The following is a 57083-nucleotide window of genomic DNA, read 5'->3' as shown; positions in this document are numbered from 1 at the left end:
CGCGTTGAGTGCGTGGTAGCTCTTGCGCTTGCCGACACCGCCGGCATTGTCTGCTGAAGCGGTGCGGGGCGTAGCGCCAATAGTCTGTGTGGGGGTGGCATCAAGAGGCCACATTGTGTTTTCCAATCTGTGTGATGCGGATGTGTTCTTCATCTTGTGGGGGATTAATGGGGTGTCATCGTTAGCTGCTTTTGCTGCTTCCAAAACTTCTGAAGGCCCTGCTTTACGGCGGCGATGTCCTTCTGGGTGCCGAGAAGCTCGAAGTGATACAGCTCCGGTACGTGGCACTTGGCGGAAATGATGCGTCCGGCGACGCAGTAAGCACTTCCGAAGTTGGTATTCCCTGAGGTAATAACGCCCCGGATAAAGGAGCGGTTGATTGGGTCATTGAGGAAGTCGATGACCTGTTTGGGGACTGCGCGTTTGAGCGAGCCGCCGCCGTAGGTGGGAACGATGAGTACGTACGGGTGTGAAACCTGGATCATCCCGGTTTTCTTGGGGCGCAGTGGAATGCGCACCGCGGGTCTATCTAAGCGTTCGACGAATCTTTTCGTGTTCTCTGAAACGCTGGAAAAGTACACCAAATCTGGTGAGTCTGACATGGCAATCCTGCTCATCCTGGCCTTAGCCATAAGTGGGGTAGGTGATATTCGAAAAGACTAACTACGCAATGCCGTAGTTGCAACTACGGTATAACGTAGTTTTGAAAAGGGCAGGTGAGAGCAGGATTAATGCAAAGGGGAATGTCTAAAGGTTGTGGTGTGCTACAAACACTGCGTCGGTAGCTGGGCGTCCAAGTACTACCCACTGAGTGCCGCCGGCCACCTGTATTTCGAGAGAATCTGAAAAGGGCGCTCCCTCGCGCGTGCTAAGAACAGCCCCAGTGACAATGCCGCGCTCTTCAAGGAACTTCAGCAGTTGTGGGTCGGAATCAGAAATGCGTTCCACGGTCACCTGCGATTGTGCACCGCTGTCGGTGAGGCGATGCGCACTGGGGATGGTGATCTGTCCATCAACCGTAGGGATAGGATCGCCGTGCGGATCCCTAGTGGGGTAATCAAGGAACTTATCCACACGTTCTATGAGCATGTCAGACACCGCGTGTTCGAGATTTTCGGCTTCATTATGGACTTCGTCCCAGGTGTAGCCCAATGCTTGAACAAAAAAAGACTCAAGCAATCGGTGACGGCGCACCATGACCAATGCGTACTGCCTGCCAAGTTCGGTTAACTCCACAGAGCCATAGGGCGTGTGTGACACGAGCCCTTGCTTCGCCATTTTGCGCACTGCATCGGAAACCGAGGAGAGCTTGAGTCCCAGCTGTTTCGCTATAAGCGTGGCGGTAACGGGCTCGGATGACCATTCCTTTAGCCCCCAGATAGCTTTCAAATAGTTCTGGGTACTGGTGGACAGCTCGGAAACAGACATGAGTAAATGTTAACCCAGCTTCCGTGTGCGCCTTTGGCGCTGTGGCCCGACGCTCATAGCGAACAGAGGCCAAGTTTGAGAGGAATGCCGGTAAGGTGGGGCCAGTTAAAGCATTCTTCACTTGAAGGAGAACCACTAATGTCTGAGAAGATTTCAATGAACTCGTCGTCTACGGGTATGAATCTGAGCGATAGCGTGTACGAGCGCCTGTTGCGCGAGCGCATTATCTTCCTGGGAACCCAGGTCGATGATGAGATTGCGAACAAGCTGTGCGCCCAGATCCTCCTGCTGTCCGCCGAGGACCCCACTCGCGACATTTCGCTCTACATCAACTCCCCGGGTGGCTCTGTCACTGCGGGCATGGCTATTTATGACACCATGAAGTACTCGCCGTGCGATATTGCCACGTACGGCATGGGCCTGGCTGCCTCCATGGGTCAGTTCCTGCTTTCCGGCGGCACCAAGGGCAAGCGCTACGCTCTGCCGCACGCGCGCATTATGATGCACCAGCCTTCCGCTGGTGTCGGTGGTACCGCTGCGGACATCGCCATCCAGGCTGAGCAATTTGCTCAGACCAAGCGGGAGATGGCGGAGCTCATTGCCGAGCACACCGGCCAGACCTTTGAGCAGATCACCAAGGACTCCGACCGTGACCGTTGGATGACCGCCCAACAGGCCAAGGACTACGGCATTGTTGACCACGTCATTGAGTCCGTTAACGGCCCGCTGAGCAACTAGGGAATAAGGAGAAAATCACTATGAATCAGTCCCAGATGCCAAGTTCCCGCTACGTTCTGCCGTCCTTCATTGAGCAGTCCGCACAGGGCACTAAGGAAACCAACCCGTACTCCAAGCTGTTTGAGGAGCGCATCATCTTCCTGGGCACCCAGGTCGATGACACCTCCGCTAACGACATCATGGCGCAGCTGCTGGTCCTGGAGTCCCAGGACCCAGACCGCGATATTACGATGTACATCAACTCCCCGGGCGGCTCCTTTACCGCGCTGATGGCCATCTATGACACCATGCGCTACGTCCGCCCGGACGTGCAGACCGTGTGCTTGGGCCAGGCCGCTTCGGCGGCAGCTGTGCTGCTTGCCGCCGGTGCGCCGGGCAAGCGTGCAGCTTTGCCGAACTCCCGCGTGCTCATTCACCAGCCGGCAACTCAGGGTACTCAGGGTCAGGTTTCTGATCTAGAGATCCAGGCCGCCGAGATTGAGCGCATGCGCAAGCTGATGGAAACCACCCTGTCTGAGCACACCGGTCGCACCGCTGAGCAGATCCGCATTGATACGGATCGCGATAAGATTCTGACCGCTCAGGAAGCCGTTGAATACGGCATCATCGATACGGTCTTTGATTACCGCAAGCTCAACGCTTAATTTGGAATAACTCATTCTAGGTAGCCCCTGCCGCTCAACCGAGTTCCGGTTGTGAGGCAGGGGCTTTCAGCATTGTGGAGCAGGGAAGGGGCAATGCCCGGTAATTCTTGCTGCACCCGAATGGGGTAAGTCTCTCTCGCAATATCTGCAGGTCGTTAGGTTTATTTCTATCGTGCGACACTAAACTTATAATGGTCGATTTGTGATTTAGACCTCTAAGTGGTCATATATTTTTATGGAGAAACACACATCCGACGCGGCGGCTCAGGCCGCTGCGCCCACGCCGCAGAGCGGCGAACGCACATTCTTTGGGCACCCTTGGGGATTGGCCAACCTCTTCGGCGTGGAAATGTGGGAGCGCTTTAGCTTCTATGGCATGCAAGCCCTTGTCTTGCTGTACATGTATTACGCCACTACCGATGGTGGCCTTGGCCTGGACCGAGCGGACGCGACGTCTATCGTGGGTGCCTACGGCGGCTTGGTCTACATGGCCTGCTTGTTGGCTTCTCTTGTTGCTGACCGTGTCTTAGGCGCAGAACGCACACTGTTTTACTCGGCTAGCATGGTGATGCTTGGCCACATTGCTTTGGCGTTTATTCCCGCAATAACTGGTTTGGCCATTGGCCTCGTTCTTATCGCCATCGGCTCCGGCGGTGTTAAGACCACCGCGCAGGTTGTGCTTGGTGCCATGTACAGTCGCGATGATCCGCGCCGCGATGGTGGCTTCTCCATCTTCTATATGGGCGTTAATATCGGCGCTCTCGTTGGTCCACTGCTCACCACTGCCCTGTGGGGCTGGCAGGGTTTCCACTGGGGCTTTGGTATCGCAGCAATCGGCATGGCGCTCGGCCTGATTCAATATTCGCTCATGCGCAAGACCACTATCAAAGACGCGGGGCATGAGGTTCCAAACCCAGCGAGCTTCAAGCAATTGCTTATGGGTGTGTTGGCAGTAGCGGCCATCATTGTGGTTATGGTTGTGGCACTGGCAACCGGCGCTATTCAGGTTGATTGGCTTTCCAATATTGTTACCGCGGTGGCACTTCTGGCTGCAGTTTATCTGTGGGTTCAGATGTATACCTCGAAGTTGGTAACCCGCGAAGAAAAGAACCGCCTGCTGGGCTTTATTCCGATGTTCATTTCCGGTGTTTTGTTCTTTGGTATCTTCCAGCAGCAGTTCACCGTTATGACGATTTACTCGGATGTGCGCTTGGACCGCCACGTATTTGGTTGGGAAATTCCTCCATCACTCGTCCAGTCCATTAATCCAGTCTTCATTGTTATTTTCTCCGCGGTCTTTGCAACGATGTGGACAAAGCTAGGGGATAGGCAGTGGTCCACCCCAGTAAAGTTTGGCGCTGCCAATATCGTCATCGGCATCTCCTTGTTTTTCTTCCTTCCTTTCTCGGGGGCGGAAGCGAACTCCACCCCGATGTATGTCATCATTTTCATTCTCTTCCTTTTCACCATGGCGGAACTCCTCCTTTCGCCGGTGGGCAATTCTCTAGCTACCAAGGTGGCGCCAGAGGCATTCCCATCCCGCATGATGGCGGTATGGATGATGGCCGTGGCAATGGGCACGTCCCTGGCTGGCTCTTTGGCTAGCTTCTACAACCCAGATGATGCAGGCGCGGAGAATACCTTCTTTATCTCCCTTGGCGTTGTATCTATCGTGTTGGGCGGTATATTGCTTGTCCTTAGCCGCTGGGTAGTAAGGAAGTTTTCTAGCTTCCGCTAAAGGGTGTTAAAAGAGCCCGAAATGGGAGGTGTGTCGATTCAAATGCGACATACCTCCCTTAGTGGTTTTTATCACTCAAGCTAAGCGGTGGGGGTAAAAGAATATAAGTATTCTAAGCAGGGCATTTCTAAGCCGGTGGAAACCCCAAAAGGCACGGTTCTATGCTGCGGTAGGTTAACTAAAGGTTAACCAAAGAAAACGTTAAAGAAAAGCAATTGTCTATGGTTCGGGGCTGGAGTATTCTGCATTTCGTCCGCGACGCGTGAAGGCGCCGTAGATACGTACCGTGTTCATCTTTTTCTTTCCAAGGGGCCAACGCTGTGACAGCGACTCTGATCATCCTCGGCATTGTGGTGGTTACCGCCCTTGCCTTTGACTTTACGAACGGATTTCATGACACTGCCAACGCGATGGCTACGTCCATTGCCACCGGTGCTTTGAAGCCATTTACTGCGGTGGCAATCTCCGCAGTCCTTAACCTGGTTGGTGCCTTCCTTTCGGTCAATGTTGCTGCGACCGTAGCGAAAGGCATTGTTAACCTCGATTCATATGATTTGTCCGGCGCCGCAGCAGACACTGACGGCCAGGCGCTGCTGATGGTGGTCTTTACTGGCCTTATCGGCGGCATTATTTGGAACCTTTTTACTTGGTTGCTGGGCATGCCATCGAGTTCTTCCCACGCGCTGTTTGGCGGCCTTATTGGTGCCGCCTTCGCCGCCATGGGTACGGCTGGCGTTGAGTGGTCTTCTATCGCTGGCAAGATCGTTATCCCGGCCGTTGCCTCGCCGATTATTGCGGCCCTAGTTTCCGCGTGTGCCACCTTCCTTATCTACTGGGTTACCAACACCATTCCGAATAAGGCTAAGAACGAGCACTTCCGCCATGGCCAGATTGTCACCGCTTGCTTGGTGTCGCTGGCACACGGTGCTGGCGATGCGCAGAAGACCATGGGCGTTATCTTCCTGGCGCTGGTTGCTTCCGGGCATGCGGTTGCTGACTCCCGCATCCCTACCTGGGTTATCGTCTGCTGTGCCGTAGCAATCGCAGCCGGCACCATGTCCGGTGGCTGGCGCGTTATCCGCACCCTGGGTAAGGGACTGGTGGAGATTGAGTCCCCGCAGGGTATGGCCGCTGAAGCTACCTCCGCGGCAATCATTTTGACCTCCGCTACCGGTGGTATGGCGCTGTCCACCACTCACGTGTCCACCGGTTCCATCTTGGGTACCGGCCTGGGACGTCGCGGTGCCGAGGTTCGCTGGGGTGTTGCGATGCGTATGGTTTCCGCGTGGCTTATCACCCTGCCCTGCGCTGCGTTTGTTGGCTTTGCTACGTGGTGGTTGGCACACGGTGTCTCCTCCTTTACTAACGTGGCAACTGGCGCCATCGTTGACTTTGTCTTGCTGCTGGCCATGGCCGGACTTATCGTCATCCGCTCCCGCATGAACCCAGTGGATGCCTCCAACGTGAACAACGATTGGGATCCAAACTCCGAGTCCGTGGATTCCTCCATGGGAGCTGAGTCCAACCGTCAGGAGCCGGTTGCTGCCGGCGCCGCCCCAGTTGCTGCAACCCAGGCGGAGGACACCTCCGCGCCGTCTACTGCTCAAGAGGAGCGCTAAACCATGACTGCTGCAGAAATCTTCCAGTCTCTTCTCCATGTTGCCGGCCTGGCATTGGTATTTGGCGCTGGCATTCCGCTCCTTTTCTCCCTGGGTATGCGTTGTATGACCGGTGACCCCATTCGTGATGACAACGGTGTTGTCGTAGGGGATACTCCGGCAAGCACTCAGATGAAGGTGCTTGGTTGGACCGTTTACGCAGTGCTAGCCGTAGTTATCCTCGTGGCCATCATGTGGATTGCTCGCGATACGCTGGACCATTACTTCGGCTTCGCGCCGTTCGGTGACCTCTAAGTTATTCCTCCCTTCCTGAGGGGGAAGTCAACCTTCCAAGTGATGCGTGGCACATTCTCCGAAAGTTAACAAAAGGTTAACTTTAAGCGACCTATGGGTTGCCTAACGGGGCTGTGTCACGTATATTCTTCTGTATCAGACAGAGAGAAAGCCACATGGAGGTGTGAGAAATGAACAAGATGCGTTCTTTGATGGACGGCATTGCTGATGCGTTCAAGGGCTCCACCACTGGTACCGGCCTGGACACCATTTCGGAAGCTCCGGTCCGTGCTTTGGTGGCAGAAACCCTGCTTGACGCTGATAAGACTCCTGCTACGACTAAAGACGTAGCAGAAGCGCTAGAAGCCGTCACCGGTCATGCACCGGATGAAGTTGAGATGCTCGACGCAGAACTCTTCCTGCTCGACTTCGACTGGCTGCAGTAAGCAGCTACTGAATGAAATCCCCACGAGGCCCCTTGCCGCATACTGTGCAGCAAGGGGCCTCGTGCTTTGCCGGACTCGGTGGACTTCGGTAAGCGCGGCTAATCGCGCGGCGGCAAGATGGCCTCCGGGGTTTCGGGCAGGAGTTGGCCGCCATCAATAATTAGGGTCTGGCCGGTAATAAAGCCTGCCTCTTCTGAGGCAAGGAAAGCCGCCGCATTGCCGATATCGCGTGGAGTGCCGAGACGATGCAATGGCACCGATCGCGTCATCTGATCGAGATACTCTTGGCCTTGGGCCTTGAGACCGTCAGTGAGGATATTGCCGGGAAGAACACTGTTGATGGTGATGCCATCGCGAGCGACTTCGAGCGCAGCTGAGCGCATAAATCCTTGTTGGGCGGATTTGAGGCGCCGTAGTGGGCCCAGCCAGGAAAGCCCGTGTGCGAGCCGGTGATGGACGTGGTAATTACGATGCGTCCATAGCGGCGTTCCTGGAGGTAGGGGAGTGCTTCCTGGACCACCTTAAAGGTGCCGTGGGTATTGATGGCAAACATGGCCTCCCACTGCTCATCGGTCATTTCTGCTAATGGGCAATTGGGAAAGACGCCGGCATTGGAACAGACGATGTCGAACCCGCCATGCGTGGCAACAACATGGCGGTACATTTCCTGTACAGAAGTACGGTCGGTGACATCCACATGAATCGCACTGGCACCTAGCTCTTTTGCGGTAGCGGTGGCGTGCTCTAGATTGACATCGGCAATGATGACAGAGGCGCCGGCCTCGCTAAGTGAAGCGGCAATGCCGCGGCCAATGCCGGAAGCACCGCCGGTGACAACGGCTACGTGGTCTGTGAGATCGAACATAATTCTCCTGTTCCTAACGGGACGGAATGAAGGTCGTTTCACCTTTTAGCTTAGGTCGCAGGAGCAAGGAAAGTCGGGGAAATTCGCCACGCGGAAGGGAATGAATGAAGGGCCTGTCGGGTTGATTTACTAAGGTAGAAATAGATGAAGATTAAGCCGCTCGGAAGGGTAGAATCATCCTTCCATTTGTGGATAGCGGTACGAAAAGCGAGTGTGAAAGAACTTAATGGCACGTATGCAAGAAAGCGCTGACCTGCTCAAGTGCTCCTTTTGTGGCAAGAGTCAGAAACAGGTGAAAAAACTCATCGCCGGCGGCGGTGTCTACATCTGTGACGAGTGCATCGAGCTATGCAATGAAATCATCGAAGAGGAACTGGGCCAAGAACAGGCGCAGGAATCCTCCGACGCGGAGGTGCGCCTGCCTCGGCCCTCGCAGATTTCTGCCTTCCTGGATAAATACGTCATTGGCCAAGACAAAGCCAAGCGCGTGCTATCTGTGGCGGTCTACAACCACTACAAGCGCATCAAGGCGGAAGAGTCTGCCGCGTTGGAAGCACGGCGCAAAAAGGCCGAGGGCGATGAGGTGGAGATCTCTAAGTCCAATATCTTGATGTTGGGACCTACTGGTTCCGGAAAGACCTACTTGGCACAGACCTTGGCCCGGCTTCTCGACGTCCCCTTTGCCATCGCCGATGCCACTAGCCTCACCGAGGCCGGCTACGTGGGTGAAGACGTGGAAAATATCCTGTTAAAGCTGCTGCAAGCCGCAGACTTTGATGTGGAGCGTGCCCAGCGCGGCATCATTTACGTCGACGAAGTGGACAAGATTTCCCGCAAGTCCGAGAATCCGTCCATCACCCGCGATGTCTCCGGTGAGGGTGTTCAGCAGGCCTTGCTGAAGATCCTGGAAGGTACCGTGGCGGCCATTCCACCGCAGGGTGGGCGCAAGCACCCGAATCAGGAGTTCATCCAGCTAGACACCTCGAATATCTTGTTCATCGTTGCCGGCGCATTCGCTGGGCTCGACCAGGTTATTGCGGATCGAGTGGGCAAAAAGGGCGTGGGCTTTGGCGCCAACTTGGATACCAAGGATGAGCGCGAAAAGGTCGACCTCTTTTCCCAGGTACGCCCTGAGGACCTTGTGAAGTTTGGCCTGATTCCAGAATTCATCGGGCGCCTGCCCGTCGTGGCCACGGTGGATAACTTGGACCGTGAATCCTTGGTCAAAGTGCTTACCGAGCCAAAGAACTCCTTGGTCAAGCAGTACAGTCGCCTATTTGAGATGGATGACTGCGAATTGGAATTCGAGCCGGCGGCGTTGGATGCCATCGCAGAGCTTGCCTTGGAGCGTAAGACAGGTGCACGTGGCCTGCGCGCCATCATGGAAGAGCTGCTGGTGCCAGTTATGTATGATCTGCCGGACCGCGAGGATATCGCCGCGGTACATATCACCCCAGAGTGCGTGACAGAGGGCGCGGAGCCGCAGTTTAGCTATAAGGACGAGGCGAAGGAATCTGCCTAAGCGCCTGCCGGCGCGACTACTCCTCGCTGTAAATATCCTGTGGTGAGGCCTCGTCTCCCTCTTTCGTATCGAACGAGGATGAGGTGAGGTAGGACTCGTGGCCCGAGTCCGGAATATTGGCGGTCAAAAACGCCAGCACAGCATCGACGGTAAGCCTATGCATACCATCGATATTTTCTTGGGTATTGAAGTTCACGCCCAGCATGTTTTCCACCATCACCTGGTTGGTTACGCGGTAGACGGTCAACGAGGAAATCAGGGTGAAAATGTCATTGGCGGAAATACCTGGGCGGAAAGCACCGGCGTCTTGGCCCAAGAGCAGCAGGCGGTCGAGGTGGAGGGCGACTCCGGCGACGTCGGCAATAGCTTGCTGAGCTGGATCCACAATCTGCTGATTGCTCTCCCATACCAGCATGCGAATAGCATCCGGGTTGGCCACGCGTTCGCGGAAGAGCCAATCCACCAACTTGCGCACGCCCTCGACCGGAACCGCGGTATCGATTTCCAGAGCGTCCTGCGGCGGATTAAGGCGCTGCGCGGCCGTGCTGAGTGCACGTAGGTACAAGCCCTTTTTATCGCCAAAGTGGTAGTGGATCATGCGCTTGGACATGCCCGATTCTTGGGCGATGGTCTCCAGCTTGGTTTCTGCGAAACCACTGCGGGAAAAGTGCTTGATCGCTACGTCCACCACGGAGTCAATGCTGACGGATTCCGCGTGGGCAGCGTGAGGAGAATCCGCCTGGCCTGCATCCTGCAGTGCATCAGTATTCTCAGTGCTCATGGCGTAAGTCCTTAATCCTTGCGGCGCAGCGGTGGCGCGGTCAACTGATATCTAATAGTGCGGGAGTAGATAGGCCCCATGCAATCTGTGTGCGTGGCGTGGGGGAGAGCCCCGCTTTTCCTTTTCCCATCATGCCCGATTAGACACCCGTTGCGGGAGCTTCTTACCCATTGGGGGCGTTAATTTGGAGGTAAATGGGGGTAATTTAGCGCAACCTCAGCGAATATCCCCTCCAAAAGAGGGGGCCAGATTCACAGCGCGAGAGGCGGCGGTGGGGCTAAGCTCGGGGATGGGTACATTCCGTGGCGGTGCGAGCAGCCTGGCTCGCGTGTGCCGCCCTTGACGCAGCCATTGAGGAGGCTTTTAACCATGACTCAGCCCGTCAAAATCACTGTCACCGGTGCCGCTGGCAATATCGCTTATTCGCTGCTGTGGCGCATCGCTGCCGGCGATGTTTATGGCAAGGACACCCCGGTAGATCTGGCGCTGCTGGAAATCCCCGCCGCGGTGGGCAAGGCTCAGGGCGTGGCCATGGAGCTCAATGACTCCGCCCTGCCGTTGGTCAACTCGATTACGGTAACTGATGACCTAAAGGAGGCCTTTGAAAACACCTCTGCTGCCTTCCTCGTAGGCGCGCGCCCGCGCAGCAAGGGTATGGAGCGTGCGGATCTGCTGGAAGCCAATGGTGCCATCTTCACCAAGCAAGGCAAGGCCATCAATGACTATGCCGCGCGCGATGTCCGCGTGCTTGTGGTGGGCAACCCAGCAAATACCAATGCTCTCATCGCTGCGAAAAATGCCCCGGATGTGGACGATTCTCAGTTCAATGCTCTGATGCGCTTGGACCACAACCGCACCTTGAGCCAGCTAGCGCTGAAAAGCAGCAAGTCCACCAATGATTTCACCAAGGTGGCAGTCTGGGGCAATCACTCTGCAAGCCAGTTCCCGGACATCACCTTTTCCAATGCCGAGGTGGACCAGGATTGGTACCGCGAAGAGATGATCCCCAAGGTAGCGAAGCGCGGTGCCGAGATTATTGAGGTGCGTGGCAGCTCCTCGGCCGCATCGGCGGCGTCGGCAGCTGTGGACCACATGCATGACTGGATTCATGGCACTGAGGATTGGCGCACCGCGGCGGTGCCCTCGGACGGTTCCTACGGCGTCGACAAGGGCCTTATCTGTGGATTCCCCACCATCTGCCGTGATGGAAAGTGGGAAATCGTGCAGGGCCTGGAGCTCAGCGAGTTCCAAAAGGAGCGCATTGCAGCGTCTGTGGCTGAGCTGCGTGAGGAGCGCGAAGCCGTAGCAGACCTGCTCTAAAACCCACTCGGTGCGCACCACATGCTCGGTGCGTACCCTGCCTAGATGAGCCGGTTGACGTGCAAGGTAGAATCGGCCAGGTGACTGAGCAAAATAATGAGCAATTAGTTGGTACCAACCGCGCTGATGCGCTGCCTAAGTCTTGGGAGCCGCAGGCCGTAGAAAAGGACCTCTATGAGGGCTGGGTAGAAAAGGGCTACTTCACCCCGGATGCACATTCGGAGGCCGAGCCTTACTCGATCGTGCTGCCGCCGCCGAATGTGACCGGTCAGCTGCATATGGGCCACGCTTTGGACCACACGCTGATTGATTCCATTATCCGACGCAAGCGTATGCAGGGCTATGCCACGCTGTGGTTGCCAGGCGCCGATCACGCCGGCATTGCTACCCAGACCAAGGTCGAGGCCAAGCTCAAGGAAACCGAGGGCAAAAAGCGCTGGGACTACGAGCGCGAAGAGTTCATTGACAAGGTCTGGGAGTGGAAAGAACAGTACGGTGGCACCATCCAGAACCAGATGCGTGCCATTGGTGACTCCGTAGATTGGTCTCGCGAGCGTTTCACCTTGGACGATGGCCTCTCGCGCGCTGTGCAGACCATTTTTAAGAACCTTTATGATGAGGGCATGATTTACCAGGCTAACCGTCTGGTCAACTGGTCGCCGGTGCTGGAGACCGCCGTCTCTGATATCGAGGTTGTCTACAAGGACGTCGAGGGCGAGCTGGTTTCCATTCGCTATGGCTCGCTTAATGATGATGAACCGCACCTCATCGTGGCCACCACCCGTGTAGAGACCATGCTGGGTGACGTTGCCATTGCCGTTCACCCAGACGATGAGCGCTATGCTGATCTTGTGGGCAAGGAGCTGCCGCACCCATTCCGCGATGACCTCAAGCTCAAGATCATCGCTGACGATTACGTCGATATGGAGTTTGGTACCGGCGCGGTGAAAATCACCCCGGCACACGATCCGAATGACTACGCGATGGGCACCCGCCACAACTTGGACATGCCTACCGTCATGGATACCACTGGCCACATTGCCAATACTGGCACCCGCTTCGACGGCCTGACCCGCGAAGAAGCCCGTGTGGAAATCCGCGAGGCGCTGCGTGAGCAGGGCCGTATTGTCAAGGAAATCCGTCCTTATGTTCACTCCGTGGGACACTCCGAGCGCTCTGGGGAACCCATCGAGCCGCGCCTGTCCCTGCAGTGGTTCGTAGACGTATCAAAGATGGCCAAGGACTCTGGTGCTGCTGTGCGCGAGGGAGATACCACCTTACATCCGCAGTCGCTGGAGCCGCGCTACTTTGAGTGGGTCGATGATATGCACGATTGGTGCATCTCTCGGCAGCTGTGGTGGGGTCACCGCATTCCTATTTGGTACGGGCCGGAAGGCGAAGATGGCCAGCGAGACATCGTCTGCGTCGGCCCCGATGAAGAGCCCCCAGCAGGCTACGAGCAGGATCCTGATGTGCTGGATACGTGGTTCTCCTCCGCGCTGTGGCCATTTTCCACCCTCGGCTGGCCGGAAAAGACCCCGGATCTGGAGAAGTTCTATCCTACCAACGTGCTGGTCACCGCCTATGACATTTTGTTCTTCTGGGTAGCCCGCATGATGATGTTCGGTACTTTCGCTGGCGCTCATACCCCAGAGCTTTTGGGGGAGGGCACCGATGGTCGACCGCAGGTTCCATTTAAGGATCTTTACCTGCACGGCTTGGTTCGCGATGAGCAGGGCCGCAAGATGTCTAAGTCTTTGGGCAACGGCATTGACCCGATGGATTGGGTGCGTGACTACGGCGCAGACGCCCTGCGCTTTACCCTTGCTCGCGGTGCCAACCCGGGTGTGGACCTGCCTTTGGGCTCTGATGCTGCAGCGGCCGCCCGTAACTTCGCCACCAAGCTTTTCAACGCCACCAAGTTTGCCCTCATGAATGGCGCCGGCGTAGCAACGTTGCCCAACCGCGACGAGCTTAGCGACGCCGACCGGTGGATCCTCGACCGCGCCGAAGAGGTCCGCGCCAAGGTGGATGCATACCTGGATGATTACCAGTTCGCTAAGGCAAACGAGCTGCTCTACCACTTCACTTGGGACGAGCTGTGTGACTGGTACCTGGAGATTGCAAAGACCCAGATCCCGCGGGATGGTGTCAGTGAACAGGGCCGCAATACCCAGATTGTCCTGGGACGCGTCCTAGACGTTGTCCTGCGCCTGCTGCACCCAACCATGCCTTTCGTGACCGAGGTGCTTTGGAAGGCTTTGACCGGCGGCGAGTCTATCGTCGTGGCACCGTGGCCCACCGTTGCCGATACCAATGGTGGCGCTACCAAGGATGAGGTGGCCGCCCGTCGCATTGCAGACGCGGATAAGCTCATTACCGAGCTGCGCCGCTTCCGCTCTGACCAGGGTGTCAAGCCTTCTCAGAAGGTCCCGGGCCGCCTCGACTTTGCCGCTGCTGACTTGTCGAACCAGGAAGAGCTGGTGCGCAACCTGGCTAATACCACCGCTCCGGCCGAAGACTTCGATCCTTCCGCCTCCATTGAGGTACGCCTTTCCCAGGCCACCGTGGAGGTCACCCTAGATACCCACGGCGCTGTAGACGTGGAGGCTGAGCGCAAGCGCCTAGAAAAGGACTTGGCCAAAGCCAATAAGGAACTGGAGCAGACCGGCAAGAAGCTTGGCAATGAGAACTTCCTGTCCAAGGCGCCGGAAGAAGTGGTTAATAAAATTAAGCAGCGCCAGCAGATCGCTCGCGAAGAGGTTGAACGCATTACCAGCCGTTTGGAAGGCCTGAAGTAGTGGCGGAAAAGGACAAGGGCACAGAGGATTTTGAGATCGTCGATGCCCTAAAAGAAGGAACCGACGGCGGTCCGGTGGAAATCACCGAGTCCGGCCTGACGCTCAATCTGGGCATGGGCGGCGAGGATGAGTACAACGAGGCCGCCCCACAGGAGGTTTCCGCCGCGGAGCTACGCGCCCTCGCGGAGGTTGAAGAAGAACTCAATGAGCGGTGGCCCGAAACCAAGATTGAGCCTTCCCTCGATCGCATCGAGCTGCTTATGGATCTGCTCGGTCACCCGGAGCGTTCTTTTGATGTCATCCACATCGCTGGCACCAATGGTAAGTCCTCTACCGCACGCATGGTTGATTCGCTCCTGCGTGCCTTCCACCGCCGAGTGGGCTTGGTAACTAGCCCACACCTGCAGCGCGTTACTGAGCGCATCGGCATCGATGGCCAGCCCATTCACCCGCGCGATTATGTGCGTATTTGGCACGAGATCAAGCCGTTTGTGGAAATGGTCGATGCCCAATCGGACGTGCCTATGTCTAAGTTCGAGGTCCTTGTCAGCCTGTCCTATGCTGCGTTTGCCGACGCCCCCGTAGATGTCGCTGTCGTCGAAGTCGGACTCGGCGGACGTTGGGACGCCACCAATGTGGTCACTGCAGACGTCTCCGTCATCACCCCAGTGGGCATGGACCATACGGATTATTTGGGCGATACGATCACCGAAATCGCAGGTGAAAAAGCTGGCATTATTAAGCCGCGCGAGGATGCCGATGATCCGTTGACCCCGAATGAAAATATTGTGGTTATCGCGGAGCAGGACCCAGAAGCCATGCGCGTCATCTTGCAGCAGGCCGTCGATGTCGAGGCGGGCGTGGCCCGCTCCGGTTCCGAATTTGCGGCCCTCGAATCCCGCATTGCCGTTGGCGGCCAGCAGGTGAATATCCAAGGCCTCGGCGGCCTGTATGAGGACATTTTCCTTCCCCTCCATGGCGAGCACCAAGCCAAGAACGCTGCCGTGGCCCTTGCAGCGGTGGAGGCCTTCTTTGGGGCTTCGGCCGGCCACCCATTGGACGTTGCTACCGTGCGCAATGGCTTCGCCCAGGCGATTTCGCCCGGCCGCCTCGAGCGCGTACGTACCTCCCCCACGACGTTTATTGATGCCGCGCATAACCCCCACGGTGCCAAGGCTTTAGGCGCAGCGTTGGACCGCGATTTCGACTTCGCCCGCCTCATCGGTGTGTTGTCCATCTTTGCGGATAAGGACGCAACTGGCATTCTCACCGCGTTGGAGCCGTATCTGACCGAGGTAGTCATTACCCAAAACTCCTCGCCGCGGGCTCTCGACGCTTATGAATTGGCCGAGACTGCTCGCGATATTTACGGCGAGGAACGCGTCCACGTTGCCGAGGATCTTCCCGGCGCTTATGCCCAAGCCGTTGAACTTGCTGAAGACGCGGAGGTGCAATCCGGCTCTGGCATTATCATCACCGGCTCGGTCGTCACTGCCGGTGACGCCCGCGCGATGTTTGGAAAGGAACCTGCATGAGCCGCGACAATCACCACCCAGGCGGAGAGCGCCAACCCCGCCCGCCCCGCAGCAGCCGTGCCCGCGGCCGCGAGGAACATATCCCTGAAAGCGAGATCGGACCCCTAGGCATGGGCCAAGCCCCAGTCAAGGACCCACTTAAAAGCTTCAACGGGATGGTCATTGCCAGCTCCCTGACCATGGAGGCGCTCGCCCTATCCTTCGCACTGCCGATGCTGTACAAGCTGTATGACGGCACCCTGTGGACGCCTTTTAACTATTGCTTTGTCCTTGCCGCCATTGTCTTTCACCTAGTGATGATCGCGTTCATGAATAAGAAGTGGGCGCTAACCGTCATCGTGTGGGTGCAGCTGCTGTGCGTCATCTTGGGCTTTATGGTCCACTGGGCCGTAGCCGCCATCTTCATCATCTTCGGCTTGGAGTGGCTCCTGGCCGTTTACCTGCGCAGTAACCTCATCGCCCGCATGAAGCGTGGCTACCTCACCACGCAGCACCTCAACGAGAAATAGCACGGTAGCCTTGACGGCCTTCGGCGAGTGGCCAAGACGCGATAGACTGGCGGCCATGCGCACTCTCTATCTCGTCCTTGCCGCACTCGCTTGTGTTGCCGCGGTGGTAGCCCGTGCCGCTACGGGAACGCCGTGGCTGCCGCTAGTCGCCCTCCTTATTGGCGGCGTTTTTCTGGTTTTGGCCCTGCGGAGCAACTTCGAACCGGCCAAAGAAGCCACCTTCGAGGATTTGGATAAGGAACAGCGAGCGGAGCTGCAACGCCTGTTGGCTAATGGACAGTTTGGCGCCGCAGTAGGCCAGGTACGCCTGTGGTTCAGGGGGACTTCGCAGGGGCGCGCCGAAGAGATAGTTAAACAACTCGCATAGCCCTGGACCCCACACTTTTACCCCAAAGGAATACCCCAGCGCGCGACGCAGTCGGGTGGTTTCGGTACAGTGTGGGGCATGACTGAACGTACACTGATTCTCATCAAGCCGGACGGCGTAAAGAACGGCCACGTAGGCGAAATCATCTCCCGAATCGAGCGCAAGGGCCTGAAGCTGGCCGAACTCGATCTGCGCGTTGCTGACCGCGAGACCGCGGAGAAGCACTACGAGGAGCACAAGGATAAGCCATTCTTCGGTGACCTCGTCGAGTTCATCACCTCCGCACCGCTTATCGCTGGTGTTGTCGAGGGCGAGCGTGCCATCGAGGCATGGCGTCAGCTGGCCGGTGGCACCGACCCAGTTTCCAAGGCCACCCCGGGCACCATCCGCGGCGACTTCGCTCTGACCGTTGGCGAGAACATCGTGCACGGCTCTGACTCCCCAGAGTCCGCAGAGCGCGAAATCGCTATCTGGTTCCCGAACCTTTAAAGCCTTTATAGCGTTTCGTACGCACTTAAGCCCGAGCCACCGGCTCGGGCTTTATTCATAGCGTCACCTGGTCCCTCGTTATATGGGCAGCGAGCAGGAGCACAACACGCCTACACTGGTGCGGCTAAGAACTATTTTCAACAAGACGTAGGGAGGCGCATATGCGCGGCTACGCGGTCGTAGACATTGAGACCACCGGATTTTCCTATAAGCACGGGCACCGCATCGTTGAAATTGGCGTCGTGGAGCTATCGCCGGAAGGAGCAGTGCAGGATTCCTGGGAAACGCTCATTAACCCGCAACGCCATATCGCGGCCACGGAAATTCATGGCATTTCCGCCTCTGATGTTCTAGGCGCGCCCACCTTTGCGCAAGTAGCGGACAAGCTGGCTAATTCTCTCGAAGACCGCATATTCGTTGCTCACAATGCGGGATTCGATCGGACCTTTATTCAGTCCGAGCTGCTGGCTTGTCGCGCCTGTTCTGAAGAGGCGTTGCCGGCGATCGATACGGCCGTATTGGCACGCAGGTATCTTGGTCTTCCCAAGGTGAAGCTGGGGGATTGCTGCGCCCATCTGGGAATTCATAATGAGTTGGCACACTCCGCATTGGCGGATGCGATGGCCACGGCGCAACTATTCCAGCATTTCCTGGCCAATACCCCGGCAGCCCAAGAGAACTATATGAGTGAGCGCTTGGCTGAGCAACAGCTGTATCGCAGCCTGGCACCCCACCCGGGTTGGGTGGAGCCGGCACTTCTCAGCCGCGCAGCTGCGGAATCCGCCAAGCAAGCGGCACAGTACGGCGGCTGGTTCGCCGGGCTCGTCGCACAACGTGAGACGCCATCGAATACGGCTGCGGAAGACTATTTCAAGCTTCTCGATGCCGCCTTGCTCGACCGCCGCCTCTCTGCCACCGAGCAAACCCAATTGCTGGCCTTTGCTCAAGCACATGGGCTCGATGAACATGGTCTGCGCGAGCTGCATGAAGCCTATATCACGCTGCTGATTGAAGAAGCCTGGGCTGATGGTGTTGTCACGGCTGAGGAACGCGACATCCTGGCTTCTGTCGGCCGCGCCTTGGGGATCCCGGCTTCTGATATCGAGGCTGCCGTAGACCCCGACACCGCTCCACAGGCAGAAGGTCGGCATGGTGCCCCTAGTGAAGAGGCGCCGCAAGGTTCTGAAAAGGCCGGCAGTATTGGCGGACTCGCCAGCATGGGCGGCATTGTGGTGAGCGCTGGCGAGCGAGTAACCATTACCGGAGCTAAGGCCTACTCGACTGCGGAATGGGAAGAGTATTTTGCCGCGCACGGCGTGGAGATTGGCGGCCTAGCCAAAAAGACCAAGGTGCTCATCGCCGGTGACCCGGACTCGCAATCGGGCAAAGCCAAGAAAGCGAAGCAGTATGGCATTCCCATCGTTGCGGAAGACGTCGCCCGTGAGGTCATTCACTTCGCAGACTAGGACTGGAGCTCTCCTAATCGAAGGAGAGTAATTGGCGCAGCGTGCTGAAGGCTTCCTTTTGCACTCGATGGGTAACGGTACGGCCCGATTGCCGCTTGATTAAAAGGCCGGATTCCCTCAACTTGCCGAGGTGATGAGATACCGTCGGTTGGCTAAGCCCGGAGAGCTCGGTCAACTGCGTCACACTCATCGGGCCGCAGCCCTCATCACACAATATGGACAGCAGGCGAAGCCGGGCTGGGTCAGCAAGTACTTTAAATTGCTGGGAAAAGCGCAAGGAATCGCTCTGGCTGAGCGGGCCACTGCTCAGGGAGCAGCACTGCCCGTCGGGGGTGTTATCAGCATTGCTAGGGGAGGAGTCCATGCACACAGTATAAGGAGGCTGCTTCATAAGGAGGCTGCTTCCTACTCCGTTATATTGACGAGTATCAATATGGGTGATTAAAGTACTGCCTTGAAATGTGAATTCCTCGTCGCGCAAGGAGAGCTATGGCCATTCCGCAAAGCCCAAAATTGTCATTTCTCGATAGATTCCTGCCCGTCTGGATCATCATGGCCATGGCTGTGGGGCTATTGATCGGCCACTTCCTGCCAGGTATTGGAGAAGCACTATCTGCCCTAGAGGTAGGCGGTATTTCTCTTCCGATTGCACTGGGTCTGCTAGTCATGATGTATCCGCCCCTGGCTAAGGTCCGCTACGAAAAGACCCGAGACATTGCTGCCGACGGCCGATTGATGGTGGTATCGATTGTGTTGAACTGGCTGGTGGGGCCTGCATTGATGTTCACCCTGGCGTGGATATTTCTTGCCGACCAGCCCGAGCTGCGAACCGGCCTGATTATTGTTGGGTTAGCCCGCTGTATCGCAATGGTCCTAGTGTGGTCCGATCTCTCCTGCGCCGACCGCGAGGCCACCGCTGTTCTCGTGGCTATTAATTCCGTTTTCCAAGTAGCTATGTTTGGCGTTATGGGCTGGTTTTACCTGCAGGTTCTTCCTGGTTGGCTAGGCCTGGATACCACCTCTGCTGATTTTTCTTTCTGGTCCATCGTCACGGCGGTTCTCGTATTTTTGGGAGTGCCACTGCTGCTTGGTGTCCTCTCACGGGTCTGGGGTGAGAAAGCCAAAGGCCGCGAATGGTTTGAAAACCGCTTCCTTCCGGCAGTATCTCCCTTGGCGATGATCGGCTTGCTATATACCATTGTGTTGCTATTCTCCCTCCAGGGAGAACAGTTGGTAGCGCAGCCCACGGCGGTGATCAAGGTTGCGATTCCGTTGGTCATTTACTTCGTTGGAATGTTTTTCCTAGCTTTGGGTGTGGCAAAGGTCGTGGGAATGAACTACGCGCAATCCGCTTCCGTTGCGTTTACCGCAGCTGGTAATAATTTCGAACTAGCCATCGCGGTTTCCATTGGCACTTTTGGAGCGGCGTCTGCACAGGCGCTCGCCGGCACCATCGGACCTCTCATTGAGATTCCCGTGCTCGTGGGACTCGTGTACGTCATGCTCTGGATAGGGCCGAAGCTATTTCCAGGAGACGAAAGCTTGCCGCGTTAACGCTTGCCCAATTGGTAGAGGCAACGAACCCCGGTCGGTGTGACGGTGTTTTTCCAGTCCTTGGGCGCAGAGCGCAGGGCGATGCGGTCAAGTTTCACTAGGCCCGCCTGTGCCAATTCATCAAGGTTCTCGCATACTAGGTCGAGATCGACCTGCATGAATGTGGACAGGGCCTTAGCGGAGACCGTATTTCCCTGCACCGCGCCGGCGGCTATGAGGGCGGTGAGGGTGTCCACGTGGGCGTCGGCAAGCTCTAGGCGAGCCTCGGTTACTCCTTCGAGCGGATCTTTTTCCAGGATCTTATTGATGCGCCGCCGGCCAATCCGAAAGGATTGAGAAAACATTGCCCACAGCCCCAAAGGCAAGCCGCACGCCCACCACGCCCCTGACAGGACACCGGCAATGGGCGGGGCAAGTTCTACCTCCGGCACTAGCCCGGCTGCACTTAGTGGAGCCATGGCCAGCGGCGCGGCGATGGGGATAAGCGGGGCGATATAGGCAATGGTGGGATAGTCGCCCTCGCGATACTCCTCCCGCGCGGCGTTGATGCCGCGTGGGTAGTTGCGGATGAGGTGCACTAACCCCAGCACCGCACAGATGGCAAAAATACCGGCTCCTACCAGCATATAATCCACGCCGGTGTTGGCGAATCCAATGGCAAAGCCGGCCGGTACGCCGAAGTAAAGCGCCGAGCGTACAGGGATTTCATTGCGCTGCCGATACTGCGCCAGCTCGCGGGCGGGGATTCGTGCTAGTTCTGCCACCCTGTCAACATAACACCGCCTGCCAGCCTGGCTGCGTTTCTGTGACACAATGGTAATTAGCGCGTACGAGACGCGTAATAACTTAATACCCACAAACTTTTATAGCGCGCAGAATGCCTCGCGCGGCGGCGGTACAGTCCATGGCTGTGCCTGCGCCCGAGGTAGCGCCTGAAACAGACGAAGTACAGGAGTAAGCCCGAACATGGTGGCACAGAACTCTCAAGAAACAACTGAAAACCTCAAGGCGGCGGCGTCTTTGGCCCAGAACTTGGATCGTGGCCAGCTCAAAGACAAGGTCCGCGTTTATGCCCTTGCCAAGCAGCTGGGGCTTGCCTCGCGCGATCTGGTGGCGCAGCTGAAAGAGATGGGGCTAAAAAAGAGCGCGCAAAGCTCCCTTACCCGTGAGGAAGCAGGCCAGGTGCTCGATGCTGTGGCTCAAGCCGCGGCGCTTGGCGATGCCCCCTCTGGCGATACCAGCGAAGCCTCCACCGCCGCACCGGACACGGAGTCCGCAGACAATGCTGCTGTACCGCAGGAAGATAATTCAGGCAAGCAACCCGAGAAGAAGCCGGCGAAGAAGCGCGCCAAGCGCGCACGCAAGGCCACTCGCAAATCCGCAGCCCCAGTGTCCGAAGACTCGGCCGAGACCGACGCAGCGGGGGTGCAGCCCGCGGAAGACGAAGAACGCTTGCGCCACCGCGTGCGCAAGAACGTGGATAATGAGATCTCCCAAATCGAAGACAAGGTAGAAGAGTCACTCGCCAAGGCCGCAGCCGATACCGACTCAGCTGCCGAAGACGCCGCAGCGGCGGAATCCGCGGATGAGGTGGAAGAAGCGCCGGCGAGTGCACTCGATAACGGCACAGTTGATGCGGCGAAGCTGCACGAAGCGCTTGTGGAGGCCGGCGAGGATTTCGAGGATGACTACTACGCCCCGCACATTGTCCCGCGCGCTGAATCTGAGGAAGAATCCGGGCACTATGACTTTGCGCCGATCTTTATGGCCCCACAGCAAGATGATGCAGCGGCCTTCGCACTAGTTGCAGACGCTGCGGAGGAAGATTTCTCCGGCGATGACTCCGAAAGCGACGATGTTGCCGAGGAAGTGAGTGAGCAGCCGGGCTCCGGCCGTGGTTCTGGTAAATCCGAGGCTCGTCGTCGAGGTCGCCGCGGCGCCTCCCGCGGACGCGGCGCTAGCTCGAACCGTGAGGATCAGGCTACCGAGCCCGAATACATTGACGAACCGAAGGCCATCCGTGGCTCCACGCGCATCGAGGCCCAAAAGCGCCGCCGCGCGGAACTGCGCGCAAAGGGCCGCACCCGCCAGCACATTGTTTCCCAGGCAGAGTTTCTTGCCCGCCGCGAAGCCGTGGAGCGCACCATGGTGGTGCGCGATAAGGAGCGCGAGGATGGTGCCGGAATCATCACGCAGGTGGGCGTGCTAGAAGATGACCTGCTGGTCGAGCACTTCGTTACCACCGAGTCCCAGGCTTCGCTGATTGGCAATATTTACCTTGGACGCGTCCAAAACGTCCTGCCGTCGATGGAGGCGGCCTTCGTAGATATCGGACAGGGCCGAAATGGCGTGCTCTACGCCGGTGAAATCGATTGGCGCAAGACCAAGCTGCATGGGCGCGCCCGCAAGGTAGAAAATGCTCTGAAGTCCGGCGATCAGGTATTGGTTCAGGTGGCCAAGGACCCAATTGGTCACAAGGGCGCGCGCCTGACCACCCAGATTTCCCTTGCCGGCCGCTACCTGGTCTATGTGCCAGGCGGCCGCAGCGCGGGCATTTCCCGCAAGTTGCCCGCCCCAGAGCGCAAGCGCTTGAAGGATATCCTGGGCCGCGTGGTGCCGGGCGATGGGGGAGCGATTATCCGCACCGCTGCCGAAAATGTCTCGGAAGAGGCGATCGCTACCGACGTCAACCGCCTGCACAGCCGGTGGGAGGACATCATCGCCCACGCCAAGAAAGAAAAGTCCTCCAAGGGCGCCAAGCCGGTGACCATGTACGAAGAGCCAAATATGCTCATCAAGGTGGTCCGCGATCTCTTCAACGAAGACTTCACCGAGCTCATCGTTGATGGCAAGCGTTCGTTCAATACCGTCCGCGCCTACGTCGATTCCATGGCGCCGGACCTTGCGGATCGCGTGGTGCGCTTTCGCGCCAAGGACCACGGCGGGCAGGATGCCTTCGAGGTCCACCGCATTGACGAGCAGCTGCATAAGGCCCTCTCGCGCAAGGTATGGCTGCCATCCGGCGGCACGCTGGTCATTGACCGCACCGAAGCCATGACCGTCATCGACGTCAATACCGGCAAGTTCACCGGTTCTGGTGGCAACCTAGAGGAAACGGTAACCCGCAATAACCTCGAGGCAGCCGAAGAAATCGTGCGCCAGATGCGCCTGCGCGATTTGGGCGGCATGATTGTGGTGGACTTTATCGATATGGTCCTGCCAGAAAACCAGGACTTGGTCCTGCGCCGCTTGAAGGAGGCCTTGGGCCGTGACCGCACCCGCCACCAGGTTTCTGAGGTTACCTCTCTGGGCTTGGTGCAGATGACCCGTAAGCGCCTGGGCACCGGGCTGGTGGAGACCTTCTCTACCGAGTGCGAGTGCTGCCATGGCCGCGGGATCATTATTCACCAGTACCCGGTGGACGAGGCTGAGGACGATTCGCGCGCGAAGCACTCTGGGCGCAAGTCCAAGTCGCACAAAAAGCAGACTCATGATCCGCAGCAGCACCCGGCGGCGGTGGCGATGCATAAGCACGAGCTTGATGACGCCCCTGAAAGCGATTCCAAGCCCAAACGCTTTAAGAAGACCCAGGCGCCGGTCTACGGCATCGAGAGCGAAGACGCCGCACGGGAATCCGCAAAGACGTCGCTGGAGGAGCTCGTAGCTAACGTCGTTGTGGATGAGCGCGGTGCGGACGAGCCGCACGCTGATCAGAACACGCACAGCGGAGACCGAGACAGCGCTAAGGAGCGCGGACGCGGCCGTGGGCGCCGACGGGCTCGCAAGCACACCCAGACTGAAGTATCCGATATCGAGGCCATCGCATACGCTGCGGCGGACAATGCTGCGGAGAGCGACGAGGTGCAGGAATTTAATTCCTACGTCCCCGATGCGGATACGGACGCGGACTCGGGTGCCGTCGCTAAGGCCCACCCAGATGCTGGGGAGGGCTCCAAACGCGGCAAGAAGCCGCGCCGGGCGACCCGCCGCTCTAAGGCCACACGCGCTGGCACAGGCAGCAAGCAGAAAGCCACGAAGTCTGCAGCAGGCAAGACCTATGAAGAGGCTGTGGCCGAGTTCGAGGCTTCCCCGCGCCGCAAGCGCCGCACACGCGGCAATTCGCGTTCTGATAGGCGTCCACAGCCGCAGGAATTTGCCGTCGCCGGTGAACAGGAATCTGCCGTACACAAGGCCGATCAGGCGGTACCCGCATCCGATGGCGGTAACGCAAGCGAGGCCGCAGCACAAAAGGGGCAGAAGGACTCGCGCGGGGAGCGAAAGGGCCGCCGGCGTGGTCGCCGTCGCACGGTGCGCACCCAGCAAGCCCAAAGCCGTGTTTCTTCGCGCCTGCCACACGAGGTAAAGGAGAAGACGCAGGAGCACGAGCAGGCGGGTGGCTCGGCCGAGCAGCGACATGAAAAGGCCGTTGGCACCACGCGTGCGGCGCGCACCGGTGGCAAGGGTCGCGGGCGTCGCCGTGCCGTGCGTCAGGCTGCCCCTAAGAAAGCCGTAGCAGAGAACCCGAAGGCAATGAAGTCCGAGTCGGGCCGTTCTACGCGACAGGAAGGCTCGCCGGAGCGCACCGGTTCTGGGAACCGGGCGGGCTCGAGCGATTCCAAGGTCTTGCGCCGTGGCAAGAAGAGGGCGGTGCGCAAAAAGGGGACGTCGGCAAGAGCGAGGGCCCCAAAGGCACAGGATAACGGTGCCCAGAAGCAGTCTGCGGCGAGCGGAGTCCACCCAGAAAAAGCCTCAGCTAAATCTGGGCGCGGGCGGCGCCGTGTAGCACGGCGAAGCAAGTCTTAGGGCTACGCCACGCGGGCACGAAAAGCGTGGTTTGTATTTTGTGCCCGCTACGGGGTAGTCTTTGACAGTCGCTGTTTAGTACTCACAGCGCTGGATCAGTCCGACACTCACTCAGTGAGTTGTGCGGGCATGTTCGCGCGGGAACTAAACGCAATATGTAAGTGTCCATTCGGAACGCGGCCTCCCCGGTTGCTTCCGAGCGAGTTTAGATAAGGGGTAACCCTCTATGTACGCGATCGTCAAGACCGGCGGCAAGCAGTACAAGGTTGCTGAAGGTGACCTCGTCAAGGTCGAGAAGATCGAGGGTGAGCCAGGCTCTGCCGTAGCTCTCACCCCGGTTCTGCTCGTCGATGGCGCCGATGTTAAGTCCAAGGCTTCCGACTTGGAGAAGGTTTCTGTTTCCGCAGAAATCGTTGAGCAGGGTAAGGGCCCGAAGGTCGATATCCTGAAGTACAAGAACAAGACTGGTTACAAGAAGCGTCAGGGCCACCGTCAGCCTGTGACCACCTTGAAGATTACCGGTATCAAGTAAGCCTTAACCGGCTGTAATTATCCCTGAAGGAGGGAAAACCACATGGCACACAAGAAGGGTGCTTCCAGCTCCAGCAACGGTCGCGATTCCGAGTCTAAGCGTCTCGGCGTCAAGCGCTTCGGTGGTCAGCAGGTTAATGCCGGCGAGATCATCGTGCGTCAGCGCGGTACCAAGTTCCACCCAGGTGAGAACGTAGGCCGCGGCGGCGACGATACCCTGTTCGCGCTTGCAGCTGGCTCCGTTGAGTTCGGTATCAAGCGTGGCCGTCGTATGGTCAACATCGTTCCGGCTGAAGAGGTTGCTGCAGAAGCGACTGCTTAACTTCAGTCCGATTAGGCTAATCCTCGAGTCCGTCCCACAGCAGTGTGAAGGGCTTGGGGATTTTCTGTTGTAAAAGGGCTCTCGGATTCTGTTTCTCGGGGAACACCTGTTGTCGGTGGGGTTATTGTGTGGAGTCGAATTGGGTCCAGTTTCTCCTATTATGTCGCCGTTTGCAGCGTTGATCAGGTTGGTGGTTCATTCTGAGTGGCTGCTGGTGTGGATGGTTTAGCAAAGTCTGTGGCTTATCGGCCTGCTGGTGAGTTGGACTTGCCGCGCAATCATCGCAGGCGTACTAGCTGTGTGACAGTCAGGCGATAGCCTGATTGCGGCTTGAAGGTGTGACACCGATTCATTTTGCGAGTCCGCTTTCTATAAGCTCTAGTCCGGTTTATGGGACTGGTAATGAGCTTGGGTTGTGGAAGCGCAATGCGCATGCTCGCGAAGATGTGTAACTACGCGCCGGTGTGGTTATATGCAACTGTGTGAATGTGTAGGTCTCAAAGATGTAGCTTTAGCTTGTGGAATTCATCCGCGTGATGTTGCTGATATGACCAGGCGTTATTAAAATTTCCACTGGGCATGTGCTTTTGTCCCGGCTGGCCCGGATTTGGCGCTGTATAACAAGCTTATGTAGGTAATCCCGTATGTCGTTGGCCGCCAAGCAGCCCCAGGCCTGGCTATTCCACAAGAGCGAATTGATAGGCATATTTCTTCGCGTTATCTATCGGTAGAAAGCGTGAGCTCATCTTTGATCTTGACCGGCAGGGTAAAAGCGTGTGTGAGACTGCTCGGCGTTTTCAGTACTCTGCTAGCACTATCAGCAAGAAGCTTTAGCGTAACCGGGACGAGTTTGGGGTGTATCTTCCCACATATGCGCACCGTAAATCGGCGTCGAGTACGTTTACGCCGGAAGCGCAGGATTGATGCCAATCCACGTTTGCGTGAGACGGTCTGGGCGATGGTGAAAGATAGGTACTCGCCGCAGCAGATGTGCGGGTGGTTGCGTAGTTGCTATCCCGGTGATGAGGCTACGTACGTGTGTCCTGAAAGGATCTATCAACCTTTGTTTTCTCAGGCTAAATACGAGTCGAAAAAGAAGTCGCTGCTGCACTACGTCGAGATCACGCGCAACGTCGACCTCGTGGCACGCGAAGCGCGCCCGCAAGCGGTATGTCGATCCTACGGTCATGATTTCCGACTGGGCGGTACCAAGTCTTTGTGTAGCTGATCTCATCCTAGGTGTTGATAACCAGTCTGCAAATGGGCGCTCAAGTAGAGCGAACCATACGCTATGTAGTGCCTCCGAAGTAAACAAAGGGTTTACTAAAACAATTGCTATCTTGAGTTCAGAAGATTATTGCACCACCTTGTTGTAGGACAGCGTTGTTGTAGCTGGGGTAGCTCGTTCCCTTTGACGTCTGAGTCAGATGGTAGCGGTCTGAAGGAGGTTAGCAAGAGAGACTTGCGGTATATGTGGCCGCTAGATCTCGTAACATACTCTTATATTTCTGTGTAGGCTGTTGGCATATAAGTAGGATCTTAACGGGGAGCGATGCTCATGACGTGCAGTGCATGGTAGGTATGGAGCAGCTGCCGTGTAGGTGGCGCCAATGCAGACTTGGTGAAGGATGTGGTCTACACCTGACGGGTTGTAGGCCAGCAGATGGGATCAAATAAAAATATCCCTACGTATAGTGTGTCGCAAGGGAAACCCTTGTTGTCTTAAGGGATCTCCACTGATTTCTGTAGAGAGCGGTCGCTCAGTTGGGGATTTGCGGCACGTCAGAAAGGATAAAAAGCTGATTTGCCAACGTGTAAAAGGCCCGCAGGAACATAATCGGAAGAGAAGCTATTAAGAAGAGCCAACTGTTCAGTGGAATAAAGCGTACAGATTAACCCCCTATAAAGGGGGTTATTAGGGGTGCCTGGGCGCTAGGTAAAAATAAAGACTTTTAAATTAGAACGCGGATAGTTAACCTACGCGTTTATCTCATTTAACCTATCCTTCAATTTAATTGAAAGGCGGGCTACATAATCGCTGTTGAATTCCCAAAAGATGAGTATAGGCTTAACTGAGGCTGGGTTAGAATTATGATTTCCTAGTTGAAAGGGGGTGCAATTAGTTTGTAGAGCAGAATTTCTGTTGCGGAATTGTCACCTTATGGCAGAATACCTTTAGTGGGACGTGAGAGCGGTCCTGCAATCGAACCCTATCTGGGCTGAAAGTTCGCCAGAGGATACCGAGGAGTATGAGTATGAACTTTGACCTGTCGACCATCCAGGATTACCTATCCACCATCCAGCTTCACTTGGACAACTTCGTCAACACCCAAGAAGGTTGGTACAAGATTCTGTCCGGCGTGACCGAGATCTTCTCTGGCAAGAATCTTGAAAATGCTGTTGATGTGATCAACCCGCTGTCCGAGTCCGAATAAAATAATTCAAGTATCCTAATTCCTGAAGGAGTCAAAATGTCCGAGCTATCCAGCGTTGTGTCCGAGCTATCCAGCGTTTCCAATACAGTCGTAGAGGTTGTTAAGGCTATTGTTGAGCCGTTTGTAAATATTGCTGACGGCGCTTCCCAGCTCATTGGTATGTTCGTTTAAGAACCTGCCAAAGTAGACCGCAGGTGTCAAAAGGATACTTGGTCTACTGCGTATTTACCCCATTTGCCTGACTAGCAATGTTGCTTAGGGCAAGTGGGGTAAATTTTTCGGTACTGAAGTGGCCCGAGTTTTGTTCCTGGCTTTTGCCTTGGGGTTTTATTATTTCCTGTGGTGGGTTCTGGTTTGGATAATTCGGTTTCCGTCTCGGCTGGGTCTGGGTGTCTTAAATTTTTCGTGGAGCTTGGTTTTGTTCCATCACGACACCATTTGGGTTTTGGAGGTTCCGCATCGGCAGCATTATCACATACTGTGAGTATGGATGAGTTCATGGTTGTAGGAACCATTAAAATTTTTCGGCTAGAGCATTGTCGTAAGAGTTCCCGACAGTTCCGGTGGAAGGAGTGATTCCTTGCCGGGGAAGCTGTTTGTTGTGGACAACGTAGTCTTACAGCAAGCCGGGGTAGGAATGGTGCACCGAACCTGTTTTTCTTTGGCGGATAAGATCACTGGGTTGAAAGCATGCAGCGGCAATGCTTCGGTGCGCATGGATTTTGATTACGACGATCCGGCAATGTGTTGAGTAAACGTATAAGTGACAATCGCGGTGTACACAAAGCCTTTCTTTGTGCGCGCGGTTGTTATGTCGGTCATCCACAGTTTGTAGGGGCATTGGGGTTTAAACTCATGGTTGGCTAGGTTTGGCGCAAATTTGGCGCGTTGGGCTTGCGCGTTGTTATAGGTGAGCGTCCTTTGCCTTGCCAGAATTGTCGGCCAAGCGCATCAGCCGGGAGGTTTGTTCACGCTCGAGTATGCCCCGCTGGTCTAAAGCTCGGCGGAAACACCGATTTCCTTAGCCACATAAGATACCGGGCGCTCTTACTCGAATACTAGGTTCGTGGCTTTGCGCCGATATTCCGGCGTGTACTTCTTGCGCTGTTAGCTCACAATGATCATTTTCTCCTACGGGCACAAAATCCGTACGAATAGGGTCCACTAAACGAGTGGTAATCTCATAGGGATATCAATGTGGCTGGGCTGTAGTTACTGTCCGCTGTCTTTGTACGGCTCGTTGCGGTAATTGTCGGTTTCGGCGGCAGTTTTAGTCTCTGGTCATTGCGGTTTGTAACGTGCGTCGAACTAGGTTATTGGCAGCCGTGGTGGTCGTTTCTAGGCTGTCAATGTGTTTCGCAATTTTAGGGTGGGCAAGAAGCTTCTTATCAATTGCATGAGTCGTGGTCTTATAAGCTTAGATCTGGTCGTGTCGCAGTAGTCATTCTGGTCTAACTCTTCATGCAGGTTGGGAATCTGCCTACAAACCATCAGACACTCTCTATTGCCCACATGTCTCTTTACTCAAAAGAATTTGCAGCCTTTTGCAAAATATCTTGTTGTTCGTGCAACTCTATGATTTTCTACCTGGCGGATTCGCTCGAAATTGGCCCTCACCCATAGACAATATCGCGCAAAGCTCTAGTGCCGGAACGTTTGCTGGTGCCGTGTTAGTGGGCCTGAAAATAAAGGCGGGAACGTTTTCAACAAACCTCGCTGAAGCTGAAGGAAGCAGGCGACTTCAATGCACTCTGAGCGGACCATAGCACCACGTTTGAGTTGTTCGGAGTATTTAGGCATGGTGGTACAGTTCATTTCTTCTCCACCAAGCGGGGTACTAGGTGTCTACCTAGCAAAATCCAAGTCCTCCTAATAAGAATATTCAATATTCACATTATGTTAAACGGTTGGAGTCCAGCCCAAGATACGCATTACACTGAGTAGGACAACTATTCAATGCACGGAGGATTTGACCATGGCACGTTTTATTGACCGCGTTGTCCTGCACCTGCAAGCAGGTGACGGTGGACACGGCTGTGTGTCTGTCCACCGCGAGAAGTTTAAGCCATTGGGTGGCCCGGATGGCGGCAATGGTGGCCACGGCGGTGACATCATCCTCGAGGTCTCTGAACAAATCCATACGCTTATGGATTTCCATTACCGCCCGCATATTAAGGCGCAACGCGGCGGCAATGGAGCCGGCGATATGCGCAATGGTGCTCGCGGCGAGGACCTGATTTTGGAGGTCCCGGCGGGCACGGTGGTCCGCACTGAAAAGGGCGAAACCTTGGCGGACCTTACCGTTCCGGGAACGCGGTTTGTGGCCGCAGAAGGCGGCTTCGGCGGACTAGGCAATGCGGCATTGGCCTCAAAGAACCGCAAGGCACCGGGTTTTGCTCTCCAGGGTGAGCCGGGCCAAGCCCATGATCTTATCCTCGAGCTGAAGTCCATGGCGGATGTAGGGCTGGTGGGCTTTCCATCGGCTGGTAAGTCCTCGCTTATCTCGGTTTTGTCGGCCGCGAAGCCCAAGATCGGTGATTACCCCTTTACTACGCTGCAGCCGAACCTGGGCGTGGTGGATATGGGAGATAGCTCCTTTACTATCGCGGACGTGCCGGGGCTTATCCCAGGCGCGGCCGATGGCAAAGGCCTAGGCCTGGATTTCTTGCGCCACATTGAACGCACGGCGGTGCTTGCCCATGTGGTCGATACTGCCACCATTGAGCCCGGCCGTGATCCCGTTTCCGATATTGAGGCGATGGAAAATGAGCTGGCAAAATACCAGGAGGCTTTGCAGGAAGATACTGGTTTAGGGGATCTGCGTGAGCGCCCCCGCGTCATCATCTTGAATAAAGCAGATGTGCCTGAGGCCGAAGAGCTGGCGGAATTTGTCAAGGATGATCTGGAAGAGAAGTTTGGCTGGCCTGTCTTTATTATTTCGGCCGTCGCTCGCAAGGGCCTGGATCCGCTGAAGTTCCGGCTCATGGATATGGTGACCGAGCATCGCAAGGCCCAGCCATTGCCAAAGAAGGATAAGAACCACACCGTTATCCATCCCAAGGCCCAGGGCCATAAGAAGCATACCGGTGTATTTGCTGATTTCACCGTGAAGGCCGACCCTGAGGTCGAGGGTGGCTTCATTGTTGAGGGCAAGAAGATTGATCGCTGGATTACCCAAACTGATTTTGAAAATGATGAGGCAGTGGGCTTCTTGGCGGACCGCTTGGCCAAGGCCGGCGTGGAGGAAGAGCTGCGCGAGCAGGGCGCTGTGGAAGGCTGTCCGGTGACGATCGGCGGCATTACCTTCGAGTGGGAGCCGATGACTGGCGGTGATCCGACGATGGCCAGCCGCGGCGAGGACGCCCGTTTGAAGGGCACTAGCCGCGTTTCCGCCGCCGAGCGCAAGCGTGCCTCTCAGGCACGCCGTGGTCTTATCGATGAATACGATTACGGCACCGACGAAGAGGTCACTCGCGAGGGTGCTAATCGGGATAGGTGGCAAGGCTAGCTCGGTAGGCCCCCTCTTCTTGGGGTGTATAAGAGGGGGCGCTTTGTAGACTCGGTTGGCATGTCTTCTGATCAACAGAAAGAGCCCATCCTTCCACTTCCGGTAGAGCCTTTTGACGGGCCTACCGCCGATACTCCCTTTCCAGAACCGCTCGATGAGAACCCGGTAGCGTCCGGTTTTGAATCTGAACTTCGCCACGAGATCGCGCACGCCAAGCGCGTCGTGGTCAAGATTGGTTCCTCTTCTCTCACGGATGAAAATTTCCGTGTTTCACAGGAAAAGATTGATCACATCGTCGATGCCGTTCATGCGCGCATGGGCCGCTCCGATGTCATTATCGTTTCTTCTGGTGCGGTCGCCGCCGGCATGGGGCCGCTCGGGCTGCACCAGCGTCCCACCGATCTGGCTACCAAGCAGGCCTCCGCTTCTGTAGGCCAGGTGCACTTGGCCTATGTGTGGGGCCAGTCCTTTGCTCGCTATCAGCGCACCATCGGCCAGGTTTTGTTGACTGCGTCAGATACTGGTCACCGCGATCGCGCCCGCAACGCGCAGCGCACCATTGATCGCCTGCGCCAGCTGCGTACCATTCCTATCGTCAACGAGAATGACGCCGTGGCTACCTCGGAGATGCACTTTGGCGATAACGATCGCCTCTCCGCGCTGGTGGCCAACCTGGTGGGTGCTGATGCGCTCTTCCTCTTCTCCGATGTGGATGGCCTGTATGACAAGAACCCGGCCGAGCCGGACGCTAAGTTCATCGATGAAGTGCGCACCGGCAAGGACTTGAAGGGCGTTGTAGCTGGCGATGGCGGCAAGGTGGGCACCGGTGGTATGGCCACCAAGGTCTCTGCAGCCCGCCTGGCAACCCGCGGCGGCATTCCGGTGCTGTTGACCTCCACGGATAATATTGGCCCCGCGCTTGCCGACGCCTCTGTGGGCACCGTCTTCCACACCCGCGAGGAACGCCAGCTTTCCGCCTGGAAGTTCTGGGCACTTTACTGCGCAGATACCGGCGGAGCCGTCCGCCTCGATGAAGGCGCTAAACAAGCCGTGACCGAGGGCGGTAATTCACTGCTGGCCGTGGGCATTACCGATGTGCAAGGCGAGTTCACCAAGGGCGAAATCATCGATATCCTCGGTCCGAATGGCGAGGTCATCGGACGTGGCGAAGTCCGTTTCGACTCCGAGGAACTGCACGGTATTAAGGGAAAGAAGATGGAAGAACTTCCTGAGGAGCAGCGCCGCTCAGTTGTTCACGCCGATTACCTCTCCAACTTCGCCTCCCGTATTTAAACCCAAGTCCCTGATTCCCCGTATGGTTGGGGCATGAAATATTTCATGGGTCCGGACGCCTGGCAGCCGATGGTAGAAGATATCGAGGCTGCCGGGCACGAACGCGTAAATAGCCTTGAAGATGCCGAGGTCTACATCAACAATGCGCCCAACCCGCGCCGCATCCCCGAGATGCCGGAGAACATCGGTTGGGTGCAGCATTGTTTTACCGGCGTAAATCAGCTCATTGATGCCGGGGTCATCACCCCAGACGGCGTGCCATGGTGCAACTCCGCCGGCGCTTTTGCCCAGCCGGTAGCCGAATCTGCACTTGGCCTGGCCCTGTCACAGGCGCACCACCACAAAGCTTTCGCCCAGGCCGCTTCGTGGTCGGTAGCACAGGAGCTGGACGAGTCCCAGGCGTGGCTTTATAACCAGCGAGGGCCGAAGAGGGTAGCCATCTTCGGCGCTGGGGGCATCGGCAAGCAGCTTATTAAGCTGCTGAAACCGTTTGGCGTGCACATTACCGCGGTCAATCGCTCTGGCCGCTCGGTGGAAGGCGCCGATGAGGTCGTGCCCATGGATAAGGCCGATCACGTGTGGGGCGAGGCCGATTTCATTTTCTGTATCCTGCCTGCGACCTCGGACACCGAGGGGCTCATTGATGCCGCCACTTTCCGCGCGATGAAATCCTCCGCCATCTTTATCAACGTCGGCCGTGGCAGCACCGTAGTAACCGACGATCTAGTGGCGGCCCTGCGCGATGGTGAGATCGCCGGCGCCGGGCTGGAAGTTATGGATCCCGAGCCACTGCCTGATGGCCATCCGCTATACGACCTGCCCAATTGCACCATGACGCCGCACATGGCTGCTTCCGCGCACGTGGCGCAGTACCACCTGGGCGCTATCTTCAACGCCAATGCCGCGGCGTGGGAGAGGGGAGAGGCGATGCCTACCCGCGTCGATGTGGAGGCGGGCTACTAATGAAGTACGCGATGCTACCCACCCCGTGGGAGGAAACCCTGCAGGCACTCGATGCAGCGGGTCACGAGCGCGCCCCACTGGAAGATGCCGAGGTTCTCATCTTCAACGGCGGCCCAGATGATTTCCCACGGCCCCTGCCACCGAGCGTGGGCCTGGTGCAGGTCCCCTTCGCTGGGGTGGATCACCTGCTCGACGTCATGCGTGATACCACCGCCCGCTGGTCTAATGCCGCCGGCCTGTATGACGCCACCGTGGCGGAATCTACCATTGCGCTCCTGCTCGCCCACTTGCATGCGCATAAGCGCGTGGGGACTAGCTGGTCTAACCGCGATGAGGTTGAGGCTCATACCAGCTTCCTTTTTGAAGATAAGACGGTAGCGGTGGTGGGCGCCGGGGGCATCGGCAAGCGGCTTATTCGTATGCTGGAAGGCTTCGGACCACGCATAATCGCGGTCAATCGCTCCGGCAACCCAGTCGAGGGTGCCGATGAAACCTTCGCCACCGCCGATATTGAGCGCGTCTGGCCAGCCGCCGATTATTTCGTGGCGCTTGCGCCGCTAACGGACGAGACCCACCGGCTTTTTAATGCCGCTGCCTTCCGTGCCATGCCCGATCACGCCGTGATTATTAACGTTGGCCGCGGACCACTGGTGGACACCGATGCTCTAGTCGAAGCCTTGCGGGCAGGAGACATCGCCGGCGCTGGCTTGGATGTCACCGACCCTGAGCCGCTGCCCGATGGGCACCCACTGTGGGACATGCCTAACGTGGACATCACCCCGCACCTGGCCAACCCTCCCTATTCGGTGCGCCGGCGCATCGGCTCGCATACAGTACAGGTCATGGAGCGCTACTCCGCAGGTGAAGCAATCCCCACGGAAGTCGATATTCAGGCGGGTTATTAATGGACAACGCCGCCTCACAAGACGGTTCTTATCAAGGGAGCTCTTTTAATCCCAGCGAAGCCGAGGTCGCGGATATGAAGGAGCGCCGGAAGAAGGTACAGGCGGTCGATTATGCTGCCTGGGCGGCCACCATCCTTTCCGTTGTGCTCGGCTATTTCTTCTTCCACTGGTCCTATTTTTGGGTTATCCCGATTATCTGTTTTATATGCTCGGCCGGAGCCCGCCACGTTTATAACTTGAGCTATTACGAAGAGGAATACCTCATGTTCGAGCGGAAGGACGAGAAGCGCCGCCGCCGGGCATCCGACAAGCGGAGCCGCGAGCTCGGCCAATAAGGACACCACCGTGCGGGTGCTTGCCGCCCAACTGGCTGAAAAGCGCGCGGCCTTTCGTTAGGCTGGTATGACATGAGCAACACTGAACGCGAAGAAGTTCTGTCCAAAGCCCGTGCTGCCAAGGAAGTCGCGCCCGTCGTGGCGCAGCTGTCCACGCCGCGCAAGAATGAGATCTTGCAGCGCGCAGCCGACAACCTCATTGCCCACACCGAAGCCATTCTCGCCGCCAATAAGCAGGATATCGATGCCGGCCGCGAACGCGGCATGTCCGAGTCCCTTATTGACCGCCTGTCTCTCGACGCCGCGCGCGTGGAAGGCATTGCCGGCGGCCTGCGCCAGGTAGCTGGCCTGCAGGACCCGGTAGGGGAGATCCTGCAGGGTCGCACCATGGATAACGGAATCCAGATGAAGCAGGTGCGCGTGCCGCTCGGTGTCATGGGCATGGTCTATGAGGCCCGCCCGAACGTCACCGTGGACGCCTTCGGTTTGGCCATCAAGTCCGGCAATGTGCCGCTATTGCGTGGATCCAAATCCGCCCGCAACTCCAACACCAAGCTGGTAGAAATCTTGCAGGATACCCTCGTTGAGTTTGACCTGCCGCGCGAGGCCGTGCAGCTTTTGCCGTGCGAGACGCACGATTCCGTCCAGGACCTCATTACCGCCCGTGGTCTGGTGGACCTGGTTATTCCGCGTGGTGGCGCAAAGCTTATTGAGGCCGTCGTTACCGGCGCCACCGTCCCCGCCATTGAGACCGGCACCGGCAATTGCCACTTCTACGTGGATGCCTCTGCAGACATTGATAAGGCCACCGACATGGTCATCAACGGCAAGACCCGCCGCACCTCCGTGTGCAACTCTACGGAGTGCGTGCTTATCGACGCCGCTTTGGATGACTCCGTCAAGCTCCGCATCATCGCCGCGCTGCAGGATGCTGGCGTGACCATCCACGGCGACGTCGCCGAGCTCGAGGCCTTCGGCGTCAAGGATGCCGTGCAGGCCACCGATGAAGACTGGCGCGAGGAGTCACTATCTATGGATATCTGCGCCAAGGTGGTCGACGGCGTAGATGGCGCCATCGCGCATATCACCGAGTTCACCACTGGCCACACCGAGGCCATCGCCGCGCAAGACGCCGATGTCCTAGTGAAATTCGGCAACGAGGTGGATGCCGCCGCGGTGATGCTCAATGCCTCTACCGCCTTCACCGACGGCGAGGTCTACGGCATGGGCGCCGAAATCGGCATTTCCACCCAGAAGCTGCACGCCCGTGGCCCAATGGCGCTGCCGGAGCTCACCTCTTCTAAGTGGATCCTGCAGGGTACAGGTCAGACCCGTCCATAATTCTCCCCGCCATGATTCGATCTGCTTTCTTCCGTGCCGCCGTCGCCCTAAGCGCCTCGGCGGCGCTTGCCGTTTCTATAGCCCCCGCCGCCGCCACCGCGAATGCTGCCCCCGTCGTGCCCCAGGCAGCAGCACAATCCGCCCCATCGCCGCAGCCTGCTGGGTGTCCCGAGTTCGTTGTTTTGGCTGCTCGTGGCTCCGACCAGAATGAGGAATACGGCGAGTATTTCGGACCGCAGCAGTATTCGCCGCATGCCGCGCCGTCGAATGGCTATGAAGGGGCAAACCTCTCCGCGCTTTTTTCATCTAGTGGAAAAACGCCATCCCGGCACGATGGATAAAGTCCATGTCCTCGCCCTTGACCCCCAGGCATACCCGGCGTCAATGAACCTGCCGCCGCTGGCGCAGGAAGGTGAGCAGTTGAATCCGCTCCAGCTTATTCGCCGCCTCGGTGGGGTAGTGATGGAGCATCCGTTGCACGAGCTGGCGTATTCGGTCACCGTTGGTTTTGTACATAGTTTGCGCACCGGCATGGCCAACGCTCCGCGCGTGGTGGAAAAGTATGAGCGCGAAACAGGCTGCCAGCCGCGCTATATTACGGCTGGCTACTCCCAAGGCGCCATTGTCGCTACCAGCGCGGAGCGCTACCTAGCACAACGAGGCAAGCTCGCGGGGACAGTTTACCTGGGCAATCCCCTCAGCCGTCCCCACGGTATGGCGGGCTGGCTACCGCAGCGTTTGCTCTTACAACCTGCGGCATTGCCGGACTCGCGCCGGCTTAACTATTGCCTGGACGGAGACTTCGTTTGCGACCTGAACCTCGCCTCCGCCCACGACGCGTTGGCTACCAAGGCGGCTCGCCATGCTTCTTATTTTGTAGAGCCCTCGCTTGGCGACGCCGCTTTTGCCGACTCCCTCGCCACCTTGCTTACTCCCTCCTCGGCCGGGGACTATAATCACCACCCATGACTAGCCCACAGCGCATTGGCATCATGGGTGGCACCTTTGACCCCATCCACAATGGTCACTTGGTAGCCGCCAGTGAGGCCGCGCATCGCTTTGCCCTCGATAGCGTCATCTTTGTGCCCACAGGTCAGCCTTGGCAGAAGTCTCACCGCGAGGTCACTGCGGCCGAGCACCGCTACTTGATGACGATGGTGGCAACCGCATCCAATCCGCGTTTTACCGTCTCGCGGGTAGATATTGACCGCGAGGGGCCTACCTATACCATCGATACGCTGCGGGATCTGCGTAAGCTTTTCCCAGAAGCGGAGTTCTATTTCATTACCGGCGCCGATTCTCTGGCCTCCATTATGAGCTGGCATAACTGGGAAGAGATGCTGGAGATGGCGCACTTCGTGGGGGTTACCCGCCCAGGATACGAATTAAGCGCTGATATGCTGCCTGCCGATGCGCAAGAGGATATTGACCTCATCGATATCCCCGCCATGGCCATTTCCTCCACCGCGTGCCGCGAGCGCTCTGCCCAAGGCCAGCCCGTGTGGTACCTCGTACCGGATGGAGTGGTGCAGTACATCACCAAAAACAATCTCTACGGTCCCAACCCGGACAAGCCCCTGTAGAAACTTTCACGGCCTTTCCCAGATTTTGGGCACGGGCCTGCTAAACGTGCAAGAATAGATTCTCACTAGAGATAGTTCATTTCGAATGCACTCAGACGCGAAAAGGGAATTTATACACATTGTCTACTTCTGATCTCGCCCGCAGCATGGCAGAAACCGCGGCACACGCGGCGCAAGAAAAGTTAGCCACCAATATCGCGGCTATTGATGTCTCCGATGTCCTCGCAATTACTGAGGTCTTCGTGCTGGCTTCTGCAGATAACGAGCGCCAGGTGGGCTCCATTGTGGATGAAGTCGAAGATGAGATGACCAAGCAGGGTTTTGAACCGCAGCGCCGTGAAGGCAACCGCGAAAATCGCTGGGTGCTGCTGGATTATGGCAATATCGTCGTCCACGTCCAGCGCAATGACCAGCGCGAGTTCTACGGCTTGGACCGCCTTTACCATGATTGCCCGGCACTGGAGATTGAGGGCATCGAAGCCCCGGAGCGTCCGGGCGAATGGACCAATGGCGTCAACCCGCGTGAGGTAGATTCCATCGACGAGCTCCCACTGGCCGATAAGGTCCCAGGTGAGGACGAGGAGCTTTAAACCCATATGAGTCGCCGCCTGATCCTGATCCGCCACGGACAAACTACCTATAACGCCACCGGCCGCATGCAAGGCCACTTGGATACCGAGCTGTCTGAGCTGGGCTATGAGCAGGCCCGCGCTGCCGCGCGCCTGCTCCAGGATCAGGGCGTGTCCAAAATCGTTGCCTCCGATCTCATTCGTGCGAAGGAAACCGCCCGCGTCGTCGCCGAAGCCCTCGGCGTGGACTTCAGCACGGATGCCCGCCTGCGCGAAACTCACTTGGGCCAGTGGCAGGGCAGAACCTCTGCTGAGGTAGATGCGGAGTTTCCAGGCGCGCGCGCCATTTGGCGCCACGATCCCACCTGGGCCCCGCCGGAGGGGGAGTCTCGCGTGGACGTGGCTGAGCGTGCCCGCCCCGTCATCGATGAGCTCATGGAAGACTTTGCCGGCTGGGACGCCGGCCCCGTCCTCATCGTGGCCCATGGCGGGGCCATCTCGGCGCTTACCTGCCACCTGCTTGGCCTTGACCACGCGCAGTACGGGATCCTTTCGGGGTTGAAGAATACCCACTGGTCACAGCTGACTGCTCGCCCGGACTTTAACCCGGGAACGCCGCTGTCCTCGCTAGAATTCACCCCCGACAATGTGGGCAATGCCCAGTGGTACTTCGACGGCTGGAATATGGGCGGCGAGGTCACCGGGGACGGCGGGGCGGATATCTAGTGGCGGTTCGCGTCATTACGGAATCCTCCGCGGGCCTGCCCCGGGAGCTGGCGGAGCAGCTATCCATCACCGTCATTGACCTCCACCTCATGGAACGACACGGCAAGGATGGCTTGGAGCAATCTACTTCGGGATTAAGCGCGCTGGAGCTGGCAGCCGCCTATGGCCGCGAAATGGAGCGCTCTCAGGATGATGGCGTGGTGGCCATACACCTATCCAAAGAGCTTTCTTCCACCTACTCCGCCGCAGTGACTGCTTCGGGCGTTTTCCCGCACACGGTGCGGGTGATTGATTCCGGGTCGGCCGGCATGGCGATGGGTGCGGCCGCCATGTCCGCAGCCAAGGTCGCCTCCCGCGGAGCCGGCTTGGAGGAGTGCTACGCTGCGGCCATGGACACCCTCAAGCGCGCGGCTACCTGGGTGTACCTGCATTCCACGGAGGATCTGCGCCGCTCCGGCCGCCTTTCGCCGGCCACAGCCGTGTTATCTACGGCGCTTTTGGCCACCAAGCCGATCATGTCGATTAACCGCGGCAAGCTGGAGCTGGTGGGAAAAACCCGCACCCAGACCAAGGCTTTTACCAAGCTAGTAGACCTCATTGCCTCCCGCGCCAACGGGAAGCCGGTCTTCGTCGCCATCCAGCACAACCACGCCGAAGGCGCGGCCGCCAAGCTGGAGGCGCTGCTTGAAGCGGCCCTGCCGCAGGGCTCGTCCTTTATCTGCACCCCGCTTAACGACGTCCTCTCCGTCCACGTCGGCCCCTCCGCCATCGGCGTATCTGCGGTGTTTAGCTCGGAGCCTCCCGCCGATCCAGCGCATCCTCACACGCGTGGTCGACCACGCGCCTTCCCACCGCGCCGTTCTGTGGATAACTAGGCCCAGTGCGCCGGGTTCGTTGACGTCCCCAACAAGTTATCCACAGCCCGCCTTCGCTGTACCTACTGCCTTAGCGCCCACGCCTTTATTCTCAGCGCCATGGCGGCACCCAAGATTAGCGAACGACTCCGCGAATTTACCCAACCCACCGGTGAGGAAGAGCTCCTCGCCGTCGATTATCCTCGCCCGCGTCTGCGCATTAGCCCGTGGCAAGCCTGCGCCGTGGCGGTCATTCTCGTCGTCGGCGTGGTGGCGTGGCTTGGCATCAACGCCCGCTCCGATGAATCCTCGGGCATGCCCGAGCCTGCGGCAATAAGCGGTGATTCTGGCACTGCACCCAGTGCAGAGCCCAGTGAAATCATCGTCTCTGTCATTGGCGAGGTGGCCGAGCCCGGCTTGCAGACCCTCGAGCCCGGCGCGCGCGTCGCCGATGCCCTCGACGCCGCTCAACCCCTTCCCGGTGCAGACACAATTGCGCTCAACCATGCCCAGCGGCTTTCCGACGGCCAGCAGCTCCACATCCTTCCCTCCGGCGCCGCCCCACCTCCCGCACCCGGCGAACCAGCCCCAGCCGACGGCAACGGCATCAGCGGGAGCGGCAACAGCGGGAGCGGTGCCAGCGGCGTGAGCCTGAATAACGCCACCGCGGAGGAACTTACAGAACTCAAGGGCGTTGGTGAGGTCACCGCGCAAGCTATCGTGGCGTACCGCGAGGAACATGGCGGCTTCCAAGATATTGAGGAATTACTCGAGGTCACCGGCATCGGACCGGCGAAGCTAGCGCAGCTTAAAGACCAGGTCCAGCTCTAAGCTGAGTACGAGCACGCGATGCGAGAACTGCGGCTCGTCCCCGGCGCGGCCACCGCTTGGCTGGCTGTCATTGCTGTGCTGCTAGGCGGCCGTGGCTGGGCAATCTTTATCATTGCGGCGGTCGTCGGGTGCTGCCTGATCGCCCGCCAATGGGGCCAAGCGCTATTTTCCGGAATGGTCGCGACAGCCGCGGCGCTGGTTGCCGCGGTGCGCCAGGCCCGTGCCGCTGCGTTCGACCTCGGCACCGAGGTTACCGGTCGCCTGACCACCGCGCCGACGCAGACCAGCACGGGCGGCTGGCTGCTCAAGCTCAAGGTGCCAGGGTATCCGACTCAACTGCCGGTCTTTAGCTCGGAACCGGTCCCGGCCGCTGCGGGCGCCGAACTCACGGCCAGGGTGGAGGTGAGGGAGTCGGATAGGGCGGGCGTCGGAAAGCTCAGCGCCACTGCCACAGACGTGCAGGTAACCGGTGAGCCCGAAGGCCTAGCCGGCTGGGCGGCCCACGTGTCCGACACATTTCGCGCGCTGGTTGTAGATACCCTCGGTCCTTCCAGCCAGGGCCTGATTTCTGGCATGGTGCTCGGCGATACTAGCCTGCAAAGCTCTTCAGAGCGCGACCTGTATATCATCACCGGCCTTTCGCACTTAAGCGCAGTTTCCGGTGCAAATGTCGCCATCGTGTGCTCCGCCGCAGCCATGGTCTGCGCCGCCTTCGCGCTGGGGCCACGCGCCCGCGTGGCTGCCTCTCTGTGTGCTTTGGCCACCTATGTTGTGCTCGTGGGTTTTGAACCCTCCGTCCAGCGCGCGGCCGTGGCTGGGCTGGTGGGGCTGCTCGCCGTGCTTAATTCCACGCGCATGGAGCCGATTCATGCTCTTAGCCTCGGCATCATCGCCCTGCTCTTCGTGGATTCCGACCTCGCCGTGCACTTTGGTTTCGCACTTTCTTGCGCGGCGACGCTCGGCATCGTGGCGCTTAGCCCGCTCATTTATAAACACTTGGCCACAACCGGCTGGCCCGCCATTTTTCTGCGCGCGGTCGCTGTGGCCATTGCCGCCGATATCGTTACCCTCCCGCTAGTCGCACTCATGTCCGGCGAGGTCTCCGTGGTCTCCGTGTTGGCCAATATCCTGGTTGAGCCCGCCACCGTGCCGATTACCATCGTGGGGCTTATCGCCGCCGTCTTCGCCCAGCTCGGTCCACTCGATGTGCTAGGTGCGGGCTTGCTGCGCCTTATAGAACCCTTTTCGTGGTGGATTAATACCATCGCCCACGGCGTGGCCCACCTTCCGGTGGTCACCATCCCCGCTAGCCCGCTTTTTACGCTGCTTGCCTACGCCTGGATCATTGCCGGCCTCCTCTATCACCGCCCCTGGCTGACTCTGGCGCTGACGCTAGCGGGCATCGCCTGGCTCGGTGTGGCGGCAGGTTAGAATGGCGGGCATGCCTCCAGTACATCTCATCCTTGGCGACGATGAATTCCTCACCGAACGCGCCCGCCTGCAGATTCAGCGTGCCGCGGCCGAGGAGAGCGGCCCAACCGGTGCTCGCCCCGAGCTGACCAAGCTTAAAGCTTCCGAAGTCTCCGAGGGCGAAATCCTCGAGGCCACTAGCCCCTCTCTTTTTGGAGATAGCCGCGTCATTGTCATCAGTGACTGCGAGCGAGCCGGCAAGGAAGTAGTCGATATCATCCTGCGTGCCTGCGCGAACCCCGCGCCGGGCATGACCATGGTCATCATTTACTCCGTGACGGCCAAGACCCTAAAGAAAAAGAAGAAGCAACCTGAACTGGTGGCCAAGCTGCGCAAGATTGCCGAGGTTCACGAAGTCTTCTCGCTCTATCCCAATGAGCTGGGGCAGTGGGCCACCCGCGAATTCTCCTCCCACGGTGTGCGCCCGACCCCGGACGTCATCCATGCCGTGCTCGAAGGCGTGGGCTCTGACCTACGCGAGCTGGCCTCTGCCATCTCCCAGTTGGTGTCCGATACCGGCGGCAACGTCACCCGCGAGGCCGTGCAGAACTACTACGTCGGCGTGGCCGAGGTTGCCAATTGGGATATTGCCGATGCCGCCGTTGCCGGCCGCGTCGAAGCCGCCGTGTCCACCTGCCGCCGCGCCCTGCAGCTTGGCGCCAGCCCCGTGGCGATTGCCGCAGCGCTAGCCAATAAGGTCGGAGCCGTAGCCCGCCTGTATTCCGCCCGCGGGGACCAGTATTCTTTAGCTAGCCAAACCGGCCTAGCACCCTACGTGGTCAAGATGACCCAGCCGGTGGCTCGCCGCTGGTCCGCCGATAATGTCACCAAGGCCGTCATCCTCGTCTCGGAACTCGATGCCGCCGTCAAAGGCCAAGGCGGTGAGCCCGAATTCGCCATAGAGGCGGCCGTCAAACGAGTCGCGGAACTGGCGCGATAAGCTAGAAGCTATGTCTGAGACGCAAGTGCAGGAATTCGCCGGTCGGCTCTTTGACATGGCACGCGAGGGCAGCTTGGACCTCCTGGCCTATATCGACCACGGCGTAAATATTGACCTCGTGAACCAGGACGGCCAGTCCTTCCTCATGCTCGCGGCCTATCACGGCCACGCCGAGCTGGTTACCGCACTTGCTCGCGTCGGCGCGGACGTTAATCTGCTCAATGACCGCGGTCAATCACCCCTGGCCGGTGCCATTTTCAAAAAGGAAGATGCGGTCATCGACGCCCTCTTGGCCGCCCACGCCGACCCTGCCGCCGGCCATCCCTCCGCGCTGGAGTCTGCCCGCATATTTGGCCGCGAGGACCTCATCCCGCGCCTAGAAAGCGAGGCAGGGGAGTGACCTGGACGTCCTTTTTCACCCTCTTGTTGATGAATCTGGTGGGCGTTGCTTCGCCCGGACCCGACATTATTTTGGTGACCCGCTACGCCACCCGCTCGCGGCGCCACGCCATAGCCGCAGCCGCCGGCATCCAAATCGGCGTGCTCTTTTGGTGCACCGCCACCGTTTTCGGCGCCGCAGCGCTGCTGACGGCTTTTCCGGAAATTTTGGGAGCGGTTCAGGCCGTTGGCGGCTGCTTCCTGGTGTTTATGGGCTCGCGCGCGCTGCGCAGCGGTATCGCCCAACGCGCTAACCCGCCGGTTGATCTGGAAGACGCCGCCGCCCAGCTGGGCCGCCTGCGCACCGCTTTCAAAGTCGGCCTAGCCACGAATATGTCCAACCCGAAAATCGTGCTCTTCCTCGCCGCGATGATTGCCCCGCTGCTGCCGGCCAGCCCGCCCATCTGGTTGGCCATCGGGTTGACGCTGTCCTTATCGCTTTCGGCCTTCCTCTTTTTCCTCGTCGTTGCCACGGTAATTTCTACCAACGCCGTGCGCCGCAAGCTCATCGCCGCTGGTCCGTGGATCGATATCGGCTCGGGCCTGTTTTTCATTATCGCCGGCATCGTCCTTATTGTCTCCGGTGCGCAGAACCTCCTGCACTAAAACAGCCGCGGCATTCCCTCCGCCACCGTGTCGAGCACCCACTGGGTCCAGCGGGCGACGGTGGAGGCGCGCCGCCGGGACGTCGCCAAGCTCAGCCCCAATTCCTCCATCGCCGCAATAATCTCCGCGGTGCTGGCGACCGCGCCGCGAGCCAAGCTGAGTTCGAGCACCTCGCGAAATACCCGTCGCGCCGCCAACGTCCGTATGAGCGCCGCATTTCGGGCATCGCGCTGTGGCTGCTCGATAATTCTCCTCCCGCGCTCGGTGGGCTCCCAGGCCTCATCCACCTGCACCGCCAACCCCAGGTAGCGCGCGGCGTTGGCATAATAGTCCGCCTGCCGCGGATCGAAATCATAGCGCTGAGTAATCTCTGCCTTACTTAGCGGCTGCAACGCAATGAGCTCCAAGAGATTGACCACCCGCTCAAAGTTATTGGCCTGCGGAAAGGGCACCTCCGGCTCGACGTCGGGCTCCACCGCCCGAACGATATCCAGCGCCGCCTGCGCATCCAGGTGCGAGGCCGATAGTGCGTAGCGGGCGCTATCGACCAGCGCAATGCTACGAAAATCCGCCGGATCCCTAAATTCATAGCGGTATAGGTGGAAAATGCCATTGGAATACACCAGGTAAACCGGTACCACTTCCTTGGCCAGGCGCTGTTGGAAGCGCCGGTAGGGAAAATAGAGCTGCCGGATATTGAAATCATCCGAGAGGTGATTTTTCGCCTCCACCAGCACTAGATGCTCGAGCGATTCAAAACCGCCGTCGATTTCCATCTGTGCGCGGTCCACCGCCACCTCCACGCCCAGGTCCGGCAGCCGCACCTGCATCTCGCGCGTGGACATGCGGCCTGCCACCGTAGCTTGCAAAGGCCCGCAGGCCAGAAAGTCTTCTAGCATCCCGCTTGCCGACGCCCCATTTAACGCCACCGCCTCCGAGCTCACCCCCTCCAACGAGAGGGTATCTAGACCCGCTGGCAGCTGCAGCGTACGTACCTCCTCGCGCTGCGCCTCCGGAAACTTCTCGTAGAGGTTGAACCGGCCCACCAAGTATTCGCTGCGGCTTACCGGCACGATGCCGAGCTGCAGGCGCTGAAAAATCCAAGGTCGCGAGGTGGAAAAATCATGCTTGGCCATCAACCGTGGCTGCCGAGCAGAGATTTTCTCCACTTCCCGCGCGCTGATGAAAAAATACCCGCGCCGTTCCAATTCTTCGCCGTAGCCAGCCGCCAAGATGCGCAGCCAACCCCAGTCATTAACGCCTAGCTTCACCGACTCCGGAACGCCAAAACGTGCCCGCAGCTCCTCTTGCAGCTCCCGCCCCGCGTGCGCCTTCGGCCCGCTAGTCACCGCTGACCTCATAATTGCGCACCAGTACCTCATCGACCTTGCCGCGCTTCGAAGCGACGGAATTGATCGCCCGCGTTGCCCCCACGATGCCTACCTCATAATCCGCATAGAGCTCTCGGATGAACTCGGTGGCCGAATTCGACAGCAGAAACTTTGCCCCGCGTTTGTCCAACTCATCGCAGACCTCTTTGAGCCGTTCTTGCTCCGCGCGGTCAAAGCCGCCCTTTTGATAGCCGGTAAACGAGCTCGTCACATTGACTGGGTCATAGGGCGGGTCGAAATAGACAAAATCGCCTTCGCCTGCTTCTGCCACCGCTGCGGCGAAATCGCCTTGGGAAAAGATCACCTCATTTTCCGCAAAATAGCGGTGCACCGCACGCAGCGTGTCTTCATCGCAAATGGTGGGATTCTTATAGCGCCCGAACGGCGCATTAAATTGACCTGCCGTATTCACGCGATACAGGCCGTTATAGCAGGTGCGGTTGAGATACAGCGTTCGTGCAGCACGCTCGACAGGGGAGAGGGCGGCAAACCGCTTCGCATCCCTGTCCACTGCGCGCAGCGCATAGAAAAACTCCGCCTCATTGGGATAGCTCACGAGCTCTGCAATGAGCTCGTCGACGCCGCCGCGTACCACCTCATATAGGTTGATGAGCTCAGCATTGAGATCATTGACCCGTGCGCTGGCTGGTTGGAGAGAGAAAAGCACCGCGCCGCCACCGATGAAGGGCTCATAAAACCGCCGCGGGACATCCGCCGGTAGGGCGGCGTGGATATGTGGCAAGAGCTGGCGCTTTCCGCCCGCCCATTTCACCAGTGGCTTAACGTTTTTCATCGTTGACTCATCTTAGCGGCCCTACCCGACACGAGCACCATTGGGCTTTCGAACGTGCGGGCGGATAACTGGAGCGGAGGGCTGGCCGCACAGGTACTTTGGTTGTCTAACATCACAGCTTTGTTAAATAGTTCTATGACGGGCCTAAACGTACGGCCATGCCGGTAGTAAATTCTTCCCGTGCGCACGGCTGTTTCCATAGTCGAATATTAGGTAATAAAATCACCCCAAACGCCTTAGTTTGTAGGGAAATACCATTTTCACCTAAAGATTTAAGGGTTTAGAAAACGAAAGTAAGGCCCTTAGAGCGTCGGGACAGAAAGGGGCATTTATGCCGCGTATATCACAAATCCGAGTCGCTGCGCTTAACCTCGTCATCGAAGCCGGATACGGCGGGTTTACTATGGAGGAACTCGCCCAAAAGGTAGGCGTTTCCCGCCGTACCCTTTTTAATTACATAAAAGACAAAGAATCGGCAGTTTTAGGTCCCGAATTTTCGGAGGAACTAGAGCACCAATTTCAGAATTTCGCCGCCGGACTGCCCACCGGAAGCCTGCGCGAAGATTCTGAAATCGTGGCCAAAGCCGTATTTGACCGCGCCGTGGGTGATGAGTTCTTCCCCGAAATTTCCCAGCTGACGGCCCAGGCGCTAGCTAAGGATACGAAGCTGCGTGCCCTGTATTACCAGCGCAATAGCCGCACTATTGAGCGCCTCCGCCAAGCCGTGCAAGCCCGTGAGGGCTGGAAGTCCTCCGATTCGCGCCTCACGCCGACCGTCAACATCATCCACACCCAGTTCCTGACCGCCTTCGAGATTTTTGTGGAAACCCGTGGTGGAACTTCGCTTAGTGAAGCCTTCCGCAACGCCGGTGCCATCTTCGAAGATTACTTCAACGACGAACTGGCCTAAGCCTCCCCGCTCGGGTCTAGGCTAAGACAATCCCCCGGTGCGCTCCGTAGAGTGCGACCGGGGGATTGTCAGTGCAATGGCTCTTAGTCCATCTTGTTGAACGCGGAAGCCATGCCGGACTTCTTGTTGGCTGCAGTGTTGCGGTGGAAGACACCCTTGGACACGGACTTGTCCAGGGCGCGGGATGCCACGCGCAGCTGCTTTTCAGCAGCAGCCTTGTCGCCAGCGGTAACGGCCTCGCGGAACTTGCGGATCTCGGTACGGACGGCGGAGCGAACGCTCTTGTTGCGCTGGCGTGCCTTCTCGTTGGTGATAACGCGCTTCTGCTTGGACTTGATATTTGCCATGAAAAATACCTCTTAGTAATCGAAAGTGATTGACGTAGAAACCGACCTACTCGGACTACTCCCGCGGCCAGCAATCGCTGGCACGCTCGGCGCTGGTATTCGAAGAGCGAACCCAAGGTCCTGCCCGCCCCGACCAACGCGCCCGGCAAGTAAGTAACCAACATACAATAGCAGTACCGAACCCGACCTGCCAAAACTCTCAGCATGGCCGCCGTCTGTGCGACTGGTTAGGCCCAGTGGTAGCGCGCGCGTAACCTATTCGCGATTCTTTCGAACCGGCGTTCGGGAAAAAGTGTGCCTTGTCGGCGCACCTGTTCTTCGGAAACCTCCAGCAAGCGGTCGAGGCGCACCCAGCAATCGCACCCGGATTCGTCCCACTCGCCGGCGCCGATTTCCAGCCAGGCGTCGTCAAGCGCATGCTTCGGGTTGGGGGAGATAAGCAAACCCATCACCGTGGTGCGCGTGCGGCCGACAACCAGGATGGCGCGCTCTCGCGGCGGGGCCTGTTTGCCTTCGGCCGGGGCCCATACCCAGACCACCTCGCCGGAATCAGCCTGGCCATCCATATCGGGGGAGAAAAATATGGAGCGGGGGTGAGAGGCGGTGGCCTCGACCCGGATATCAGCGGCCTTGCGCGGCTCGTGGAACTCGTCCGACCTATCCAGCCCCAACCGGGAATTAATGCGGGTCAGGCCGGTGTCTATGGGCTCGCGCTCGCTGATTCCCAGCGCTTGGCGCAGTCGGGTGAGCATGGCGCTTTTCATGTCGACTATTGTAGACGTATGTCTGAAAACTTTGCGGCCACGACGTTTACGGATCCCGCCCGAATCCGAAACTTCTGCATTATTGCTCACATCGACCACGGCAAGTCGACGCTGGCGGACCGCATCCTGCAGCTATCCAAGGTGGTTGCGGAGCGCGATATGCGTGACCAGTTCCTCGATAATATGGACATCGAACGCGAACGCGGTATCACCATTAAGGCGCAGAACGTGCGCCTGCCCTGGGTACCCCAGTCCGGTCCGGACGAAGGGGAGCAGATCGTCCTACAGATGATCGACACTCCTGGCCACGTGGACTTTACCTACGAAGTCTCCCGCGCCCTCGAGGCGTGTGAAGGCGCCATCCTGCTTGTCGACGCCGCCCAGGGCATCGAAGCCCAAACCCTCGCCAACCTGTACCTGGCGATGGAAAACGACCTGGAAATCATCCCGGTCCTCAATAAAATCGACCTGCCGGCCGCCGACCCGGAAAAGTACGCGCTGGAAATCGCCAATATCATCGGCTGCGAACCGGAAGAGGTCCTGCGCGTATCCGGCAAGACCGGCGAGGGTGTGGTCGAGCTGCTGGACAAGGTCTGCGAGTTGGTGCCGCCGCCGTCCTCCGAGTTCGACGCGGATGCGCCGGCCCGCGCCATGATTTTTGACTCCGTCTATGACACCTACCGTGGCGTTGTCACCTATATCCGCATGGTCGATGGCAGGCTCACCCCGCGCCAGAAGGTCACCATGATGTCGACCAACGCCAACCACGAGCTGCTCGAAATCGGCATCGTGTCCCCTACGATGCAAAAATGCGAGGGATTGGGCCCAGGCGAGGTGGGCTACCTCATTACCGGCGTAAAGGACGTGCGCGAGACCAAGGTGGGCGATACCGTCACTTGGTCCAACGGCGGCGCTGAGACTCCGCTCAAGGGCTATAAGGACCCGGACCCAATGGTCTATTCCGGCCTTTTCCCCATCTCCCAGGCCGACTTCCCAGACTTGCGCGATGCTTTGGAAAAGCTGCAGCTTAACGACGCCTCCCTTACCTTCGAGCCCGAAACCTCCGTCGCCCTCGGCTTTGGTTTCCGCTGCGGGTTCTTGGGCCTATTGCATATGGAAATTACCCGCGACCGCTTGGAGCGCGAGTTCGGCCTCGATCTGATTTCCACCGCGCCGTCGGTGACCTACCGCGTGGTGGCCGAAGACGGCGAGGAAAAGTGGGTTCACAACCCGTCGGACTGGCCGGAAGGAAAGCTTAACGAGGTCTACGAGCCGGTGGTGAAGATGACCGTCATCGTGCCCGAGCAATTCGTCGGCCCCACCATGGAGCTCTGCCAGTCCAAGCGCGGCCAGATGGGCGGCATGGATTACCTTTCCGAGGACCGCGTAGAGCTGCGCTACACCATGCCGCTGGGTGAAATCATCTTTGATTTCTTCGATATGCTCAAGTCCCGTACCAAGGGTTACGCCTCGTTGAACTATGAAGAGGCCGGCGAGCAGCTCGCGGACTTGGTCAAGGTCGATATCCTGCTCAACGGCGACCCGGTCGACGCCTTCTCCGCCATCGTCCACCGGGATTCCGCCCAGTGGTACGGCAATAAGATGACCAAGAAGCTTAAAGAGCTCATCCCGCGCCAGCAGTTCGAGGTGCCGGTGCAGGCGGCCATTGGTTCGAAGATCATTGCCCGCGAGAATATCCGGGCCATGCGCAAGGACGTGCTGGCCAAGTGCTACGGCGGCGATATCTCCCGTAAGCGCAAGCTGTTGGAGAAGCAGAAGGCCGGTAAGAAGCGCATGAAGACGCTGGGCTCCGTCTCGGTGCCGCAGGAGGCTTTCGTGGCCGCGCTGTCTACCGACGCCGACGATTAACCCCGTACCCCCTATTGGCAAAGTGGAGCCGAATAGATTCTTAACATTTCGTTAACGGCTCCTGGGGTGCGGCCGGCAAAAGTTCAAAGTGAGCTGCTTCTATAGGGCGCCCCCACGGCCGGGGACGCCCTTTTAATCTAGTTGCAGTCGGTGTTTTGGCGGCGTTAAATTTCGATTCGAAAGCGACCGATGACTCGCCTGGTGAGCCACAGCCACTTTCGACCTGCCCCGCAAATTCTTGACCAAGGTTGGATTTTTAATGAAGCTTCGCTCTCGCGCTGTGGCCCTTTGCGCCGCCGCAGCCGCCACTACGTCCCTTGTCCCCGGCGTTGCCCAGGCAGCCACCACGACCCCAATTGAACACGTCGTTGTCATTTACTCGGAGAATATTTCCTTCGACCACTACTTTGGCACCTACCCAAACGCCCTGAATAAGGACGGCGAAAAGCTGCAGGGCAGCGACAAGGACGCCCCAAAATTTACCGCCAAGAAAGACACACCCAAGGCGAAAAACCTCGAAAATGATGGCGTAATGGGGAACAAGAACCCCAACTCCGTCAAGCCTTTCCGCATCGGGCCAGACCATGCAGTAACTACGGACCAGAATCACCACTACGGCGATGAGCAGGCCGCATACAACGGCGGCAAGATGGACAAGTTCCCGGAGACTGTATCCACCGACATCGATAAGTCTTCCAACGGCTATTATGCCGTTCCAGGCATGACTATGGGCTATTACGACGGCAATACCGTCACCGGAATGTGGAACTACGCGCAAAACTTTGCGATGAACGATAATAGTTACTCCACTATCTTCGGCCCATCCACCCCAGGCGCGCTGAATCTAATTTCCGGAACCGTGGCCGGCGGGACCATGCATGACCCAGCCACGGGCGAGCAGAAGAAGATCGAACCTGGCAAGAACCACGCCCTCGCTGGGGTATCCGAAGATGGCAAGACCGCCACTGTTGTCGGCGACCCAGATCCGCTTTACGACGACTGCTCGAATAACTCTTCCGCCGGCACCAACCAGGTCACCGCGATGCACTCCAAGAATATTGGTGACCAGCTCAATGACAAGGACGTCACTTGGGGCTGGTTCCAAGGCGGCTTCCGGCCAACCGAGGAAGCTACAGACGACGCTCGCGCACGCTGCGGCGCCTCCCACACTACGCTGACCGGCCAGAACCAGACGGACTATAACCCGCACCACCAGCCGTTCCAGTACTACGCTTCCACCGCGAATCCGCACCACTTGGCGCCGTCGAGCGATGACATGATCGGCAAGACTGACCGCGCCAACCACCAGTACGATCTGCAGGACTTCGATACCGCTCTGGAGCAGGGCAACCTGCCGGCCGTGTCCTTCCTGAAGGCTGCCAACTACCAAGACGGACACGCCGGTTACTCCAACCCGCTAGACGAGCAGGCCTTCATCACCCATTACATCAATGAGCTGCAAAATTCCTCAGAGTGGGATTCCACCGCGGTCGTTATCGCCTACGATGACTCCGATGGCTGGTACGACCACAAGGCCCCAGAAATCCGCAATGGTTCCAATGACCCGCACCAGGACAAAGAAATCTGCACCGCCGCCGCAGCAAAAGTAGGCGTTGCCGGCGGAAAGGACGGCCAGTGCGGGCCGGGTACCCGCCAGCCTTTGCTGGTTATCTCCCCATACGCGAAGACTAACCACATCGACTCCACTTACACCGAGCAGACTTCCGTCACCAAGTTCATTCAGGACAATTGGGGACTCGGCCGTCTAGGGGGCATTGCCTTTGACGAGCGCGCCGGCGAGCTCAACAACATGTTTGACTTCAACGCCGCCCACAAGGCTCCGAAGCTTTTCTTGAACGAGACCGACGGTACCGTGGCCAAGGACTACGCCTCCATTGAAAAGGTGGATAATTCCTCCCGCGCCGGCACCAACCTCAAGGACGTCGTCGAGGGCATGGACGACCCCAAGGTCACCGAACAGGGCGTTCCCAACATCACCAAGCTGCACCAAGATGCGAAGCCACAGCCAGGTGCGAATAAGCCCGATGATTCGAGCTCCAGTTCTTCCGCTGGTTCTTCTAAGGGCGGTATCATTGCGGCTATCCTTACGGCTCTGGGCGTCGGCGCAGGGGTTGTCGCTTGGTACATGAATGGCCACCCCGGCCTAGACCTGAAGAAGCTGCAAGATTTTAAGCTCCCGCCATTGCCCAACCTCCCGTTTTAATCAATGAAAACCTTCCATTTTGCCACCGCCGCGGTGCTTGCCATCGCGGCCATAGCTCCTACTGCCGTCGCCCAAAGCTCCTTGAGCTCTCTCGGTTCTAGCTCGTCTAGCTCGCGAGACTCGCGGCCGGCGGCGTCGACAAGCAAAAGCACGAAGCCGAAAGAACCACAGCTGAATGTGCGCGACGTGTATTCATGTCCTACGCCGGAGAAGGTACAGGGGCAGGCATCGTGGAAGATCTATAACACCTCGGGGCTTGCGCTCACCGTCTACGTGGCAGATGATGCGGGCAACGCCTACCAGGTCCTCGAGCGCGTGGGCACCCCAGCCAAGCGCGCCTGGGCCCCGAAACTGCAGGACGGCACATACCACCTCACCTGCGTTTTCCACAATGATTCGGCCGTGAAATCTGATGATTTTGCGGTCACCGGTTCCACCATCACCGATGCTCCCAAGATGGTCCCCATTACTGACCGTGAGGTCGCGGCCGTGGCCATTCAGCAAGCGGCCAGGCAGAAAAAGCGTGTGCCCGAGCTACAGAAGAAAGCCCACGCTCTTGCTGAAGCCACCTCGAAAGATCGCCGCGCTGCCCAAGCGGCCTACCTTGACTACCTCGAGACCTACCGATCCTTCGACGATTCCAGCGAGATGTGGCCGGGGCCCGGCTTGGAGGGGTACAGGGACGTCGAAAAGCTGCTGTGGTCCAGGCGCCCCGTCAAGGATGCGGCGAAGCCTGCCCGCGCGCTTGCCGACGCCGTCGATAAAACCGCCCGCGCCCTCGATACCTCCCATTTCGCCATTCCCGCCCCCGACTACGGGCTGCGCACCCATGAAGTAATGGAGGAATTCGAGCGCTTCGATATGCGCGGCGAACGCGATTTCGGCGCCCATGCCCTGCCCACCGCGCTGCGGGGCGACGTTATTTCAACCCGGCTGACGCTGGATGCCGTCCGCTCCCTTGTCGAGGGCCGTGGGCTCGATACCTCGCCCATCTATGAGCAGCTGGATGAGCTTGACAAGCTCGCCACGAAGTTCGATGAAAAATATGACACCGCTTTTGATAAGTGGTCCCAGAAGGACCGGATGCGTGTGCAGTCCGCCGTCGCGCGTGCCAATGAACTGCTTGCCCCTGTCGCCACGATGACCGTAGTCAGAAGGATGGATTAGTGCCCTGCCCGTTTAATTTTTCCCGCCGCTCGTTTCTCTCTGGGGTCGCGGCCACCGCCGCGCTTTCTGGCCCGGCAGCAGCTGCCAATGCGCAGTCCAGCCTCGCGGGCTCTTCCTTTGGTTCCTCTAAGCGAAGCGAAGGCGCTGCTGACCATGCTTCTCCATCGCCGCGCACCGAGGCGGACGCTCCGCTCGAACTTCCTTTCCACGGCGAGCACCAGCAGGGGATCGTGACCCCAGCCCAAAAGTATTCCGAGGTCGTCGCCCTCGATGTACAGTTCACCGAGAAATCGCGCTTAGAGAAGTTGCTTCGCACCGTGACTGAGCGCGCCCGCATTCTTACCTCCGGCGGCGCTACTGCGGCCGATGGCATTGGCTATCCCGCCGGCGATTCCGGGGAGCTAGGACCGCAGCTTCCCACCGATAGTTTGTCCATTACCCTCGCCGTGGGCAATTCGCTTTTCGACGACCGCTTCGGTCTTAAACCCCACAAACCCGTCCACTTAAGTTCCATGCAGGCTTTCGCCGATGACACGTTGGAGGAGGAGCTATGCCACGGCGACCTCGCCCTGCAGATTTGCGCCGACCAGCACGACACCGTCATTCACGCGCTGCGCGATATCTTGCGGCACACCCGTGGAGATGTGGCCGTGCGTTGGCGCCAAAATGGTTATATGAATGAACCGCGGCCGTCTGGCACCCAGCGCAACCACCTTGGGTTTAAAGACGGCATCGTCAATCCAGCCGAAAAGGATCAGGACAAGCTGGTTTGGGCCGGTACGGACGAGCCGGACTGGGCCGCCGGCGGCAGCTATATGGTGGTTCGCCTCATCGCTATGTATACGGAATTCTGGGATCGCATCTCCATTGCTGAGCAGGAGCAAATCTTCGGCCGCGACCGTGCAACCGGTGGCCCGCTTTCCGGTGGCGACGAATATGCCGAGCCCAACTACCTCGACGATGCCACCGGCGATGTCATTCCCACCGACGCGCATATTCGCCTGGCGAATCCGCGTACGCCAGAAACCGCGGACCAGCTCATGCTGCGCCGCGCCTATAACTACGACAATGGCGTGCGCGATAACGGCACCCTCGATGTCGGTCTCGTCTTTATCTGCTTCCAGCAGGACTTGGAGCGTCAGTTCATTACGGTGCAAAAGCGCCTCGAAGGTGAACCCCTAGCGGACTATATCCGACCCTATGGTGGTGGCTATTTTTATGCTTTGCCCGGCGTCGCTGATGACTCCGACTTTTTCGGCCGCTCCCTCCTCCAAGCCTAGAAATGCTTCACCGACTCGCACTGTGCGGGAAAGCCGTGTGATCTGGGAAGCGTCCGCCCAAAAAACGAGGGCAGGGTCTTCAGCTTGAATTGGCCCACGGCGGGACCCAAACTATTCGGCCCCGCCGCCGCGCTAACCGGCCGCGCACCGGCGGGGCGTTCGGGTCATCGTCATTGACGCCGTTGTGGTACGGACACGCCACACTGAGATTCGCCATATTGGTCTCGCCGCCGTGTTTCCACGCCCGCAGATGATGAATCTGGCACTTATCTGCCGGATAATTGCACTCGGCCCACGGGCACGTGGGGTTTTCCGCGCTCGCCATCAGCCGCTGCTTGTCCGAGGCATGCCGCGAGGTGCGATACAGGTTCACCGGTCCCTCATAGGGATGGACGAGCGTGACAAGTCCGCAGTCGGCAAGGCGCTTTTCCACCAGTTTGGCACCGCTGATTTCGGCCCCATTGGTCAACCGCAGCGTAATTTCCTCGCCTCCACCGTCGAGGATTTCATCTAATTCATCGAGCTGGATGATGATATTCGTCATCGCGGCAGGGCGAGCCGTGGCCCCGCCGCGGAAGAAAATATTCTCCACGGAATCCAAGGGTTTCTCTTCGCTGATGCTGGCGTGCAGGTCAGCGATGAAATCGGAATCACCGGTAATCGAAAGCGTCGACGGCCCGCCCTTGCGCCGCGTCATCCGCACCCCCTTCTCCGGCTGCCGCGGCGGATACATCTCCTTCAACCGCGTGCGGGCAAGATGCTCCACATCCCGGTCTGTCGCGCACAATTCAGCGCGCAGCGCCCACGCGTCCCGCTTGGATTTCGTGCGGGAGACGTATTTTTCAATGAGTTTCAACGTGGCCAGGCAATGCGTGGTGGCCCGGCACGAGCGCTGCCGGCGGGTGAAGGAGGTGGGGCCAAAGTAGACGTCGGCAAGCGCGAGTAGGCTACGAGCTTCCTGCCGGGGCAGGCCCAGCCGACGCAGATCCGCCTCGCGCACGCCGGAGACCTCGCCGAGAAGCTCCATCGGCGAGGCAAGTTGGCGGGCGTAGTCCTGCAAGCGGGTCATGCCCGTGAGCATAAGACACCCCGCAAGGCCGCAGCAGCGCCCCCGCGTGAGCCTGTGGATAACTCGCCTCTCCCGTCACACCGCCCCCGAACCCACCCGGCAGCCTGTGGATAACCTGCGGTACCCTCGAATGCGAAAGCGAGAAAAGGAGCTCCCCATGTCTGACCCGACCAAGCGAATCCGTCCTACCAACCCCGGACGCCTGGCTGCCCCACGCCAGGCCCAGCAGCTGCCGCCCCTGCCGGTGACACGGGCGCGCATTGGCGAGCGGATGGCCACCGAGGTTTTCCAGGAAATGGGCGAGGGGATGCTCGAGGAGTTGCAGAACTTCCGCCGCGATCTGCACCGCAACCCAGAGATTGGCCTGGATCTGCCGCGCACGCAAAAGAAGGTCTTGGAAGCGCTCGAAGGCCTGCCGCTGGAGATTCACGTGGGTCAGGATCTGAGCTCAGTGGTCGCCGTGCTGCGCGGCGGCCAGCGCGGCGAGCGGCCGGTGTCGGTGCTTTTGCGCGCGGACATGGACGCCCTCGAGGTACGCGAGCAGACCGGCAGCCCGTTTGCCTCGACGAATGGGTATATGCACGCCTGCGGGCACGACCTGCATACCGCCGGACTGGTGGGCGCGGCGCGGATTCTGTGTGAGCATCGGGAGGAGCTGCACGGCGATGTCACGTTTATGTTCCAGCCCGGCGAGGAGGGGCCGGGCGGCGCGTTGCCGATG

At 58.4% G+C, this 57083-nt stretch carries 55 protein-coding genes and 1 pseudogene (2 of these 56 cut by a window edge); 44 read left to right on the top strand and 12 right to left on the bottom strand.

Annotated elements, in window-relative coordinates; genetic code table 11:
- From nrdE to MHK04_RS03830, 3 genes are all read right to left on the bottom strand, one after another.
- Positions 1–114, bottom strand: partial view of a class 1b ribonucleoside-diphosphate reductase subunit alpha gene (gene nrdE, locus MHK04_RS03840; RefSeq protein ID WP_005324048.1) — the beginning only. The gene continues 2082 nt to the left of window position 1, outside the view; 114 of the gene's 2196 nt are visible here — the first part of the coding sequence; the start codon lies at positions 112–114; its stop codon lies beyond the left edge, outside the window.
- A 50-nt stretch (positions 115–164) separates the two neighbouring features.
- Positions 165–632: a class Ib ribonucleoside-diphosphate reductase assembly flavoprotein NrdI gene (gene nrdI / locus MHK04_RS03835; protein ID WP_150850436.1), complete on the bottom strand. Its 468-nt coding sequence runs from the start codon at positions 630–632 to the stop codon at positions 165–167.
- A 115-nt stretch (positions 633–747) separates the two neighbouring features.
- Positions 748–1428: a metal-dependent transcriptional regulator gene (locus MHK04_RS03830; RefSeq protein WP_239207923.1), complete on the bottom strand. Its 681-nt coding sequence runs from the start codon at positions 1426–1428 to the stop codon at positions 748–750.
- A gap of 138 nt (positions 1429–1566) precedes the next feature.
- On the opposite strand from MHK04_RS03830, the gene MHK04_RS03825 reads away from it, so the two are divergent.
- The 6 genes from MHK04_RS03825 to MHK04_RS03800 all read left to right on the top strand — a co-directional run bounded on the left by MHK04_RS03825 (position 1567) and on the right by MHK04_RS03800 (position 6886).
- The gene (locus tag MHK04_RS03825) at positions 1567–2166 is read left to right on the top strand and encodes an ATP-dependent Clp protease proteolytic subunit (protein ID WP_005324051.1); all 600 of its coding nucleotides are present in this window, start codon (positions 1567–1569) and stop codon (positions 2164–2166) included.
- Positions 2167–2186: 20 nt separating this feature from the next.
- Entirely contained in the window at positions 2187–2810 is a 624-nt protein-coding gene (locus MHK04_RS03820) for an ATP-dependent Clp protease proteolytic subunit (protein ID WP_005324052.1), read from the top strand.
- A gap of 235 nt (positions 2811–3045) precedes the next feature.
- On the top strand, positions 3046–4548 hold the full coding sequence (locus MHK04_RS03815) for a peptide MFS transporter (RefSeq protein ID WP_239207922.1): 1503 nt from the start codon (positions 3046–3048) through the stop codon (positions 4546–4548).
- 320 nt (positions 4549–4868) lie between these two features.
- Positions 4869–6167: an inorganic phosphate transporter gene (locus MHK04_RS03810; RefSeq protein WP_239207921.1), complete on the top strand. Its 1299-nt coding sequence runs from the start codon at positions 4869–4871 to the stop codon at positions 6165–6167.
- Between the two features lie 3 nt (positions 6168–6170).
- On the top strand, positions 6171–6461 hold the full coding sequence (locus tag MHK04_RS03805) for a hypothetical protein (RefSeq protein WP_023020922.1): 291 nt from the start codon (positions 6171–6173) through the stop codon (positions 6459–6461).
- 170 nt (positions 6462–6631) lie between these two features.
- Positions 6632–6886 (top strand): hypothetical protein, encoded by a 255-nt coding sequence (locus MHK04_RS03800; RefSeq protein ID WP_023020923.1) that lies wholly within the window; start codon positions 6632–6634, stop codon positions 6884–6886.
- Between the two features lie 98 nt (positions 6887–6984).
- Here MHK04_RS03800 and fabG read toward each other — a convergent pair.
- Positions 6985–7751: pseudogene (gene fabG, locus MHK04_RS03795) on the bottom strand (3-oxoacyl-ACP reductase FabG).
- A 226-nt stretch (positions 7752–7977) separates the two neighbouring features.
- Here fabG and clpX point away from each other — a divergent pair.
- Positions 7978–9273, top strand: coding sequence for an ATP-dependent Clp protease ATP-binding subunit ClpX (gene clpX / locus MHK04_RS03790; RefSeq protein ID WP_023020925.1), 1296 nt, complete (start codon positions 7978–7980; stop codon positions 9271–9273).
- Between the two features lie 16 nt (positions 9274–9289).
- Here the strand turns inward: clpX and MHK04_RS03785 are convergent, their stop codons facing one another.
- Positions 9290–10054, bottom strand: a complete 765-nt coding sequence (locus MHK04_RS03785) for a TetR/AcrR family transcriptional regulator (RefSeq protein WP_239204995.1) — start codon at positions 10052–10054, stop codon at positions 9290–9292.
- A 369-nt stretch (positions 10055–10423) separates the two neighbouring features.
- Here MHK04_RS03785 and MHK04_RS03780 point away from each other — a divergent pair, with 369 nt between their 5' ends.
- The 7 genes from MHK04_RS03780 to MHK04_RS03750 all read left to right on the top strand — a co-directional run bounded on the left by MHK04_RS03780 (position 10424) and on the right by MHK04_RS03750 (position 18541).
- Positions 10424–11374: a malate dehydrogenase gene (locus tag MHK04_RS03780; RefSeq protein ID WP_239207920.1), complete on the top strand. Its 951-nt coding sequence runs from the start codon at positions 10424–10426 to the stop codon at positions 11372–11374.
- An 80-nt stretch (positions 11375–11454) separates the two neighbouring features.
- Positions 11455–14175 carry a valine--tRNA ligase gene (locus MHK04_RS03775; RefSeq protein WP_239204999.1) on the top strand — a complete coding sequence of 907 codons (2721 nt, stop codon included), beginning with the start codon at positions 11455–11457 and terminating at the stop codon, positions 14173–14175.
- Positions 14175–15710, top strand: coding sequence for a bifunctional tetrahydrofolate synthase/dihydrofolate synthase (folC, locus tag MHK04_RS03770; protein ID WP_239207919.1), 1536 nt, complete (start codon positions 14175–14177; stop codon positions 15708–15710). The genes MHK04_RS03775 and folC overlap by 1 nt, the downstream gene beginning before the upstream one ends.
- Complete coding sequence (locus MHK04_RS03765) at positions 15707–16219, top strand: DUF4233 domain-containing protein (protein ID WP_023020930.1); 513 nt, start codon at positions 15707–15709, stop codon at positions 16217–16219. Before folC ends, MHK04_RS03765 begins: the two co-directional genes overlap by 4 nt.
- A gap of 55 nt (positions 16220–16274) precedes the next feature.
- Positions 16275–16586: a hypothetical protein gene (locus MHK04_RS03760; protein ID WP_239207918.1), complete on the top strand. Its 312-nt coding sequence runs from the start codon at positions 16275–16277 to the stop codon at positions 16584–16586.
- Positions 16587–16664: 78 nt separating this feature from the next.
- A complete protein-coding gene (gene ndk, locus MHK04_RS03755; protein WP_005324068.1) occupies positions 16665–17075 on the top strand; it encodes a nucleoside-diphosphate kinase in 411 nt (136 codons plus the stop codon).
- Positions 17076–17236: 161 nt separating this feature from the next.
- A complete protein-coding gene (locus MHK04_RS03750; RefSeq protein WP_239205003.1) occupies positions 17237–18541 on the top strand; it encodes an exonuclease domain-containing protein in 1305 nt (434 codons plus the stop codon).
- A gap of 13 nt (positions 18542–18554) precedes the next feature.
- Here the strand turns inward: MHK04_RS03750 and MHK04_RS03745 are convergent, their stop codons facing one another.
- Entirely contained in the window at positions 18555–18905 is a 351-nt protein-coding gene (locus MHK04_RS03745; RefSeq protein WP_239207917.1) for an ArsR/SmtB family transcription factor, read from the bottom strand.
- A 125-nt stretch (positions 18906–19030) separates the two neighbouring features.
- On the opposite strand from MHK04_RS03745, the gene arsB reads away from it, so the two are divergent.
- Positions 19031–20095: an ACR3 family arsenite efflux transporter gene (gene arsB, locus MHK04_RS03740; RefSeq protein WP_239207916.1), complete on the top strand. Its 1065-nt coding sequence runs from the start codon at positions 19031–19033 to the stop codon at positions 20093–20095.
- Here arsB and MHK04_RS03735 read toward each other — a convergent pair.
- On the bottom strand, positions 20092–20859 hold the full coding sequence (locus MHK04_RS03735; RefSeq protein ID WP_239207915.1) for a hypothetical protein: 768 nt from the start codon (positions 20857–20859) through the stop codon (positions 20092–20094). The genes arsB and MHK04_RS03735 overlap by 4 nt on opposite strands.
- A 202-nt stretch (positions 20860–21061) precedes the next feature.
- On the opposite strand from MHK04_RS03735, the gene MHK04_RS03730 reads away from it, so the two are divergent.
- From MHK04_RS03730 to MHK04_RS03630, 23 genes are all read left to right on the top strand, one after another.
- Positions 21062–24898, top strand: a complete 3837-nt coding sequence (locus MHK04_RS03730) for a translation initiation factor IF-2 N-terminal domain-containing protein (protein ID WP_239207914.1) — start codon at positions 21062–21064, stop codon at positions 24896–24898.
- Positions 24899–25124: 226 nt separating this feature from the next.
- Positions 25125–25430, top strand: coding sequence for a 50S ribosomal protein L21 (gene rplU / locus MHK04_RS03725; protein ID WP_005324077.1), 306 nt, complete (start codon positions 25125–25127; stop codon positions 25428–25430).
- Positions 25431–25472: 42 nt separating this feature from the next.
- Complete coding sequence (gene rpmA, locus MHK04_RS03720) at positions 25473–25751, top strand: 50S ribosomal protein L27 (RefSeq protein ID WP_005324079.1); 279 nt, start codon at positions 25473–25475, stop codon at positions 25749–25751.
- A gap of 774 nt (positions 25752–26525) precedes the next feature.
- A complete protein-coding gene (locus MHK04_RS12245) occupies positions 26526–26585 on the top strand; it encodes a hypothetical protein (protein ID WP_232212622.1) in 60 nt (19 codons plus the stop codon).
- Positions 26586–28006: 1421 nt separating this feature from the next.
- Entirely contained in the window at positions 28007–28186 is a 180-nt protein-coding gene (locus tag MHK04_RS03715) for a hypothetical protein (RefSeq protein WP_023020937.1), read from the top strand.
- 36 nt (positions 28187–28222) lie between these two features.
- Positions 28223–28357 carry a hypothetical protein gene (locus MHK04_RS12185; protein ID WP_023020938.1) on the top strand — a complete coding sequence of 45 codons (135 nt, stop codon included), beginning with the start codon at positions 28223–28225 and terminating at the stop codon, positions 28355–28357.
- A 1804-nt stretch (positions 28358–30161) separates the two neighbouring features.
- Complete coding sequence (gene obgE / locus MHK04_RS03710; RefSeq protein ID WP_239226993.1) at positions 30162–31694, top strand: GTPase ObgE; 1533 nt, start codon at positions 30162–30164, stop codon at positions 31692–31694.
- A 60-nt stretch (positions 31695–31754) separates the two neighbouring features.
- Positions 31755–32987: a glutamate 5-kinase gene (proB, locus tag MHK04_RS03705; protein ID WP_034660157.1), complete on the top strand. Its 1233-nt coding sequence runs from the start codon at positions 31755–31757 to the stop codon at positions 32985–32987.
- Between the two features lie 33 nt (positions 32988–33020).
- The gene (locus MHK04_RS03700) at positions 33021–33950 is read left to right on the top strand and encodes a D-isomer specific 2-hydroxyacid dehydrogenase family protein (protein ID WP_023020941.1); all 930 of its coding nucleotides are present in this window, start codon (positions 33021–33023) and stop codon (positions 33948–33950) included.
- Positions 33950–34855 (top strand): D-isomer specific 2-hydroxyacid dehydrogenase family protein, encoded by a 906-nt coding sequence (locus MHK04_RS03695; RefSeq protein WP_239207912.1) that lies wholly within the window; start codon positions 33950–33952, stop codon positions 34853–34855. The genes MHK04_RS03700 and MHK04_RS03695 overlap by 1 nt, the downstream gene beginning before the upstream one ends.
- Entirely contained in the window at positions 34855–35190 is a 336-nt protein-coding gene (locus MHK04_RS03690) for a hypothetical protein (RefSeq protein WP_239207911.1), read from the top strand. Before MHK04_RS03695 ends, MHK04_RS03690 begins: the two co-directional genes overlap by 1 nt.
- Positions 35191–35262: 72 nt before the next feature.
- On the top strand, positions 35263–36531 hold the full coding sequence (locus tag MHK04_RS03685) for a glutamate-5-semialdehyde dehydrogenase (protein ID WP_239207910.1): 1269 nt from the start codon (positions 35263–35265) through the stop codon (positions 36529–36531).
- 11 nt (positions 36532–36542) lie between these two features.
- On the top strand, positions 36543–36872 hold the full coding sequence (locus MHK04_RS03680) for a hypothetical protein (protein WP_239207909.1): 330 nt from the start codon (positions 36543–36545) through the stop codon (positions 36870–36872).
- Complete coding sequence (locus MHK04_RS03675) at positions 36865–37500, top strand: cutinase family protein (protein ID WP_239207908.1); 636 nt, start codon at positions 36865–36867, stop codon at positions 37498–37500. The genes MHK04_RS03680 and MHK04_RS03675 overlap by 8 nt, the downstream gene beginning before the upstream one ends.
- Positions 37497–38114, top strand: coding sequence for a nicotinate-nucleotide adenylyltransferase (gene nadD / locus MHK04_RS03670; protein ID WP_023020946.1), 618 nt, complete (start codon positions 37497–37499; stop codon positions 38112–38114). Before MHK04_RS03675 ends, nadD begins: the two co-directional genes overlap by 4 nt.
- Before the next feature lie 146 nt (positions 38115–38260).
- Positions 38261–38704 (top strand): ribosome silencing factor, encoded by a 444-nt coding sequence (gene rsfS, locus MHK04_RS03665; protein WP_179387589.1) that lies wholly within the window; start codon positions 38261–38263, stop codon positions 38702–38704.
- A gap of 6 nt (positions 38705–38710) precedes the next feature.
- Positions 38711–39409, top strand: coding sequence for a histidine phosphatase family protein (locus tag MHK04_RS03660; RefSeq protein ID WP_023020948.1), 699 nt, complete (start codon positions 38711–38713; stop codon positions 39407–39409).
- Positions 39409–40284 carry a DegV family protein gene (locus MHK04_RS03655; protein ID WP_239207907.1) on the top strand — a complete coding sequence of 292 codons (876 nt, stop codon included), beginning with the start codon at positions 39409–39411 and terminating at the stop codon, positions 40282–40284. Before MHK04_RS03660 ends, MHK04_RS03655 begins: the two co-directional genes overlap by 1 nt.
- 99 nt (positions 40285–40383) lie before the next feature.
- Positions 40384–41094 (top strand): ComEA family DNA-binding protein, encoded by a 711-nt coding sequence (locus MHK04_RS03650; RefSeq protein ID WP_239207906.1) that lies wholly within the window; start codon positions 40384–40386, stop codon positions 41092–41094.
- An 18-nt stretch (positions 41095–41112) separates the two neighbouring features.
- Entirely contained in the window at positions 41113–42525 is a 1413-nt protein-coding gene (locus MHK04_RS03645) for a ComEC/Rec2 family competence protein (protein WP_239207905.1), read from the top strand.
- Between the two features lies 1 nt (position 42526).
- Positions 42527–43504 (top strand): DNA polymerase III subunit delta, encoded by a 978-nt coding sequence (gene holA / locus MHK04_RS03640; protein WP_239205028.1) that lies wholly within the window; start codon positions 42527–42529, stop codon positions 43502–43504.
- 10 nt (positions 43505–43514) lie between these two features.
- A complete protein-coding gene (locus tag MHK04_RS03635) occupies positions 43515–43904 on the top strand; it encodes an ankyrin repeat domain-containing protein (RefSeq protein WP_023020953.1) in 390 nt (129 codons plus the stop codon).
- Complete coding sequence (locus MHK04_RS03630; RefSeq protein ID WP_239207904.1) at positions 43901–44548, top strand: LysE family translocator; 648 nt, start codon at positions 43901–43903, stop codon at positions 44546–44548. The genes MHK04_RS03635 and MHK04_RS03630 overlap by 4 nt, the downstream gene beginning before the upstream one ends.
- On the opposite strand, the gene MHK04_RS03625 is transcribed toward MHK04_RS03630, so the two are convergent.
- Together MHK04_RS03625 and MHK04_RS03620 are read right to left on the bottom strand one after the other, a co-directional pair.
- Complete coding sequence (locus MHK04_RS03625; RefSeq protein ID WP_239207903.1) at positions 44545–45897, bottom strand: type II restriction enzyme; 1353 nt, start codon at positions 45895–45897, stop codon at positions 44545–44547. The two genes, MHK04_RS03630 and MHK04_RS03625, sit on opposite strands and share 4 nt — an antisense overlap.
- Positions 45890–46732 (bottom strand): DNA adenine methylase, encoded by an 843-nt coding sequence (locus MHK04_RS03620; protein WP_239207902.1) that lies wholly within the window; start codon positions 46730–46732, stop codon positions 45890–45892. The genes MHK04_RS03625 and MHK04_RS03620 overlap by 8 nt, the downstream gene beginning before the upstream one ends.
- A gap of 331 nt (positions 46733–47063) precedes the next feature.
- Here MHK04_RS03620 and MHK04_RS03615 point away from each other — a divergent pair, with 331 nt between their 5' ends.
- Positions 47064–47642 carry a TetR/AcrR family transcriptional regulator gene (locus MHK04_RS03615; RefSeq protein ID WP_086588296.1) on the top strand — a complete coding sequence of 193 codons (579 nt, stop codon included), beginning with the start codon at positions 47064–47066 and terminating at the stop codon, positions 47640–47642.
- Positions 47643–47725: 83 nt separating this feature from the next.
- On the opposite strand, the gene rpsT is transcribed toward MHK04_RS03615, so the two are convergent.
- Together rpsT and MHK04_RS03605 are read right to left on the bottom strand one after the other, a co-directional pair.
- On the bottom strand, positions 47726–47989 hold the full coding sequence (gene rpsT, locus MHK04_RS03610) for a 30S ribosomal protein S20 (protein ID WP_049361613.1): 264 nt from the start codon (positions 47987–47989) through the stop codon (positions 47726–47728).
- A gap of 227 nt (positions 47990–48216) precedes the next feature.
- Positions 48217–48753, bottom strand: a complete 537-nt coding sequence (locus tag MHK04_RS03605) for a type II toxin-antitoxin system PemK/MazF family toxin (protein WP_023031165.1) — start codon at positions 48751–48753, stop codon at positions 48217–48219.
- 18 nt (positions 48754–48771) lie between these two features.
- Here MHK04_RS03605 and lepA point away from each other — a divergent pair, with 18 nt between their 5' ends.
- The 4 genes from lepA to efeB all read left to right on the top strand — a co-directional run bounded on the left by lepA (position 48772) and on the right by efeB (position 55293).
- On the top strand, positions 48772–50622 hold the full coding sequence (gene lepA / locus MHK04_RS03600) for a translation elongation factor 4 (protein WP_239205038.1): 1851 nt from the start codon (positions 48772–48774) through the stop codon (positions 50620–50622).
- A gap of 259 nt (positions 50623–50881) precedes the next feature.
- Positions 50882–52846: an alkaline phosphatase family protein gene (locus MHK04_RS03595; RefSeq protein ID WP_239207901.1), complete on the top strand. Its 1965-nt coding sequence runs from the start codon at positions 50882–50884 to the stop codon at positions 52844–52846.
- 3 nt (positions 52847–52849) lie between these two features.
- On the top strand, positions 52850–54013 hold the full coding sequence (locus MHK04_RS03590; RefSeq protein ID WP_239207900.1) for an EfeM/EfeO family lipoprotein: 1164 nt from the start codon (positions 52850–52852) through the stop codon (positions 54011–54013).
- Positions 54013–55293 carry an iron uptake transporter deferrochelatase/peroxidase subunit gene (gene efeB, locus MHK04_RS03585; protein ID WP_239207899.1) on the top strand — a complete coding sequence of 427 codons (1281 nt, stop codon included), beginning with the start codon at positions 54013–54015 and terminating at the stop codon, positions 55291–55293. The genes MHK04_RS03590 and efeB overlap by 1 nt, the downstream gene beginning before the upstream one ends.
- 79 nt (positions 55294–55372) lie before the next feature.
- Here efeB and MHK04_RS03580 read toward each other — a convergent pair whose 3' ends face one another.
- On the bottom strand, positions 55373–56362 hold the full coding sequence (locus MHK04_RS03580) for an HNH endonuclease signature motif containing protein (protein ID WP_200288749.1): 990 nt from the start codon (positions 56360–56362) through the stop codon (positions 55373–55375).
- Between the two features lie 157 nt (positions 56363–56519).
- Here MHK04_RS03580 and MHK04_RS03575 point away from each other — a divergent pair, with 157 nt between their 5' ends.
- Positions 56520–57083, top strand: partial view of a M20 metallopeptidase family protein gene (locus MHK04_RS03575; protein ID WP_023020965.1) — the beginning only. 813 nt of this gene lie beyond the right edge of the window; 564 of the gene's 1377 nt are visible here — the first part of the coding sequence; it begins with the start codon at positions 56520–56522; its stop codon lies off the right edge, out of view.

This window comes from Corynebacterium nasorum (assembly GCF_022345765.1).
GTDB classification, from domain to species: Bacteria; Actinomycetota; Actinomycetes; order Mycobacteriales; family Mycobacteriaceae; genus Corynebacterium; species Corynebacterium kefirresidentii.
Note: the sequence above shows the minus strand (reverse complement) of the source record. Positions and strands in the feature narration are given on the sequence as shown.

Excerpts from the sequence above, each read along its gene's own strand:
- nrdI (WP_150850436.1), bottom strand. The coding sequence starts at position 632 with ATGGCTAAGGCCAGGATGAGCAGGATTGCCATGTCAGACTCACCAGAT.
- rplU (WP_005324077.1), top strand. The coding sequence starts at position 25,125 with ATGTACGCGATCGTCAAGACCGGCGGCAAGCAGTACAAGGTTGCTGAA.
- lepA (WP_239205038.1), top strand. The coding sequence starts at position 48,772 with ATGTCTGAAAACTTTGCGGCCACGACGTTTACGGATCCCGCCCGAATC.
- MHK04_RS03825 (WP_005324051.1), top strand. The coding sequence starts at position 1,567 with ATGTCTGAGAAGATTTCAATGAACTCGTCGTCTACGGGTATGAATCTG.
- MHK04_RS03760 (WP_239207918.1), top strand. The coding sequence starts at position 16,275 with ATGCGCACTCTCTATCTCGTCCTTGCCGCACTCGCTTGTGTTGCCGCG.
- MHK04_RS03675 (WP_239207908.1), top strand. The coding sequence starts at position 36,865 with ATGGATAAAGTCCATGTCCTCGCCCTTGACCCCCAGGCATACCCGGCG.
- MHK04_RS03785 (WP_239204995.1), bottom strand. The coding sequence starts at position 10,054 with ATGAGCACTGAGAATACTGATGCACTGCAGGATGCAGGCCAGGCGGAT.
- MHK04_RS03615 (WP_086588296.1), top strand. The coding sequence starts at position 47,064 with ATGCCGCGTATATCACAAATCCGAGTCGCTGCGCTTAACCTCGTCATC.
- MHK04_RS03730 (WP_239207914.1), top strand. The coding sequence starts at position 21,062 with ATGGTGGCACAGAACTCTCAAGAAACAACTGAAAACCTCAAGGCGGCG.
- MHK04_RS03765 (WP_023020930.1), top strand. The coding sequence starts at position 15,707 with ATGAGCCGCGACAATCACCACCCAGGCGGAGAGCGCCAACCCCGCCCG.
- arsB (WP_239207916.1), top strand. The coding sequence starts at position 19,031 with ATGGCCATTCCGCAAAGCCCAAAATTGTCATTTCTCGATAGATTCCTG.
- MHK04_RS03830 (WP_239207923.1), bottom strand. The coding sequence starts at position 1,428 with ATGTCTGTTTCCGAGCTGTCCACCAGTACCCAGAACTATTTGAAAGCT.
- MHK04_RS03685 (WP_239207910.1), top strand. The coding sequence starts at position 35,263 with ATGAGCAACACTGAACGCGAAGAAGTTCTGTCCAAAGCCCGTGCTGCC.
- rsfS (WP_179387589.1), top strand. The coding sequence starts at position 38,261 with ATGGCAGAAACCGCGGCACACGCGGCGCAAGAAAAGTTAGCCACCAAT.
- MHK04_RS03780 (WP_239207920.1), top strand. The coding sequence starts at position 10,424 with ATGACTCAGCCCGTCAAAATCACTGTCACCGGTGCCGCTGGCAATATC.
- rpmA (WP_005324079.1), top strand. The coding sequence starts at position 25,473 with ATGGCACACAAGAAGGGTGCTTCCAGCTCCAGCAACGGTCGCGATTCC.
- MHK04_RS03745 (WP_239207917.1), bottom strand. The coding sequence starts at position 18,905 with ATGGACTCCTCCCCTAGCAATGCTGATAACACCCCCGACGGGCAGTGC.
- MHK04_RS03700 (WP_023020941.1), top strand. The coding sequence starts at position 33,021 with ATGAAATATTTCATGGGTCCGGACGCCTGGCAGCCGATGGTAGAAGAT.
- MHK04_RS03690 (WP_239207911.1), top strand. The coding sequence starts at position 34,855 with ATGGACAACGCCGCCTCACAAGACGGTTCTTATCAAGGGAGCTCTTTT.
- MHK04_RS03715 (WP_023020937.1), top strand. The coding sequence starts at position 28,007 with ATGAACTTTGACCTGTCGACCATCCAGGATTACCTATCCACCATCCAG.
- MHK04_RS03750 (WP_239205003.1), top strand. The coding sequence starts at position 17,237 with ATGCGCGGCTACGCGGTCGTAGACATTGAGACCACCGGATTTTCCTAT.
- MHK04_RS03660 (WP_023020948.1), top strand. The coding sequence starts at position 38,711 with ATGAGTCGCCGCCTGATCCTGATCCGCCACGGACAAACTACCTATAAC.
- MHK04_RS03595 (WP_239207901.1), top strand. The coding sequence starts at position 50,882 with ATGAAGCTTCGCTCTCGCGCTGTGGCCCTTTGCGCCGCCGCAGCCGCC.
- ndk (WP_005324068.1), top strand. The coding sequence starts at position 16,665 with ATGACTGAACGTACACTGATTCTCATCAAGCCGGACGGCGTAAAGAAC.
- holA (WP_239205028.1), top strand. The coding sequence starts at position 42,527 with ATGGCGGGCATGCCTCCAGTACATCTCATCCTTGGCGACGATGAATTC.
- rpsT (WP_049361613.1), bottom strand. The coding sequence starts at position 47,989 with ATGGCAAATATCAAGTCCAAGCAGAAGCGCGTTATCACCAACGAGAAG.
- MHK04_RS03680 (WP_239207909.1), top strand. The coding sequence starts at position 36,543 with ATGATTCGATCTGCTTTCTTCCGTGCCGCCGTCGCCCTAAGCGCCTCG.
- MHK04_RS03635 (WP_023020953.1), top strand. The coding sequence starts at position 43,515 with ATGTCTGAGACGCAAGTGCAGGAATTCGCCGGTCGGCTCTTTGACATG.
- proB (WP_034660157.1), top strand. The coding sequence starts at position 31,755 with ATGTCTTCTGATCAACAGAAAGAGCCCATCCTTCCACTTCCGGTAGAG.
- MHK04_RS03580 (WP_200288749.1), bottom strand. The coding sequence starts at position 56,362 with ATGACCCGCTTGCAGGACTACGCCCGCCAACTTGCCTCGCCGATGGAG.
- MHK04_RS03805 (WP_023020922.1), top strand. The coding sequence starts at position 6,171 with ATGACTGCTGCAGAAATCTTCCAGTCTCTTCTCCATGTTGCCGGCCTG.
- MHK04_RS03645 (WP_239207905.1), top strand. The coding sequence starts at position 41,113 with ATGCGAGAACTGCGGCTCGTCCCCGGCGCGGCCACCGCTTGGCTGGCT.
- MHK04_RS03620 (WP_239207902.1), bottom strand. The coding sequence starts at position 46,732 with ATGAAAAACGTTAAGCCACTGGTGAAATGGGCGGGCGGAAAGCGCCAG.
- MHK04_RS03695 (WP_239207912.1), top strand. The coding sequence starts at position 33,950 with ATGAAGTACGCGATGCTACCCACCCCGTGGGAGGAAACCCTGCAGGCA.
- obgE (WP_239226993.1), top strand. The coding sequence starts at position 30,162 with ATGGCACGTTTTATTGACCGCGTTGTCCTGCACCTGCAAGCAGGTGAC.
- MHK04_RS03605 (WP_023031165.1), bottom strand. The coding sequence starts at position 48,753 with ATGAAAAGCGCCATGCTCACCCGACTGCGCCAAGCGCTGGGAATCAGC.
- MHK04_RS03800 (WP_023020923.1), top strand. The coding sequence starts at position 6,632 with ATGAACAAGATGCGTTCTTTGATGGACGGCATTGCTGATGCGTTCAAG.
- MHK04_RS03590 (WP_239207900.1), top strand. The coding sequence starts at position 52,850 with ATGAAAACCTTCCATTTTGCCACCGCCGCGGTGCTTGCCATCGCGGCC.
- MHK04_RS03650 (WP_239207906.1), top strand. The coding sequence starts at position 40,384 with ATGGCGGCACCCAAGATTAGCGAACGACTCCGCGAATTTACCCAACCC.
- MHK04_RS12185 (WP_023020938.1), top strand. The coding sequence starts at position 28,223 with ATGTCCGAGCTATCCAGCGTTGTGTCCGAGCTATCCAGCGTTTCCAAT.
- nadD (WP_023020946.1), top strand. The coding sequence starts at position 37,497 with ATGACTAGCCCACAGCGCATTGGCATCATGGGTGGCACCTTTGACCCC.
- clpX (WP_023020925.1), top strand. The coding sequence starts at position 7,978 with ATGGCACGTATGCAAGAAAGCGCTGACCTGCTCAAGTGCTCCTTTTGT.
- MHK04_RS03815 (WP_239207922.1), top strand. The coding sequence starts at position 3,046 with ATGGAGAAACACACATCCGACGCGGCGGCTCAGGCCGCTGCGCCCACG.
- MHK04_RS03820 (WP_005324052.1), top strand. The coding sequence starts at position 2,187 with ATGAATCAGTCCCAGATGCCAAGTTCCCGCTACGTTCTGCCGTCCTTC.